At 67.7% G+C, this 42,100-nt stretch carries 35 protein-coding genes; 21 read left to right on the forward strand and 14 right to left on the reverse strand.

The features are described from left to right. Nucleotides 1-1,131: AMP-binding protein (locus AC1DZQ_RS21130; RefSeq protein ID WP_476965345.1), on the forward strand; the 1,131-nt coding region annotated here is incomplete at its 5' end. Nucleotides 1,132-1,164: 33 nt separating this feature from the next. Here AC1DZQ_RS21130 and AC1DZQ_RS21135 read toward each other — a convergent pair. The 3 genes from AC1DZQ_RS21135 to AC1DZQ_RS21145 all read right to left on the reverse strand — a co-directional run bounded on the left by AC1DZQ_RS21135 (nucleotide 1,165) and on the right by AC1DZQ_RS21145 (nucleotide 9,231). Beyond that, the gene (locus AC1DZQ_RS21135; RefSeq protein WP_476965346.1) at nucleotides 1,165-2,028 is read right to left on the reverse strand and encodes a hypothetical protein; all 864 of its coding nucleotides are present in this window, start codon (nucleotides 2,026-2,028) and stop codon (nucleotides 1,165-1,167) included. A gap of 1 nt (nucleotide 2,029) precedes the next feature. After that, nucleotides 2,030-3,745: a multicopper oxidase family protein gene (locus AC1DZQ_RS21140; protein WP_476965347.1), complete on the reverse strand. Its 1,716-nt coding sequence runs from the start codon at nucleotides 3,743-3,745 to the stop codon at nucleotides 2,030-2,032. A gap of 116 nt (nucleotides 3,746-3,861) precedes the next feature. Beyond that, nucleotides 3,862-9,231, reverse strand: coding sequence for a peroxidase family protein (locus tag AC1DZQ_RS21145; protein ID WP_476965348.1), 5,370 nt, complete (start codon nucleotides 9,229-9,231; stop codon nucleotides 3,862-3,864). 581 nt (nucleotides 9,232-9,812) lie between these two features. On the opposite strand from AC1DZQ_RS21145, the gene AC1DZQ_RS21150 reads away from it, so the two are divergent. Beyond that, nucleotides 9,813-12,161 carry an FdhF/YdeP family oxidoreductase gene (locus tag AC1DZQ_RS21150; protein WP_476965349.1) on the forward strand — a complete coding sequence of 783 codons (2,349 nt, stop codon included), beginning with the start codon at nucleotides 9,813-9,815 and terminating at the stop codon, nucleotides 12,159-12,161. Between the two features lie 185 nt (nucleotides 12,162-12,346). Here AC1DZQ_RS21150 and AC1DZQ_RS21155 read toward each other — a convergent pair whose 3' ends face one another. Beyond that, nucleotides 12,347-12,664 (reverse strand): DUF6457 domain-containing protein, encoded by a 318-nt coding sequence (locus AC1DZQ_RS21155; RefSeq protein WP_476965350.1) that lies wholly within the window; start codon nucleotides 12,662-12,664, stop codon nucleotides 12,347-12,349. A gap of 93 nt (nucleotides 12,665-12,757) precedes the next feature. Beyond that, the gene (locus AC1DZQ_RS21160; protein WP_476965378.1) at nucleotides 12,758-13,747 is read right to left on the reverse strand and encodes a LysR family transcriptional regulator; all 990 of its coding nucleotides are present in this window, start codon (nucleotides 13,745-13,747) and stop codon (nucleotides 12,758-12,760) included. A gap of 130 nt (nucleotides 13,748-13,877) precedes the next feature. Here AC1DZQ_RS21160 and AC1DZQ_RS21165 point away from each other — a divergent pair, with 130 nt between their 5' ends. From AC1DZQ_RS21165 to AC1DZQ_RS21215, 11 genes are all read left to right on the forward strand, one after another. Next, on the forward strand, nucleotides 13,878-14,756 hold the full coding sequence (locus AC1DZQ_RS21165) for an FAD binding domain-containing protein (protein ID WP_476965351.1): 879 nt from the start codon (nucleotides 13,878-13,880) through the stop codon (nucleotides 14,754-14,756). Between the two features lie 4 nt (nucleotides 14,757-14,760). Beyond that, complete coding sequence (locus tag AC1DZQ_RS21170; RefSeq protein ID WP_476965352.1) at nucleotides 14,761-15,327, forward strand: (2Fe-2S)-binding protein; 567 nt, start codon at nucleotides 14,761-14,763, stop codon at nucleotides 15,325-15,327. Then, nucleotides 15,324-17,717, forward strand: coding sequence for an aerobic carbon-monoxide dehydrogenase large subunit (locus tag AC1DZQ_RS21175; RefSeq protein WP_476965353.1), 2,394 nt, complete (start codon nucleotides 15,324-15,326; stop codon nucleotides 17,715-17,717). Before AC1DZQ_RS21170 ends, AC1DZQ_RS21175 begins: the two co-directional genes overlap by 4 nt. Beyond that, on the forward strand, nucleotides 17,717-18,664 hold the full coding sequence (locus AC1DZQ_RS21180) for an XdhC family protein (protein WP_476965354.1): 948 nt from the start codon (nucleotides 17,717-17,719) through the stop codon (nucleotides 18,662-18,664). Before AC1DZQ_RS21175 ends, AC1DZQ_RS21180 begins: the two co-directional genes overlap by 1 nt. After that, entirely contained in the window at nucleotides 18,648-19,298 is a 651-nt protein-coding gene (locus tag AC1DZQ_RS21185) for a nucleotidyltransferase family protein (RefSeq protein ID WP_476965355.1), read from the forward strand. Before AC1DZQ_RS21180 ends, AC1DZQ_RS21185 begins: the two co-directional genes overlap by 17 nt. Beyond that, the gene (locus tag AC1DZQ_RS21190) at nucleotides 19,295-20,218 is read left to right on the forward strand and encodes an AAA family ATPase (RefSeq protein ID WP_476965356.1); all 924 of its coding nucleotides are present in this window, start codon (nucleotides 19,295-19,297) and stop codon (nucleotides 20,216-20,218) included. The genes AC1DZQ_RS21185 and AC1DZQ_RS21190 overlap by 4 nt, the downstream gene beginning before the upstream one ends. Next, nucleotides 20,211-21,497: a vWA domain-containing protein gene (locus AC1DZQ_RS21195; protein ID WP_476965357.1), complete on the forward strand. Its 1,287-nt coding sequence runs from the start codon at nucleotides 20,211-20,213 to the stop codon at nucleotides 21,495-21,497. Before AC1DZQ_RS21190 ends, AC1DZQ_RS21195 begins: the two co-directional genes overlap by 8 nt. Then, nucleotides 21,487-22,191: an SRPBCC family protein gene (locus AC1DZQ_RS21200; protein WP_476965358.1), complete on the forward strand. Its 705-nt coding sequence runs from the start codon at nucleotides 21,487-21,489 to the stop codon at nucleotides 22,189-22,191. Before AC1DZQ_RS21195 ends, AC1DZQ_RS21200 begins: the two co-directional genes overlap by 11 nt. 9 nt (nucleotides 22,192-22,200) lie before the next feature. Beyond that, nucleotides 22,201-23,328, forward strand: coding sequence for an XdhC family protein (locus tag AC1DZQ_RS21205; RefSeq protein WP_476965359.1), 1,128 nt, complete (start codon nucleotides 22,201-22,203; stop codon nucleotides 23,326-23,328). Between the two features lie 10 nt (nucleotides 23,329-23,338). Beyond that, complete coding sequence (locus AC1DZQ_RS21210) at nucleotides 23,339-24,040, forward strand: DUF5134 domain-containing protein (protein WP_476965360.1); 702 nt, start codon at nucleotides 23,339-23,341, stop codon at nucleotides 24,038-24,040. Between the two features lie 84 nt (nucleotides 24,041-24,124). Next, a complete protein-coding gene (locus AC1DZQ_RS21215; protein WP_476965361.1) occupies nucleotides 24,125-24,745 on the forward strand; it encodes an L-threonylcarbamoyladenylate synthase in 621 nt (206 codons plus the stop codon). 126 nt (nucleotides 24,746-24,871) lie between these two features. Here the strand turns inward: AC1DZQ_RS21215 and AC1DZQ_RS21220 are convergent, their stop codons facing one another. From AC1DZQ_RS21220 to AC1DZQ_RS21230, 3 genes are all read right to left on the reverse strand, one after another. Next, complete coding sequence (locus tag AC1DZQ_RS21220; RefSeq protein WP_476965362.1) at nucleotides 24,872-25,135, reverse strand: hypothetical protein; 264 nt, start codon at nucleotides 25,133-25,135, stop codon at nucleotides 24,872-24,874. 182 nt (nucleotides 25,136-25,317) lie between these two features. Next, complete coding sequence (locus AC1DZQ_RS21225; RefSeq protein WP_476965363.1) at nucleotides 25,318-26,256, reverse strand: AfsR/SARP family transcriptional regulator; 939 nt, start codon at nucleotides 26,254-26,256, stop codon at nucleotides 25,318-25,320. Between the two features lie 356 nt (nucleotides 26,257-26,612). Beyond that, a complete protein-coding gene (locus AC1DZQ_RS21230) occupies nucleotides 26,613-27,596 on the reverse strand; it encodes a S1C family serine protease (RefSeq protein WP_476965364.1) in 984 nt (327 codons plus the stop codon). Between the two features lie 184 nt (nucleotides 27,597-27,780). Between AC1DZQ_RS21230 and AC1DZQ_RS21235 the strand changes: the two genes are divergently transcribed. Continuing rightward, nucleotides 27,781-28,287 carry an HtaA domain-containing protein gene (locus AC1DZQ_RS21235; RefSeq protein ID WP_476965365.1) on the forward strand — a complete coding sequence of 169 codons (507 nt, stop codon included), beginning with the start codon at nucleotides 27,781-27,783 and terminating at the stop codon, nucleotides 28,285-28,287. A 22-nt stretch (nucleotides 28,288-28,309) separates the two neighbouring features. Here the strand turns inward: AC1DZQ_RS21235 and AC1DZQ_RS21240 are convergent, their stop codons facing one another. After that, nucleotides 28,310-29,059 carry an ABC transporter permease gene (locus AC1DZQ_RS21240; RefSeq protein ID WP_476965366.1) on the reverse strand — a complete coding sequence of 250 codons (750 nt, stop codon included), beginning with the start codon at nucleotides 29,057-29,059 and terminating at the stop codon, nucleotides 28,310-28,312. A 159-nt stretch (nucleotides 29,060-29,218) separates the two neighbouring features. On the opposite strand from AC1DZQ_RS21240, the gene AC1DZQ_RS21245 reads away from it, so the two are divergent. Both AC1DZQ_RS21245 and AC1DZQ_RS21250 read left to right on the forward strand, forming a co-directional pair. Then, a complete protein-coding gene (locus AC1DZQ_RS21245) occupies nucleotides 29,219-31,150 on the forward strand; it encodes an alpha-amylase family protein (protein ID WP_476965367.1) in 1,932 nt (643 codons plus the stop codon). A 312-nt stretch (nucleotides 31,151-31,462) separates the two neighbouring features. Then, nucleotides 31,463-32,935, forward strand: a complete 1,473-nt coding sequence (locus AC1DZQ_RS21250; protein ID WP_476965368.1) for a sensor histidine kinase — start codon at nucleotides 31,463-31,465, stop codon at nucleotides 32,933-32,935. Here the strand turns inward: AC1DZQ_RS21250 and AC1DZQ_RS21255 are convergent. Together AC1DZQ_RS21255 and AC1DZQ_RS21260 are read right to left on the reverse strand one after the other, a co-directional pair. Then, on the reverse strand, nucleotides 32,883-33,593 hold the full coding sequence (locus AC1DZQ_RS21255) for a response regulator transcription factor (RefSeq protein ID WP_476965369.1): 711 nt from the start codon (nucleotides 33,591-33,593) through the stop codon (nucleotides 32,883-32,885). The two genes, AC1DZQ_RS21250 and AC1DZQ_RS21255, sit on opposite strands and share 53 nt — an antisense overlap. 97 nt (nucleotides 33,594-33,690) lie before the next feature. Next, entirely contained in the window at nucleotides 33,691-33,936 is a 246-nt protein-coding gene (locus tag AC1DZQ_RS21260) for a hypothetical protein (RefSeq protein ID WP_476965370.1), read from the reverse strand. A gap of 283 nt (nucleotides 33,937-34,219) precedes the next feature. On the opposite strand from AC1DZQ_RS21260, the gene AC1DZQ_RS21265 reads away from it, so the two are divergent. Continuing rightward, the gene (locus AC1DZQ_RS21265; protein WP_028276793.1) at nucleotides 34,220-34,522 is read left to right on the forward strand and encodes a DUF4193 domain-containing protein; all 303 of its coding nucleotides are present in this window, start codon (nucleotides 34,220-34,222) and stop codon (nucleotides 34,520-34,522) included. A 215-nt stretch (nucleotides 34,523-34,737) separates the two neighbouring features. Beyond that, complete coding sequence (locus AC1DZQ_RS21270; protein ID WP_476965371.1) at nucleotides 34,738-37,038, forward strand: putative bifunctional diguanylate cyclase/phosphodiesterase; 2,301 nt, start codon at nucleotides 34,738-34,740, stop codon at nucleotides 37,036-37,038. A gap of 38 nt (nucleotides 37,039-37,076) precedes the next feature. Here the strand turns inward: AC1DZQ_RS21270 and AC1DZQ_RS21275 are convergent, their stop codons facing one another. Then, nucleotides 37,077-38,030 (reverse strand): cation diffusion facilitator family transporter, encoded by a 954-nt coding sequence (locus AC1DZQ_RS21275; protein WP_476965372.1) that lies wholly within the window; start codon nucleotides 38,028-38,030, stop codon nucleotides 37,077-37,079. Between the two features lie 160 nt (nucleotides 38,031-38,190). On the opposite strand from AC1DZQ_RS21275, the gene AC1DZQ_RS21280 reads away from it, so the two are divergent. The 3 genes from AC1DZQ_RS21280 to AC1DZQ_RS21290 all read left to right on the forward strand — a co-directional run bounded on the left by AC1DZQ_RS21280 (nucleotide 38,191) and on the right by AC1DZQ_RS21290 (nucleotide 40,071). Next, a complete protein-coding gene (locus AC1DZQ_RS21280) occupies nucleotides 38,191-38,586 on the forward strand; it encodes a cupredoxin domain-containing protein (RefSeq protein ID WP_476965373.1) in 396 nt (131 codons plus the stop codon). 44 nt (nucleotides 38,587-38,630) lie between these two features. Further along, nucleotides 38,631-39,041 (forward strand): hypothetical protein, encoded by a 411-nt coding sequence (locus tag AC1DZQ_RS21285; RefSeq protein ID WP_476965374.1) that lies wholly within the window; start codon nucleotides 38,631-38,633, stop codon nucleotides 39,039-39,041. 238 nt (nucleotides 39,042-39,279) lie between these two features. Then, entirely contained in the window at nucleotides 39,280-40,071 is a 792-nt protein-coding gene (locus AC1DZQ_RS21290; protein ID WP_476965375.1) for a CDP-alcohol phosphatidyltransferase family protein, read from the forward strand. Here AC1DZQ_RS21290 and AC1DZQ_RS21295 read toward each other — a convergent pair. Continuing rightward, nucleotides 39,962-41,542: an FAD-dependent oxidoreductase gene (locus tag AC1DZQ_RS21295; RefSeq protein WP_476965376.1), complete on the reverse strand. Its 1,581-nt coding sequence runs from the start codon at nucleotides 41,540-41,542 to the stop codon at nucleotides 39,962-39,964. The two genes, AC1DZQ_RS21290 and AC1DZQ_RS21295, sit on opposite strands and share 110 nt — an antisense overlap. Before the next feature lie 28 nt (nucleotides 41,543-41,570). Then, nucleotides 41,571-42,100: DUF2252 family protein (locus AC1DZQ_RS21300; RefSeq protein ID WP_476965377.1), on the reverse strand; the 530-nt coding region annotated here is incomplete at its 5' end.

Consider the following 42,100-nt stretch of genomic DNA (forward strand, 5'->3'; position numbering starts at 1 on the left):
GTGCTGGCGTGGAAAGGCCTCCTTGGCGCCGGCGACCTGAAGAAAAAGCATCCGCGCCCGGCCGCCGCCGACCTGGCCGTCATCCAATACACCAGCGGCACCACGGGCCGGCCCAAGGGCGCCATGCTGACCCACGCCAACCTGCAGGCCAATGCCGCGCAGGGCCGCGCCTGGGTGCCCGGGCTCAAGGATGGCCGGGAAACCGTGTACGCCGTGCTGCCCATGTTCCACGCCTACGGGCTGACGCTGTGCATGACGTTTGCCCTGAGCATCGGCGCGAGGCTGGTACTGTTCCCTAAATTCGACGTCGACCTTGTGCTGAAGGCGCACAAGAAGTCGCCTGCCACGTTCCTGCCGGCGGTGCCGCCGATCTACGACCGCATCGCCGCGGCGGCCGCCGAGCGCGGTATCGGGCTGGACAGCATCCGCTTTTCCATCTCGGGGGCGATGAACCTGCCGACGGCGACAGTGGAGACGTGGGAGAAGGCGACCGGGGGCTACCTGATCGAGGGCTACGGGCTGACGGAAACCTCGCCCATCGCCCTGGGCAACCCCTTCGGGCCCAGCCGGAAACCGGGAACGGTGGGGGTCCCGTTTCCCCTGACGGACATCCGCGTGGTGGACCCGCGGAATGTTCTCCAGGACCGCGCCCCTGGTGCCGAGGGCGAGCTCCTGGTCCGGGGCCCGCAGGTTTTTGCCGGCTACTGGAACCGGCCGAAAGAGACGGAGGAAGCGCTGCTGGAAGGCGGCTGGTTCCGCACAGGTGACATTGTCTCGGTGGACGAGGATGATTTCGTGACCGTCCGGGACCGGATCAAGGAACTGATCATCACGGGGGGCTTCAACGTCTCCCCCACGGAAGTTGAAGACGTCCTCGCCGGATACCCCGGGGTCCGCGACGTGTGCGTGGTGGGGCTGCCCCGCCCGGGCGGCGGCGAAGACGTGGTCGCCGCCGTCGTCCCGTCCGCGGGCTCCGGCCTGGACCCGGAGGCGCTGCTGGCGTTTGCGCGGGAGAACCTGGCCGCCTACAAGGTGCCGCGCCGCGTCGCCGTGGTGGATGAGCTGCCGCGTTCGCTGATCGGCAAGGTCCTGCGCCGCGAGATCCGGGACACACTCGTGGCCGGCCGGTAGCGTTCCCCTTGCCCCGGCCGGCCACTGGTGCGGTCAGTGCCCGGACACCTCTGGGCCCGGGGTCGTTCCTGTTGTGTCGTCGCCGCCGGCGTCATGCGAATGCGTTCCGCCGTCCTCCGCGGACGGTTCAGGCTCCGGTGCCGGTTCCGGTTCGAGGGACATGTCCACTCCCTCGCCCGTGGCCGAGCGCGGGCCCAGCGTCACGTCCGCGGCATTGACGCCGGCGCCGCGGGCCAGGCCGACCCGCACGGATTCCACCAGCGCGTCGCTGAGCAGTGGTCCCGTGTAGCTGACCGTCAGGGCGCCTTTGTCCAGCGACGTGCCGTAGTTCCCGAGCGCATCCGAGAGGATGCCTTCCTCGGCCACGGTACGGGCTAGGGCTGCCGGATCGGCGGCGGCAACGCTGAACCGGAGATCGTGGACCAGGACAGAGGCGACGTGGACATGCTCCACGCCGGGGTAACTGCCCTCCGGGCCGAAGGCACGTTCGGCCAGCTTCTCCGCATCTTCACCGGTGCTTCCGGCCGGCAACGCCAGGATCAGCTCCGGCGCGAGGTGCTCCAGGATCGCAGGTTCGAGCACGTCCGGGGGGATATCTGACAGGACGACGCCGCTGGCCGCCGCGGTTTGCTCGAGCCGCGCGCGCGGCGCGCCAAGCTCGGCGCCCTCGGCGGGGTGGACGGCGATGACCGCGCGCCGGCGCACCATCAGACCGTCGTTGCTGACGGTCGGGCGGCCGTTGCCGACGTCGGTTCCGGTCTCCAGCGATACCGGCGCTGCGCTCGGCACGGCCCCGGCGGTCGGCGAGGGAGGCGCCGGTGACGGCGTTCCGCCTGTGCAGGCGCTCAGCGCCAGCACAAGCAGGGCTGCCGCCCCCAGGTGACCCAGGCGCCGCACCTCAGGTCCCTGCCGGGAATCCAGGCCGGTACACCGGCGGGAACGCGTTGGGGGGCAGGGTGTCCAGGACCGGCGGATCCGAGGTGATGGGATCGTTGGTCCGCAGATCGCCCACGGAGAACTGCACCATCATGTCGTGGTCCTCATGGACAAGGTTGTGGCAGTGAATCATGTAACGCCCGCCCCCGCCGGTACCTGTGTCGAACTGCATGAGGGCCGTGACGGACTCGTTCTCGCCGGCGTAGAAGACGTCCTTGGGACCCTTCTCCCAGGCAAACGGCTGGCCGCCGTTGGTGTTCCTGGCGATGATCTTGGCGTCAATGAGATGGATGTGCACGGGATGGAACCACCCGCCGGACGCGTTGATGATGGTCCATTGCTCGACGTCGAACGGCTGGGGATTGCCGAAAAGCTTGGTGAATCCGGATTTCTCCACATCGGCCCAGGTAACGCCGTTGACGGTCCATTGCCCGTGGTCCCGGAAGAATTTCAGCTCGCGCTTCACCTTGGCCATCGCAGGCGTCAGGCTCATGGTGGGGATGCCGCCCTTGGCCGCGTTCACGGAGCCGCCGTCGTCCAGGGTGGCGGGGATGCTGGAAATGGAACCGGCCCCAGACCCGGAGTCCGCCACCACCTTGAAACGCATGATCTTGTTGGTGTTGGCGAAGTCGATGTTGTTCTTGTTGCTGAGGTTGCGCAGTTCGATCAGCTGCCCGGTCCGGTACTTGCGGAAGTCGATCAGCACCTCATAGCGTTCCGCCGTGCCCTGCCGCCAGGACTTCACGGCCTGCACTTTGGGCGTCATGCCGGCGTCGGTGCCAACCACGTAGACGGGGTCCCCGGTGGACAGTGTGGGCCGGTAGGACCGCGAAATCGAGGCGTCGAGCACCCGGAAGCGGTAGATCCGGGGTTTGACCTTCATGGTGGGCCACGGCACGCCGTTGACCATGATGATGTCGCCCCAGAGGCCCTTGACGTCGTTGTCGTTGTAGGCGAGGGAGCCATCGGCGTTGAACATGGCGTCCGAGATCATGAGGGGCACGTCGAATTCCCCCTGCGGCAACTGGGCACGCTCGTACTTGTCGGACAGCGGATAGAAGGCCGCGAGTCCGGAATACACGTTCTGGGCCGTGATGTGGTGCTTGTGGTCGTGGTACCAGAGCGTCCGTGCCGTCTGAAAGTTGGGGTATCGGTAGTTCTTGACGTTTCCCGGGACGGTGATGTCGTTAGCGTAGCCGTCGTACTGGGGCAGCGACGCCGAGCCGTGCAGGTGGGTGACTGTGTCAAAGCGGGCGGGCTGCACGAGCCCCGCGGCTGGCAGGGCGTTGCGGATCCGCACCTCGATCCGGGTCCCCTGCTTGGCCCGGATGGTCGGGCCTGGAAAGATGCCGTTGTAGCCCGCCACGGTGGTGTTCAGTCCGGGCACGAACTGGGCCTGGCCGAGCTTCTGGGTGAGGGCGTACTTGGCGAACGGGCGGGCCGGGTCACCGCCGTCGAAGCCCGTCGCGAAGGGGACGAGCTCCGGCGGGCGGCGAAAGACGCCCGCATAGGGAACAGGCATGTTCTGCGGTGCAAGTTGGCTGGCGGTGAGGAGCGGTGTGGTCGGCCCGGTGGCCGGCCCAGTAACGGGAATGTCGTCGTCACTGCCGCCGCTGAATCCGGCAATGCCGAGGGCGCCGACGGCGCCCAGTTTGATGATCTCTCGTCGTGTAGTCATGGCCCCTCCAAGTGGGCATTAGAGCTGAATACCGTGTCGAAACTGAATTTCGAAGAATTGAGGAAGCCGGCTGGCGGGCCGCTGCGGGTCCGCCAGCCGGCGATCTCGTCCTGCTGTTACAGTGCTGCGCCCGTGGTGAATGTCCAGACACGGGTTGTCAGCGGGTTACCGGCCAGGTCGCGGACGCCAGTGGTGCCACCGGTGACGGTGACCCGGTACTGGGTGTTCGCGAGGAGGCTGGTTCCGGGGTTGATCGTCAGCACCCTGGTGGTGGTGTTGAACGTGATCGCCGAGGCGACCGCTGCTCCGGTGGAGACCCGCTCAATCCGGACCTTGCCGGCAACCGCGAAGCCGGTAATGGCCTCACTGAACGTGGTGGTCACGTTGCTGTTGCGCAGCACGCCCGTGGCTCCCGCGGCGGGAGTCGTGGCGGTGATGGTCGGATTCGGGCCCGTGGTGAACGACCACGTGCTCGTCGCCATCGTGTTGCCCGCGAGGTCACGGATCCCCGAGAGGGTCGCCGTGTAGACGCGGTCCGCCGTCAGCGTGACGCTCGGGTTCAGCGTCGCAACCCTGGTGAGGGCGTTGTAGGACACGACGGCGGGGACCAGAGTGGTGCCGAGCCGCAGCTGGAACGTGGTTCCGCTGACGCCCGTTACCGCTTCGCTGAACGTTGCCGTCAGGTTCGCCGTCTGGCTGACGGAGAAGGCACCGGATGCCGGTGTCCGCGCCGTCACGGTGGGAACCACGAATTCCGTCCGTGGCGTCACCGCTGCCGTGCGGGCCGAGAATCCGCTCGTACCGACCGCGTTGACGGCGGCGACGTCGAACGTGTACGCCGTCCCGTTGGTGAGGCCGGTGACGACGACGGTTCCGACGTTGCCGGTGACCGCCTGGGTGCGGGCCAGAACGGTGCCGGCGAAGGCCCTCACCGTGTAACCCGTGATGGCGGATCCGCCGTTGGACGCCGGTGCGGTCCAGGTCAGGGTCGCCGAAGCGTTCCCGGCCGTGGCCGTCCCGATGGTCGGCGCTCCCGGTGCGGTGGCCGTCGTCGGGCTCACCGTGTTGGACAGTGCCGAGAAGGGGCTGTCACCGAGGGCGTTGCTGGCCAACACCTGGAACCTGTACTGGGATCCGTTCGTCAGACCGGTCACCACCAGGCTGGTGGCGCCTGCCGGGGCGGTGCGCAGCGCACCGACCTGGACGCCGGCCGGGTTGGTCGTCACGTCGAGCACCTTCACGGAGAAGGTGTCGGCAACGCCGACCGTCGGGGCCGTCCAGCGTACCGTTGCCTGCCCGGGGCCGGCGGTTGCCGTGCCGATGACCGGAGCGTTTGGCAGTACGGTGTCGGAGAACTGCAGGAACTCGATGTTGCGGATCGTGTCCGTCCCATCGATGCCGACGTTGTCGACCACCGTGGTGGTTGAACCTGCCGAGCCCACCGTGCCGTTACCACCGGTGGTGGTGACGGTGTAGTTGGCCCGCGGGCCGGAGAAGATCGCAACGTCCCGGTTGCCCGCGGTTTCGAGGGCGGTGGGGGTCACGATTTCGCGGACAGCCACCAGGTTCCCCGGGTTGACGATGCCGGCCGCTACTGCAGCCGCCAGGGTCATCGGGTTACCCGTCTGGTACGGGCGCTCCATGAGGTCGGTGGTGCCGATCTCTGCTCCTGCGTCGTCCCGCACACTGATGCGGATCTTCAGGTACCGGTCGCCGTCGAGCACGTCGTTGCCGCCGCGGCCCTCGAGCTTGTCACTGCCAAGGCCGCCGATGATGATGTTGCCATCACCCCAGACCGGACCGGTCAGCGGGCAGACACCCATCGGTGAGAGTGCTTCGACCGGTGCGAGCGGGGTGGTCGGTGCCGGAAGGATGGCCTGCAAGCCGGCGATCCGGTTGATGCCCGTCTGGTCGAGGACGTCGCAGCCACTGAAGCCTGCACCACCTACGGTGCTGGGCACTTCGTCGTCGCCGCGGATGACGTCGTCGAACTTGGAGCCGGAGTTGGCCTCCACTTCCTGCCAGCGATCGCGGTTGACCACGACGGGCAGCGGAACACCAACAAGGTTGTTGTTGATCTTCATGTCGTCGTCGGCGGGTACGGTGTCGTACTGGTGCGAGGCCCAGTCGAAACCGGCTGCACCGGCGTACCTGTCGATCGCGGCGTTGCTCGTCATGATGTCGTCGCCGCCCTCGGCGTCGTAGTCGTTCTCTCCAACCTGTCCCACGAAGATGTCGTTTCCGGGCTTCGTCTGGGCCGGGTCATCGAAGAACGGTGCGCCGTGGTCGCCGATCAGCAGGTCCTGGCCGGATCCGCCTTGGATCCAGTCGTCACCGCCGTCGCCGAACGTGGCGTCCGCGCCGTCACCGGACTGCACGAAGTCGTTTCCTTCGCCGGCAAAGGTTTCGTTGTCGTTGGCGCCGCCATTCGTGAAGTCCTGGCCGTCGCCGCCCATGTTGATGTCGTCGCCGATACCGGAGTTGAGGTAGTCGTTGCCCGGACCGCCCTTGAGGACGTCGGCGCCGGACAGGTCGGTGATCCTGTCGTTGCCGTCGCCGCCGAGTGCGATGTCGTCGCCGCCGTTGCCTTCAATGACGTCGTTGCCCTCGTTGCCGAGGAACGTGTCATTGTCGTTGCCGCCGGTGACGCGGTCAGCGCCGGCCGTGCCGTTATAGACGGACTGGCCATTGATGCCGCTGGGGTCGACCGTGTTCTTCTCCATGTACTGGATGGTGCCGTCGGGCTTGCGCAGGAGCAGCAGGTTCTCCTTGCACTCGGAGGCCGCGTCATCCGCGACCGTTGTTCCCGATGCGGCGTAGCCCGCCGGGGTTCCGGCCAGGTTGCCCAGCTCGAACTTGCAGTCCGCGGTGCCGAAAGCGTCGGCCTTGAGCGAGTGCGCGTTGGTGTTGCGCATGATCATCTCGGCAAAGGAGTTGCTCTCCAGCTGCGACCGGAGGTTCATGCCCGGTGTGCGCGCCAGGTAGTACAGGCGGTCACCATTCTGCAGGTCGGTCAGCTGGTTCTCGAACACGTAGTTGAACGTGCTGCCCAGGAGTCCGCCGAAGAGGTTGGTCTTCTCCGCCAGCCCGCCGACCCAGAGGTCGACCCTGTTCAGGCCGGTCTCCTGCGTGGCCCACGGTCCGGCACTGTTCATGAAGTCCGTCATGTCAGCCGTGGGAGGGGTCGCCAGGGTGCCCGGATCAACGATTGCCTTGGCCGCTGCCCGCTTGCCCGCCAGCGTGGTTTCGCTGGTGATGGTCGGGTAGGTGCCGTAGGCGGCAACAAAGTTGATCAGGGATTCCGGGTGCTTGAGGTTCTGGCCGAAGTCCGCCCAGCTCGTGTAGGGCGCAAGCTGCGCGTCGCCCGTGTCGCCGTTGATCTGGCGGCGCACCTCATTGAGAGGCGGTACGCCTTCAGAGCGTGCACGTGTCATGTTGATCGTCGGCAGGTCCAGGGGAAGACCCAGCAGGTTGTTGCGCAGGGTTCCCGTCACGAACTCGTCGAGTTCGTTGCCGACCTGGTCGCTCATGCCCATGACGATGCTGCCCGCGGCCTCTTCCGAGGTCAGGGGCCCCGCCGATCCGCCGTTGGTGTACTCGGGCGGGTTCAGGAAGCCGTTCAGCAGCGAGATCGAGTTATCGCTTCCGTCCGCGTTGGTCCGGGAGATGGTCTCGGTCAGCATGGAGTGGCCGAAGCGGTAGACCGCGTGGGCGAACTCCGCCCGGACGGCCGCGTTAGTGTCTGAGTGGTAGACGTGGAAGGGCTGGACCGCGGGCTGGATCTTGCGGGCAAACTCCTCGAAGACCAGGTGCTGGTACTCCATTTCGGTGACGAACCGGGCCGCCTGGAACAGGCGTTCGCCGTTCCAGCCGTTGGCACCCGCAGCCAGTTTCCACTCGGCCAGCGCGGCTACGCCCTTGGCTGAGGTGTCGTTGGTGAGGGTGTTCTCGATATCCGCCACGAGGCGGTCATGTTCGGAGTGGAACACCTGGTGGATGGTGGTCAGGCCGATGTTTTCGTTGACGCGACCGTCACCGGCACAGAAGTGCGCGTTGAGCATCTCGTCGTCGTAGGTCCCGGCCGGCTGGTTGGCGAAGTCTGCCGAGGCCGTGTTGTCAGCGTCCGGGACGGGCGCGACGGGAGGCGTGGCAGGGTTGTGGTCCGTGTCCTGAGGCGACGGATCGGCGTTGTGCGCGATGTCGGTCAGGAACGGGGTGTCGAAGTACCGCACGTTTGCCGGTACCGGGACCGGGCTTGCCGTGTTGCCTTCAACGAGACCGGTCTGCGTGACGTACTGCGGCAGGCCCCGGGCGGGACCGGGAATGAACTTGCCGTACGGGTCCGAGGCGATCATCGGAATGTTGGTGACGTCTTTGTCTTCCAGCTTGAGGCCCAGGAAGATCTCCGCCTGGGACTTGACGGTCGCCCACGTGGCCATGCCATTCGCGGTGGGACCTGCGACGCCGCCAAGGAGCTTGCCGGTTGAAACCGGCTTGCCGTCGGTGTTGTTGATGTACTCCCGCAGGAACACCTGGTGCGAGGGGTGGGACGTGTAGGTCTGGGACTGGTCCACGTAGGGCGAGTCCGTGTTGGTTGCATCCTGCACGTCATCCGCGGTACCCAGGATGCCGTCGTTGCCCGGCTGGTTCTGGGCCCGGGTGAGGACCATGAAGGCGTTGGGGCTGTTGGGGTCCACTTCGTCGCCCGTGCCGGCCTTGCCGTCGGGGCCCACGGTGATCAGCGGGTCATCGGCCTTGAGCGGAACGAACACCGTTCCGCCGCTCTTGACCGTCTGGTCCACGCCGTGGTCGAAGAACTGCCCGAACAGGGTGAACAGAGAGTTGTACGGTGGCGAGAGTCCGACGTCGGTGGTGACGTTGGGGATGAACAGGGTCTTTCCAGTGGGGACGCAGCCGGCCGGGATCCCGGGAGCATTGGTCACGGGGTCAGGATCGGTGGTGCAAGGGAACAGACCCGGGTTGCCCTGGGTCCGGACCGGGAACCCGGCAGCGGCCACAGCGGCGGGATTCGTGGCCGTCTGGTCCACGATCAGGTTGCTGATCTCGCGCGGCTGGGCGTCGAAGACATTGCCCGACTTCTGCGCGTAGGATGTCGAGCCCCCACCGAATGCCGCCGGGGCCGCATCCGCGTTTTTAAATACCGGCGTCGTGTGACGCGGGAATACCTGGTCGGCGGCGCCGAATGTTTCGCGGCCCTTGATCAGGTTGTTGCAGGAGCCGTCAACCGTTCGGAGACCATACGAGGTGAGGGCGTCGGGGATCTGGTTGGGGCCCGTTCCGATGAGGGCACCACATGGGCCGGTGGCCGACGTCGTATTCGCGACGTGCGCCTCCGCGATCTTGATCTGCTTGAGGATGTAGGCCAGGTCGGCCGGGGTGACGGTGAAGCCTGCGCCGACGGGTGCCGGCGCGGCGCTGGCGCCGAGCGCCGTTGTAGTGAGTCCGATGAAAGTGAGCAGGGTCATCGCTGTCCCCGCGGCTACTGCCCGGGTCGGACGGCTAAAGACACGTCTTTGGCCCCCGACCTTCCTGCTTGCGAACAAATTCATTGCACACCTGCCTCTTAGAGTGAGTGATGGTGCAACAGTGCTTGGTGATTCCTTGGAGAAAACTGGGGACGGTGGGGAACCTGCGATCCGGACCGGGGTCCGGCCATTTCCGGGGCCTCCGGTCACCGGGATAGCGGGTTGCAAGTACGCGCGCCGACGCTTTGGCCTACTCGCCCGAGGCCGACGGCGGCAACGTACCCTACGCGGGAACTACTGCGCGGACGTGCTGTCGAGGAATAACAGCCGAGTAACGGCTACCCCTCGAGGACCCGAATTTTTGGCCGCCGCTACCTGAGGCCGGCGCACAGCAGGTCCCCAGCATGCGCGAGGACTGCGGTGGTATAAGGGGGCCCCACGGGTGCCGTGCGGTATCTGGGCCCGGGGCCGGTCAATTGCTTGCGGCGCTCCGATCAAGCTGATAGGCCTGAAGGTAAGGTGCATAGTGGCAGATCAGCACGCCGTCCCATCCAGACGGTGGTTGCAGAAGGGAAGTTCACGTGACTCGCAAGACTCCTCAGATCGAGGAACCGTCCGAGAAGGATCTAGTTGTCGGGGACGGGCCGAAGAGCTGGGCCGCCGGCGTCCCGGGCGTGTACCACTCCATGAAGCCCGCCATCGAGCAGATGGGGCTGAACCGGACCCGCAAGACCGTCATGGCGATGAACCAGAAGGACGGCTTCGACTGCCCGAGCTGCGCGTGGCCGGATCCGCACCACCGCAAGGCATTCGAGTTCTGCGAGAACGGTGCCAAGGCGGTGACCTGGGAAGCGACCCCGGTGGTGGTTCCCGAAACTTTCTGGGCCGAGAATTCCGTCAGCGACCTGCGCGGCCAGTCCGAGTACTGGCTTGGCATGCAGGGCCGGCTGACCGAGCCGGTGTACAAGCCCGCCGGCGAGGACCACTACAAGACGGTCAGCTGGGCCGAGGCGCTCCGGCTTGTGGCCGACAAGCTCAAGGGGCTGGACTCCCCCGACCACGCGGCGTTCTACACGAGCGGCCGGACGTCGAACGAGGCGGCCTTCCTCTACCAGCTGATGGTCCGCGGCTACGGCACCAACAACCTGCCGGACTGCTCCAATATGTGCCACGAATCCTCTGGCTGGGCCATGGGCCAGACCATCGGGATCGGCAAGGCTACCGTCAACTTCGACGACTACGCCAACGCGGACCTGATCATCATCATGGGCCAGAATCCGGGCACCAACCACCCCCGGATGATGACTGAGCTTGAGAACTGCAAGCACAATGGCGGCGAGATCGTGGCCGTCAATCCCCTCCCCGAGGCCGGGTTGCGCCGGTACAAGAATCCGCAGCAGGTCAATGGAGTCGTCGGTCACGGCGTCCAGATCGCGGACCAATTCCTGCAGATCCGGATCGGCGGGGACATGGCGCTTCTGCAGGCCGTGTCCAAGCGCGTTCTCGACGCCGAGGCCAAGAACCCGGGGACGGTCCTGGACCACGCGTTCCTGGCCGAACACTGCGAGGGGCTCGAGGACCTCAAGGAGCACCTGTCCCGGCTGGATGAGCAAGCCGTGCTTGAGGCCACCGGCCTGCGCAGCGAGGACATCGACGAGCTCGCCGCCCGCTACCTCAAGGCCGAGAAAGTCATCATCACCTGGGCCATGGGCATCACGCAGCAGAAGAAGGGCGTGGCCACCATCAAGGAGATCATCAACCTCCTGCTGCTGCGCGGCAATATCGGCAAGCCCGGTGCCGGTGCCTCCCCCATCCGCGGGCACAGCAATGTGCAGGGCGACCGCACCATGGGCATCTGGGAGCAGATGCCGCAGTCCTTCATGGAAGCCCTCGGCAAGGAGTTCGACTTCGAGCCGCCCCGCGAGCACGGCACGGACGCCGTCGAGACCATCAACAAGATGCGCGCGGGCGACATCAAGGTTTTCGTCGCCCTGGGCGGCAACCTTGTGGGCGCCATCTCGGACACCAATGCCGCCATGGCTGCCATGGAAAACACGGAGATGACGGTCCAGATCTCGACCAAGCTGAACCGCTCGCATACTGTGACGGGCCGCGAGGCGCTGATCCTCCCCACGATGGGCCGGACCGAGATCGACATCCAGGAATCCGGACCACAGTTCGTTTCCGTGGAAGACACCGTCTGCGCCGTGCACCCGTCCTGGGGCAGCGTCGAGCCCGTGTCCCATCATCTGCTCTCGGAGCCGGCCATCGTGAGCCGGCTGGGCAAGCTCCTGGTGGGCGAGAAGATCAAGGCCGATTGGGACGGCTATGAGAAGAACTACGACCTCATCCGGGATCACATCTCGCGGGTGGTGGGCGGCTGCAAGGACTACAACCAACGGATCCGGCAGGAAGGCGGGTTTATCCTCGCCAACGGTCCCCGTGACTCCCGCACCTTCCCCACGCCCACCGGCAAGGCCGTGCTGACTGTCAATGATCTGGAACTGGTCCAACGGCCGGCGGGAACCCTGATCCTGCAGAGCATGCGCTCCCACGACCAGTTCAACACCACCATCTACTCGCACAACGACCGCTACCGGGGCATCAAGAAGGGCCGCCACGTGGTGTTTGTGAACCCTGACGACATCGCCGAACTCGGCCTTGCCGACGGGCAGTACGTGGACGTCCACGGCGTGCACGACGACGGCGAGGAACGCGTGGTGCGCAAGTTCCGCGTGGTGTCGTACCCCACGGCACGCGGCTGCGCGGCGGCCTATTACCCCGAGGCCAACGTGCTGGTGCCGCTGAACCACACGGCTGAGGGCAGCAACACGCCGGTCTCGAAGGCAGTCAGCGTCCGGCTCGAGCCGAGCGTGGACCAGACGCCCGACGGCGCGGCAACAGTCCCTGCCCGGGTGGCCTCACCCTAGGCACCCGCCAGCCGGGGCCGGGGCAACGGGACATGCCCCGCCCCGGCCGCGGCGAGTGGACATAACACCAACATGTCCATCCCTGCGCCCCACCGCGGAGCATGTCCAGTGGCTGCGGACCGCGTGCATGCCGTGATTCCTGTGCATCAGGTCCCGCGCGCTTCCCGGTGCTGCCGGCACGGGCGTTACTGGGCCCTCTTGGCCCAGCCTTCCTCGTCCGGGCCGCCCGACTCGCCGTGTTCGCAGAGCTCGATGACCTTGTTCGACGCGGCGTGCACGGCCTCCTGCGTACCCTTGCGGCCCTTGGTGGACGCGGTACCGGCCGCGTAGCCCACAATGAACGCGCTGACGGCGTCCGCGTGCGGCCCGACGGCTTTGACGGATTCGTCTGCCACCTGGACGATCTTTTCGTGGTCGACTTCCAGGTCAAGTATCTGCAGCGCCTGGATCAGCCGGCTGCTCCAATGCCGCAGCGAGCTGTCTTCGTCTCGGGACAACGTCATTGCTACTCCTTCTCGCAGGGTGAATGGATCGTCTAACCCTCAAGGGGTAGCACCCGCCCCGGCGTTGCGCAACGCGACACAGCGGCAGGCGCCTCAGCTCCAGAGCGCAACGTGGAACTTGGACCCGCGCCGTTCCAGCCCCCGTGAACCGCCGGGAGCGACCATGGCCGCGGTGGCGTCGGCGGTGCCGGCAAACCTTTGGAGAGTCCGCGCCATGGTGGTGGCCCGGCGGCGGTCCAGGGTACTGGCCCACCAGAGACCGGAGATCGGCGTCCCGGCTACCGGCACACGGATCAGGGAGCCGCTGCGGATTTCAGCCCGGACTATATGGCCAAGCGCCAGCATGGTTCCCTCGCCGGCCCTGACGGCGGCCAGGGCCTCCGTTTCGCTGCTCAGCCGGACGACCTCCGGCGCCACCGACTGGGCAGCCAGCCAGCGGCCCTCCTCGCTGGCGGCCTGGATGCCGACGGGACCGGCAAACCACGGCCTGCGCAACAGTTCGGCCAGCGCTACCGGCCCGTGGAGGGCGGCGAGCGGATGTCCGGCGGCCGCCACGATGATCCGCTGGTACCGCAGGAACGGGACGGAGTCGAGGCCGACGTCGCCACTAGCGCTGGGAAGGGTACCGTTGCGGAGGGGTGGCCGGGCCCCCAAGGCGATGTCATAGACGCGTTCCAGCATCAGGGATGCAATGTCCTCGGCCTCCTCCACCACCACGTCGACGGAGGCGCCGGGGACCCGGCGGGTGAACAAGTCCAGCAGGCGCCCGGCCGCGTGCTCGGCAAACGGCGCCGTGGCCACGATTTTCAGGCGGCCGGTCTCGGTCTGGGCGTGGGCCACCTCCCACCGGGCACGGTCCGCGAGTCCCACGATGTCCTGGGCGTGTTCGGCGAGGGCCCGGCCGCCGGGGGTCAGCGCAATCCCGCCGTGGGCACGCACGAAGAGCGGGTCGCCCAGATCCTGCCTGAGTGCGGCGAGCGCCGCCGAAACGGCCGGTTCGCTGACTCCGAGGTGGACTGCGGCCGCGTGAAGAGAGCCCAGCTTGGCCACCAGGGCGAACGTCCGCAACTGTCCCAATGTCATCGCCACGGCTTCATAACCTTTCGCTTATGACGATATTGACAGCCCAGTCAGGCCGGGGCAAGACTGACCTCAATCCGGCGCTACGCAGCCGCTGCACCATGCCGCCGGCCTTCGGAGTGAGGTAGGGACTATGCAGATTCCGGCTCCATTTGACTATGTGCGCGCCACCACGGTGGACAACGCCCTGGAACTCCTTGCCCGGTACGGCCCCGAATCCCGGGTGGTGGCCGGCGGCCACAGCCTCCTGCCGATGATGAAGCTGCGCCTCTCCCGGCCCGAATGGCTGATCGACATCAATGACCTCTACGAGCTCGATTTCATCCTCCGTGACGGCAACAAGCTCAGAGTCGGCGCCATGACGCGCCACACCACCTTGCTGGAGTCCGACGAGGTCGCCGCGCTGTTCCCCATTGTGCGGGACGCCGAATTGGTGATTGCCGACCCCGTGGTCCGCAACCGCGGCACCATTGGTGGCTCGCTCTGCCAGGCGGACCCGGCCGAGGACCTCTCCACCGTTTGTGATGTTTTGGCCGCCGAGGCTGTGATCCGCGGGCCACGCGGCGAGCGCGTCCTGTCCATGTCCGAGTTCCACCGCGGACCCTATGAAACCGCGGTCGGGCAGGATGAACTGCTCTGCGAACTCAGGTTCGGCATCCGCCCCCGCTCGGGCAGCGCCTATGAGAAGGTCGAACGCCGGGTCGGGGACTGGGCAGTCGGCGCCGCCGGCGCCGCCGTCACCCTCGCCGCGGACGGCACCGTCGACGACGCCGCCGTCGGGCTCACCGCCCTGGGCCTTGACCACCTCTTGGCCGAGGCCGCCGCGGTGCTCCGCGGCAGGCATCCGGACGAGGACCTGTTCGCCGAGGCCGGAAGGCTGGCAGCGGCGGCCTGCGATCCAGTTGCGGACCAGCGCGGCCCGGTTGACTACAAGCGGCATCTCGCCGATGAGCTCACCAAAAGGGTGCTGCGGCGGGCCTGTGCCCGCGCCGCCCAGATGCAGGAAGGCTGAAGCGATGCAGATCAGCATGACCGTTAACGGCACCGACGTCACGAGCGAGATTGAGCCCCGGGTGCTCCTGGTCCATTACATCCGCGAGGTCCTGGGCCTCACCGGTACGCACTGGGGATGCGACACAAGCAACTGCGGGACGTGCGTGGTCCTGATGGACGGACAGCCCGTGAAGTCCTGCACAGTCCTGGCCGCCATGGCCGCGGGACACGACATCCGCACCGTCGAGGGACTCGCCACCGGCGGCACCCTCGACCCCGTCCAGCAGGGCTTCATGGAGGAGCACGGGCTGCAGTGCGGCTTCTGCACCCCAGGGATGATGCTCACGGCCCGCGCGCTGCTGGATAAGAATCCGCACCCTGACGACGCCGAGATCCGGCAGGCCATTTCCGGTCAGATCTGCCGGTGCACGGGTTACGCCACCATTGTCCGTTCGGTGCAATGGGCCGCCGCCCATCCAGCCGGAACCGGCGTGGACGAGGCGCCGGCGGCCGATGAAGTGCTGGACGGCACCGACACCGCCGTCCCGGATGTCGCCACGGAGATAGAAGACACGGAGGTGAAGGCATGACCGTCATCCATGACCGGCCGTCAAACCCGGCCGCCGGCGACGAGGACCGCCCGATCGGCTATGGCCGCATCCAGCGGAAGGAAGACCCGCGCTTCGTCCGCGGCCAGGGCCACTACCTCGATGACATCGTGCTGCCGGGGATGCTGCACGGCGCCATCCTGCGGGCCCCGGTGGCGCACGCCCGGCTCGTGTCCATCGACACGACCAACGCCCTGGCGCACCCGAAAGTGGTGGCAGTCATCACCGGCAAGGACCTCCTGGGCCTGAAGCTCGCGTGGGCGCCSACGCTSTCSGCGGATGTCCAGGCCGTGCTGGTGACCGACAAAGTCCGGTTCCAGGGGCAGGAAGTGGCGTTTGTCGTGGCCGAGGACCGTTACGCGGCCCGGGACGCCCTGGAGCTGATCGACGTCGAATACGATATTCTTCCCCCGCTGGTGGACGCCCGCAAGGCGCTCGACCCGGACGCGCCGGTGATCCGCGACGAAATCGAGGGCCGGACGGACAACCGGATCTTCGACTGGGAGATCGGCGACAAGGCCGAAACCGATGCGGTGTTCGCCTCCGCGGATGTCGTGGTCAGCCAGGAGGTCGTGTACCCGCGGGTCCATCCCGCCCCGATGGAGACGTGCGGCGCCGTCGCCGATTTCGACGCCGTCAACGGCAAGCTGACGCTCTATGAGACCACCCAGGCCCCGCACGCGCACCGGACCCTGTTCGCGATCGTCGCAGGCATCCCCGAGCACAAGATCCGGATGGTCTCCCCCGACATCGGCGGCGGCTTCGGCAACAAGGTCGGGATCTACCCCGGCTACGTCCTCGCCGTCGTCGGCTCGATCGTCTCCGGCCGCCCGGTCAAGTGGGTGGAGGACCGCTCCGAGAACCTGATGTCCACCTCGTTCGCCCGGGACTACATCATGCAGGGCGAGATCGCGGCGACCAAGGACGGAAAGATCCTGGCACTGCGCACGCACGTGCTGGCCGACCACGGCGCGTTCAACGCCACCGCCCAGCCCACCAAGACCCCGGCCGGATTCTTCTCCATCTTCACCGGCAGCTACGACCTGTTGGCCGCCTACTGCTCTGTCACTGGCGTCTATACCAACAAGGCGCCCGGCGGTGTCGCCTATGCCTGCTCGTTCCGCGTGACCGAGGCCGTCTACCTGGTGGAGCGGATGGTGGACGTCCTGGCCCGCAAGCTGAACATGGACCCGGCGGAGCTGCGGCTCAAGAACTTCATCAAGCCGGAGCAGTTCCCCTACGCCAACAAGACCGGCTGGGTCTACGACTCGGGCAACTACGAGGCCGCCATGCGGCTCTCCATGCAGCTCGCCGGATACGAGGACCTCCGCCGCGAGCAGGCCGAAAAGCGCGAGCGCGGGGAACTCATGGGCATCGGGGTGTCCTTCTTCACGGAAGTCGTCGGAGCCGGGCCCCGGAAGCACTTCGACATTGTGGGCCTCGGCATGGCCGACGGCGCCGAGCTGCGCGTGCACCCCACCGGTAAGGCCGTGGTGCGCATCTCGGTGCAGAGCCAGGGCCAGGGCCACGAGACCACCTTCGCCCAGATCGTGGCGGAGGAACTCGGCATCCCGCCGGAGGACATCGAGGTGGTGCACGGTGACACCGACCAGACCCCGTTCGGGTTGGGCACGTACGGCAGCCGTTCGACGCCGGTCAGCGGCGGCGCCGTGGCCCTTGTTGCACGGAAGGTGCGCGAGAAGGCGAAACTGATCGCCGGGGCGATGCTGGAGACCCGCCCCRAGGACCTCGAGTGGGAAAAGGGCCGCTGGTTCGTCAAGGGCGACCCCAGCGTAGGCAAGACCATGGCCGAGATCGCCATGGGCGCCCACGGCACCGTTGCCTTGCCCGAGGGCGTGGACGGCAACCTCGACGCCGAGGTCACCTACGACCCGCCGAACCTCACCTTCCCGTTCGGCGCCTACATCTGCGTCGTCGACATCGACCCCGGCACGGGGCAGGTCAAGGTGCGGCGCTTCATCGCAGTGGACGACTGCGGCACCAGGATCAACCCCATGATCATCGAAGGCCAGGTGCACGGCGGACTGACGGACGGTGTGGGCATGGCCCTGATGGAGATCATCGAGTTCGACGAGGACGGCAACTGCCTCGCCGGGTCCTTCATGGACTACCTGATCCCCACGGCCATGGAGGTGCCGGACTGGGAAACCGGGTTCACGGTCACGCCCTCCCCGCACCACCCGATCGGGGCGAAGGGCATCGGCGAGTCCGCCACCGTCGGCTCACCCCCGGCGATCGTCAACGCCATTGTCGACGCCCTGGCGCCGTTCGGCGTTACCCATATGGACATGCCCTGCACCCCGGCCCGCGTCTGGGCCGCCATGCAGGGCCGCGCCCGGCCGCCGATCTGATGGCCACCGCCGCAGGATCCCTGGCCGCCAGGGCGGATGAACTCGCCAGCCGCCGCGAGCCGTTCGTCCATGCCACGGTGGTCCGCGCCCAGCATCCCACGAGCGCCCACGCCGGGGACACGGCCCTGGTGCTGCCCAGCGGGGAGATCCAGGGCTTTGTCGGCGGGAACTGTGTGCAGGAATCGGTGCGCGAGTACAGCCGGCAGGTTCTGGCCACCCAGGAGCCCCTCCTGTTGCGGGTGCTGCCCGGGGAACCGTCCCGGACCGCGGAGGAAGGCGCCGTCGAGGTCACCAACCCGTGCCTGAGCGGCGGGGCGATCGAGATCTTCCTCCAGCCGCGGATTCCGGCGCCCCGGGTCCTGGTGGTGGGCACGACGCCGGTGGCGCAGGCCCTGGCGACGCTCGGCTCCGGCGTCGGCCTCGAAGTCGAACTCACGGACGGCGAATCCGCCGATTCCCGCGGCGACGACGCGGCCTTGATTGTCGCCTCGCACGGAACGGCGGAAGAAGGTGCGCTGGAGGCGGCCCTGCGCGCCGGCGTACCGTACGTTGCCCTTGTGGCCAGCGAAACCCGCGGCGCCGCCGTCCTGGCATCCCTCGACGTTGACGACGACCTGCGGCGGCGGGTTTTCACGCCGGCCGGGCTGCAGCTCGGTGCCCGGACCCCCGGGGAGATCGCCCTTTCCATCCTGGCCCAGCTGGTGGGGGAACGGTCCAGGGCCCGGCGCGCTGCCCCGGCCCTTGCGGCCGCCGCTGCCGCCGCGCCCACAGGCATGGGCACGGAGCCAGGGCCGGCGAGCGCGGTCGACCCGGTGTGCGGCATGTCCGTCCCGGCCCTCGAGTCGTCCCTGCATCTGGTCCACAACGGGATCACCGTCTACTTCTGCTCACCCGGCTGCCGGGCCGCTTTCCGCAAAGATCCGGAACGCTATGCCGTCACGACCTGACCCGTTACGGGCGGCAGGAAGCCCCGGACCCCGGACCGCAGGAATCATCCTGGCCGCGGGCGGGTCCCGGCGCCTGGGCCGGCCCAAACAGCTCCTGCCCTACGGCACGGGAGTGCTGCTCGATGCCGTCCTGGCGACTGCTCGGGACTGCGCCTTCGGCCAGACGGTGCTGGCCCTGGGCGGCGCGGCGGCCGAGGTGGAACGCACCGTCGACACGAGCGGCTGCGACGTGGTGCTCAACCCGGACTTCGGCGAAGGGTGCGCGTCCTCGATCGCCACGGCGCTCGCGGTCCTGCATCCGGATGCCGACGCCGTGGTCCTGTTGCTCGGCGATCAGCCCGGTGTTCGGGCCGCGAGTGTCCGGGCAGTCCTGGGCGCCCTCCAGCAGGCTCCTGCGGGCCCGGCCGGCATCGCGGTGTGCCGGTACGACGACGGCGTGGGCCACCCCCTGGCGTTTGCCCGGCGCCTGGTGCCGGACCTGGCCGCCCTGCACGGGGACAAGGCCGTCTGGAAGCTCCTCGAGCAGCGGGTGGAGGACGTCGTCGAGGTCCTCACACCCGGTCCCGTCCCCCCGGACGTGGACACCGAGGAAGACTACAGGCGCCTCCTTGCCGGGCTGCAGGGGGCCGTATGACGACGGCGGCGCGGGCCGGCGCGGAGGAGGACGTGCGGCGCCGGGTCCCGGATGTCGGATCGCTGATGGCCGCGCTGGACCGCACCAACTATCTCGCCGACGCCGGGCTGGCAACGGCCCTGTTCCTGGCTGTCCGCCTGCCGCAGCCCATCCTGCTCGAGGGCGAGGCGGGGGTCGGGAAAACGGAGGCCGCGAAGGCGCTGGCCGAACTCCTCGACACCCCGCTGTACCGGCTGCAATGCTACGAGGGAATCGACGCCGGTGAGGCCCTCTACGAATGGAACCACCAGCGCCAGCTGCTCGGCATCCGGCTGGCCGAAGTCCGCGACACCGAGGTCACGGAAACTGACCTGTTCGCCTCCCAGTACCTTCTGCGGCGCCCGCTCCTGCAAGCGCTGGAACATCCCGGCCCGCGGCCTGCCGTGCTGCTCCTGGACGAGATCGACCGCGCCGACGCCGAATTCGAGGCCTTCACCTTTGAACTGCTGGCCGAATCCGCCGTCACCATCCCGGAGTTGGGCACAATCCGCGCCACCCATCCCCCCATCGTGGTCCTTACCTCCAACCGGACCCGGGACCTTCATGACGCCCTGACACGCCGCTGCCTGTACCACTGGATTGACTACCCCGGACCGGCCCGGATCGCCGAGATCGTGCGCCGCCGGGTTCCTGCCAGCAGCGGCCCGCTGGCCCTCCAGGCCGCGGCCGTCATCACCCGGCTGCGCACCCTGGACCTCGCCAAGCCGCCCGGGATCTCCGAGGCAATCGACTGGGTCTCGGCCTTGGCCGTGCTGGGGGTGGAGCGGATCGACGCCGGCACCACCGAGCAGACGTGGGGCTCCATCGTCAAGAACCGCGATGACCTCGAACTCGTCGGCTCCCGCGGGGCCGCTTGGCTCGTGGACGGCACCGATGGCTGAAAACAACAGCGCCGCGCCCGCACTGCCGCCACGGGTCGAGGCGGCCGCCTTGTCCGCCGCGTTCGTCACGGCAATCCGGAGGGCCGGCCTGGCAACCTCGCCGGACCGGGCGGCACGGCTGGCCGAGGCGCTCCACCTGATCCCCCCGGCCCAGCTTGAGCAGCTCTACTGGACCTGCCGCGTGGTGCTCGTGTCCGCGCGCGAGCAAGTGCCCCTGTTCGATGCCGTCTTCGCTGCCATTTTCCGCGGGAACGCCACTCCAGCCCAACCGGGCAGTTTGGCCGGCCCGGCAGTGCCGGCGCCGCCCGCGCCGTCCCCGCGGACCAGGCCCGCAGCCCCAGACAGCCGGGCGGCCGGCACCGCCTCCGGCACGCACCAGCACCCGCGCGTGGCATTCCCGGGCCGGGACAGCTCCGCGGAGGACGGCCGTACTGATCGGGAGGCCGTCCTTGCCATGGTTTCCGCGGAAGAACACCTGCAGGAGACATCCTTTGCCGAACTTTCTGCCGATGAAGTAGCGGCGGTACGCCGGCTGGCAGCGGCGCTGCAGCTCGCGACGCCGCTGCGCCTGAGCCGCCGCACGCGCACGTCGGCTCACAGCACGGCGAGCCTGGACGTCCGGGCGACAGTGCGCGCTGCCCGGCGGTCCGGGACCGACGCCCCACGGCTGCTGTATGCCCGCCGACGCGGCCAGCGCCGCAAACTGGTGCTGCTGTGCGATGTTTCCGGATCCATGGAACCGTACTCCCGGGTCTTTGTATCCCTCTTGCAGGGCGCTGTGACCGGGGCCGGGGCCGAAGCCTTTGTCTTCTCCACCAGACTGACCAGGCTGACCCGGCAACTGGCCCTGCGCGATCCGGACCAGGCCCTGGCCCGCGCCGCTGTCTCCGCGCCGGACTGGGCCAGCGGAACCCGGATCGCCGAATGCCTCCGGCGCTTCGTCGACGAGCACGGCCGCCGCGGACTGGCACGGGGCGCCGTGGTGGTGGTGTTTTCGGACGGCTGGGCCTACGAGGATCCGGAACAGGTCGCGGCGCAGATGGCCCGGCTGCGCCGGCTCGCCCACCGGATCATCTGGGTAAATCCACGCAAGGCAGCCCCGCAGTACCGCCCCCTCGTGGGCGGCATGGCAGCGGCACTGCCCTACTGTGACGCCTTCGTCAGCGGCCACAGCTACCGGGCCTTGGCGCAGATGGCGGCCGCCATTCGCGGCGGCGGCCCGCCACCGCAGGACACGCACGAACGAACGAGAGGCAAGGACCCAGCCCATGCAAATTGACAGCACGTTCACGGTGGTCGCACCAATAAGCCGGGTGTGGGACACGCTGATGGACTTTGAAGGGGTGGCCGGTTGCCTTCCGGGTGCCAGGATCCTCAACAAGCTCTCGGACGATGCCTACCAAGTGGGCATGACGGTAAAGCTCGGCCCGGTCACGATGCAATACAAGGGCCTGCTGAACGTCATTGAACGAAACGCACCGGAACACCGCGCAGTCCTTGCCGGCAAGGCGCAGGAGACCCGTGGACAAGGCACCGCCGAGGCCACCGTCACCCTGGTGCTGGCCGAAGACGGAGCGGCCACGCGCGGTTCGGTCAGCGCAGATCTCGCGCTGTCCGGCAAGGCCGCGGCCATGGGCAAGGGGGTTATCGGCAGCGTCACGGAGCAGATGATGTCCCTCTTCGCGAATAATCTGCAGGCCATGCTCACCGAGGGAGCACCTCCAGCCCCCGAGGCAGCAGGGGAACCTGTCCCGGCGCCTGTCCCGGAAGCAGTGCCGACTCCGGTCCCGGCGTCGGCGTCGGCTGCGCCGGGCGGCAGCCTGGATGCGCTGAGCCTCGCCAAGGGAGTCGCGGCGGACCAATTGTCCAACCCGGTGAAAGTCGTTGGCATTGTCGCCGTCGTCGCGTGCATCGCCTACTGGGCCGGCCGGCGTTCGGCGTTCCGGCTGCTCCGGCTGTGCGGCAGGCTCTGAGGAGCGCCGATGCGTGATGTCCTTGCGGCCATGTTGCCTGACTGGCGAAAGGGTGCCACGGCGGGCCTGGCCACCGTCGTGAGCACTTTCAAATCGGCGCCACGGCTCCCGGGGGCCGCGATGCTGGTGACGGCCGACGGCGAGGCCGTGGGCTCCGTCTCCGGCGGCTGCGTCGAGGGGGCTGTGTACGAGCTTGCCACTCAGGTCAAGGACGACGGCGAGCCGGCCCTGGTGCGCTACGGGATCAGCGACGACGATGCCTTTGCCGTGGGCCTGACCTGCGGTGGAATCATCGATATTTTCGTCGAACCTGTTTCCCGGCGCCGCTATGCCGAACTTGACGCCGTCGCGCAGGACATCACCGACGGACGCCGAGTGGGCGTCGCCACGATAATCGAACACCCGGATGCCGGCCGCGTGGGGCGGCACCTGATTGTCAGGCCGGACGGATGCGAGGGTGACCTGGGCTCCGACCGGACCAACCGCGCCGTTGGCGACGATACCCAGGGCCTTCTGGCCGCCGGCCGGACCGGCATCCTGAACTACGGCGTGGACGGCGAGCGGCTGGACACAGGCATGCGCGTCTTCTTTGCGAGCTATGCGCCGGCGCCCCGCATGCTCGTCTTCGGCGCCATTGACTTCGCCGCGGCGCTGGCCCGGCTGGGCGCGTTCCTGGGGTACCGGGTAACCGTTTGTGACGCGCGGTCCGTCTTCGCCACGCCCGCGCGGTTCCCCGACGCAGCCGAGGTGGTCAACGCGTGGCCACACCGGTACCTGAGCGAGCAGTTCGCCCAGGGGCTGCTGGATTCCAGGGCCGTGCTCTGCGTCCTGACCCACGACCCGAAGTTCGACATCCCCGTTCTTGAGGTGGCCCTGCGCGGCAGCCCCGTGGCCTATATCGGCGCCATGGGATCCCGGCGCACGCACGAGGACAGGATGGCACGGCTGCGGCAGGCGGGACTTACTGACGACGAATTGTCCAGGCTCCACAGTCCTGTCGGCCTGGATCTGGGCGCCCGCACTCCGGAGGAAACGGCTGTGTCCATCGCGGCGGAGTTCATCGCCCAGCAGTGGAGCGGCAGCGGGGAGCCGCTGCGGCAGCTCGGCGAACGGATCCACCACGACGAGCAGTTGTGACGGTGTGGCCATGCTGGCAGACGAGGCCCTGCGCTGGACGCTGGCGGTGCTGCTGCTGGCGGCAACGCTGTACTCCGCCGGCCAGGGCTTGACCGGAGCCGGGCCGGCGGGTCGGATCGGCTCCGTGTTGCATGCGTTCATGACGGCGGCCATGGCCTTCATGCTGGTGCCGGGCGGCCGGTGGCCGGTCCTGCCGCAGCTTCTCCTGTTCGCCGTGGGTGCCTGGTGGTTCGTACTGCAGGCCGTCCGGCTTCGGACGCGCAGCCGCGGCCGCTGGCCTAGGTCCGGCAAGGGCAAGCCGCTCTACGACGCGGCGGCCATGGCGGCGATGGCCTTCATGCTTGCCGCCAAGGGCCTTTGGGAACCAACTGCGGCCGGAGCACTACGGCCGGCACCAGGTCCGCTGACCTCCGCACCGCACCACGGCAGTGCAGCAGCCGTGCCGGCAGCGGTACCGATCCCCGTCTGGAGCACCCTGACGGCCCTGGTGCTAGCCGTGGCTTTTGCGCTGGCCGCTGTGCTGTGGGCAGCCCGGTTGCTCCTGCAACTCTGGCCCGCTTCCGGGGGCCCGCCGGTGCCAGCGGCCATCCGAACGCGCGGCGCGGGGCCGGGGACACAATATTCCGCCGGTTTCCGGGCCGTGGCAGACACCGCCGTCGAAGTCGTCGGGGCTGCCGCGCTGGCCTTCATGTTCGCCGTCCTGGCCGCCTGAAACACGCTTGCCTGCGGCCCGGCGCCACGGATCGCTGGCCCCCAGGGGCGCCAGCGCGGGCCGGCCCGGGCGTAAGCTCGTGGCATGGCGAGATACTTCGATGTGCACCCCGAGAACCCCCAGGCGCGTTCCATCCTCCAGGCAGTGGAGATCGTGCGCTCAGGCGGCCTGATCGCTTACCCCACAGATTCCTGCTATGCCCTCGGCGCGCAGCTGGGAAGCAAGGAGGCGCTGGACCGAATCAGGAGCATCCGCCAACTCGATAACAAACACCACTTCACGCTCGTCTGCAAGGACTTCGCGCAGTTGGGCCAGTTCGTCCAGATCGACAACGACGTCTTCCGGAGCATCAAGGGCGTCACGCCGGGCAGCTACACCTTTATCCTGCCCGCCACCCGGGAAGTCCCCAAGCGGCTGCTGCACCCGAAGAAGAAAACAGTCGGCGTGCGCATCCCGGACAACCACGTGGTCCAGGCACTTCTGGCCGAGCTCGGCGAACCGTTGCTGTCCAGCACGCTGCTGCTTCCGGATGAGGAAGAGCCTCTTACGCAGGGCTGGGAGATCAAGGAGCGCCTAGACCACGTAGTGGATGCCGTGATCGATTCCGGCGACTGCGGTGCAGAGCCGACCACGGTGATCGACTTCTCCAGCGGCGTCGCGGAAATCGTCCGCCGCGGCATGGGCGATCCGTCGCGCTTCGAGTAACGGAGGACGCCGGCGGCGCCGGCACGGCGTCCGCTGCCGGCCCGGTGCGGTGCCGACTCAGCAGTGCGTACTCAGCAGCGCCGGCTACCCAGTGCCGAGTCAACAGTGCGTACTCAGCGGGGCAGGCTAGGCGGATTCCGGCGCGCTCGCCTGCCGGTTCCGCAGCCACCGACGCACGAGGTCGATGGCGGCGACGAGCCCGGCCAGGGGCGAGAGCACCGCTGCGGCGTAGACGAACATCATCCACGTCAGCGTCGTCACCGGGCTCTGGCGGGTGCTCAGGAGGGACAATCCGCCGAAAAGGCCCAGTATCCAGAACAGGAGGACCCCGGACAGCACGGCGGCTGCGGGGAAGTACTCGTTCGTGACGACTTTCTTCAAGGTTTCCATGGGCCCTCCTCACACCCGGCGGTGGGACTGCCCGCCAGGGTCATTCCCAGTATGGGGCCCGGCACGCCGGAATTTCCCGAGAATCCCGGCCACGTGACGAAGCTAACTCCTCCGTCCCGGCGGCGGCCATGCGTGTCTGCAAATTGGCGCGGCCGGCCCGCCGGGGACAGCGCTGCAGGGCGTCAGACCGCTGCCCGGACGCGCTGGAGGAAGGAATCAAGCACCCGCCCGGCGTTCTCATGCATGCGCCGCGACTCCGCTGCCGGCAACTGCCGGCTCTTGGGTCCGTTCAACAGCTCGCCCAGATAGAGCAGCGCCGCCAATACCTCGGAGAGTTCGGAGTTGCTTTCCGCGCGCTGCCGCAGGAGCCTCAGATGGGCCTCCTGCAGGGCCGGTCCAGGGGTGCAGCCAAGGTCGCGGTCAAAGAGCCGGCGGCAGCGGTCATACGCCGCGAGGCCCTCCGCCGGAAGGCCTGCCTGTTCGTAGGCAGTCACCAGTACCGTCCAGGCCCGCTCGTTCAGGGGCTCCGCCCGGATGGCAGCCTGGACCAGATTGACGGCGTCGTCAGGATTGCCCAGCAGGGCCGCCGTTTCTGCCGCAAGGATCTGCAGCGCCACCTTCTCGGCTGCATGGCGTGCGCGCGCCTCTTCGGCCCAGTCGGAAGCAAGTTCGAACCCGAGCAGCGGCTCGGCGGAAATCTCCAGGGCCTCGAGCATCAAGGGGTACGCCTCATCCGGAGGCAGGTCACCGGCGTCGCGGACCAGGCCACGGAACCGGAACAAATCGAGATCTACGAGCGTGGGGTCCAGGACGTACCCACTGTTGGCCGTGCGGAGCGGACCGGTCTTGGTCTGCCCAGGCTGGATGGCGCGCCGGATACCGCTGATATAGCTCTCGAGGGTCGCTATGGAGCCGTCACTGGCTCCTGCGCCCCAGAGAAGATCGATCAGGCGGGTCTTGGACACGGGCGTGCCAAGGTTCAGGAGAAGAATTTCCAGTATGTGCCGGGGTTTGCATCCCCCCATGTCGGCGGCGGTGAGCGCCACGCCGTCCCGGCGTACTTCGAATGATCCGAACAGGCGGACCGAAATGGAGGGTGTTGTTTCCGTTGGGCTATCCACGATGTTCTCCGATTTCCCCAGGTAAAACGAACTCAATCGTCTGCGGAGAGCCGGATCAGCATCGAAACCAGGCCATACTGAGACGCTGTTCCCTCCGGCTTTCCAATGTCACCGTGACACGCCCGGCGGGGCGCAACAAGGCATGCCGCTACCCGATCTTTCGCCCAAAGAAAGACGCGTACAGGCGTCAGTACCGTTGAGTAAGCACGCGGAGCGGAGCGCAGGTGATTGTGGCGCTAACCAAGTAATTCCGCGGGCGGCCGCCGTTCGGAACCAAGTAGTTCAGCGGCACAGGTATTTAGGCCCCGGCGGTCCAGTTCCAGCGGGCGGAACCGCCTGTCCGCGCCGGGTTTTCCCTACTGGTTGTCGGTCATCTCGGCGGGCACCGCCACCAGCCGCAGGTCCGCGCCGTCCCGGAGGACGGCAAGGTCCAGGGGCTCCCCGATCGCTTCGGCGAACAGCAGTTTCTGCAGGCTCTCGGCGTTGGACACGTACATCTGCCCGACCTTGAGGAGAATGTCGCCGGCCCGGAGCCCCGCCCGCTCGGCGGGCGAACCCGGGAGGACTTCGACCACCAGCAGGCCCTCCCTGCGGCCCGTCCGGACGACGGCGCTCGGCTGCAGCTGGATCGGTGTGTTCACCAGGCCCAGGTAGGCCCGGCGGACGCGGCCGTCCTTGAGCAGCGAAGCGATGATCCGCCGGGATGTCGCGTTGATGGGAACGGCCAGGCCGAGCCCGACGCCGGCCACGGCCGTATTGATGCCGACGATCCGCCCGCGGGCATCCGCCAGCGCCCCGCCGGAACTGCCGGGGTTGAGAGCCGCGTCGGTCTGGATGACGTCCTCAATCACGCGCCGGCTCCGTCCGGACCAGACGGGGATCGAACGGCCCAGTCCGCTGACCACCCCGGCCGTGACGGAGCCAGCGAGCCCGAGCGGATTGCCCACGGCGATGACCAGCTGGCCGACCCGGAGGGATTCGGCGTCGCCCAGTTCCGCCGGCGTCGCAGTGGGTGCCCTGCCGTGGACCACGGCAAGATCGGAGAGCGGGTCGGCGCCCACCACGTCAATGGCCGTGCCGGTGCCGTCGGCGAAGACCGCATGGCCGGACTGGGCGCCGCCCACCACATGGGCGTTCGTCAGCAGATATCCGTCCGTGGTGAACAGGACGGCCGAACCCGCCCCAACCCTCAGCCTGCCGTTGCGGCCGTTGCCGGTCACTTCGAGCGCAGCGACGTGCTGGGTGACAGCCTCGGCCACGCGGATAACAGTTGCGGAATAGGAATCCAGCGGGTCCTCGGACACATCGGATCCGGACACCCTGCTGATGGACGCGGCCACTGTGCACCTCCTGCTAACCGGTACTCATCCAAGTCAACCACCGCCGCCCCGGGAGTAGTCCTGGAGGGCCTACGCCGTCAGAGAAATACGCCGGATGAAGCAGCCATGGTGCAACAGTTCAGCCGGGCGCGGATCCGCGGCTAGGCTCGGACGTAGATCCGCCCGACAGCACAGGAGAACCTACGTGACACCAGCGTCCGCTTCTTCCCCCGCCCCGCTGCCCCTGCCGGGTCTGACCTGGGGCATCAAGCGCAGCTTTATGGATTACATTTCGGGCCTCCCGGACGGTGCCGTTTCCGTGGCCGACGGCGCCACGGTCACCGCGTCCGGCGAGTTCTGTTTCGCCCCCGCCGGCTCCGAGTACGATCCCGCCAGCGGCACCGGCGTGTTGCGGTTCCGCGGCGACGTCCGCGTAGCCGGACACCACGGAATGATGTTCGTCCGGCTGCTGGATCCATGGGTTGAATTCACGGCCGGGCACGGGGTCCTGTCCATCAGCACGGGCGACGGCGGCGGGATGGACCGCTCGGATGTTGGCACGCTGCGCACTGCCGCACCCCGCAACATGGACGGGTTTCTCGTCTGGGAGCACGTCGAGGTGGCCGTATCCCAAGCAGGTTCTGAACTGTTCGACGGCCAGTACGCCGACGGCCAAGCGATGGACCCCCTAATCATCCGGGTGCCGGCGTAGACAGGATGGTCTGGCGCCGACTCTAGCGTGGACGGGCGGGACGCACCCTCACCGGCGCAATGATCCGGATCAGGGCGACGGCGGTCATGGAACCCGCCGCCATGATCGAGGCAAGCACGACGATCTGGAAGCGACCCGCTTCCACGGGTGAAAGTCCGCCGAAGATCGCACCCACGAACGCCCCGGGAAGGGTGACAAGGCCCGTCGTCTTGGTCTGGTCAGTCGACGGGATGAGGGCTCCATAGACGGCGCCCCGGGCCAGCTCCAACGTCGATTGACGCCGCGTCGCACCCAAAGCAAGCCACGCTTCAACTTCATCCCAATGTTGATTCACGGACTCGGCAAAATGCCGGCCGGCCAGCGTGGCGATCGTCATCGCGTTTCCAGTAACGATCCCCCCGATGGCCAGCGCGTAGCGGGGAGTGAAGGCGATCGCACCCGTGCCGAAAACGATCGCCAGGGTCACCAGGATGCCCGCCGCCATGGATCCGGCCACCACCGCCAGGCGGCCCCAAGTCCACCCCAGGCGTCGCGTGGCCGTCACCGCCGCCACTGTGAACATCACGAGAAGTGCGGCACCAACCCAGACCGGACTGGTGATGACACTGCCCAATATCAAGCTGATGACAGCCAGCTGCGCAGCTCCGCGAAGGATGGCCAGCGCCGGCGCTGTTCTATGCGGGATCCGGAAAACCGCAAGCAGGGCCACGGTGACCACCATCAGGAGTCCGACGCACAGCAACGTGGGCAGGAGATCAGTGGGACCGGTCATCACGCCAGCCTATAGACCCTCGCGCTGACCACACCTAGCGCGGAAGGCCTTCCTCGCCGAAACACGGCTCCTGCAGTGGGCACGGGTCCGTACCGTCTGCAAGGATGTGAACTGTCGTGGCGCCGCCGAGGGCCGAAAGTTCGTCGAAGGAGACCCTTGATGGTTGAATCCGCCCTTGTGGATCAGGAGGCCCGCCGACATGTGCTCCGGGCCTTGGCGTCGGGCACGGGAATCGGGTGGGACGGGCCGGACCGGGCCGTCTTCGAAGATCGCTTCGACCGCCATTTCCCGGTCCTCTTCCGGTTGTTCCACGATCTCTACGGCGCACGGCACGATTGGCTGGATCAGCTCACGGACCTCGTGATGCAGTCTGCCCGTTCGTGGGCCGAAAGGCCTGCCGAGCTCAAGAGCCTCGACGCCGACCGGGAGCACAACAGCGGCTGGTTCCAGGCCAACACCATGCTCGGCGGCGTTTGCTATGTCGACAGGTACGCCGAAGACCTGGAAGGTGTCCGCGCCCGGATCCCCTATTTCAAAGAACTGGGCCTGACCTATCTCCACTTGATGCCGCTGTTCCTGGCCCCCGAACCGCACTCCGACGGCGGCTACGCCGTCTCCAGTTACCGGGACGTCAACCCCAGGCTGGGCACCATGCAGCAGCTGCGTGACCTCGCCAACGAGCTGCGGGCGAACGGCATCAGCCTTGTGGTCGACTTCATCTTCAACCACACTTCCGACGAGCACGTTTGGGCCCGGAAGGCGGCCGCGGGCGACCCAGCCTACAGCGACTACTACTGGATCTTCCCGGACCGTTCCATGCCGGACGCGTTCGAGCAGACCGTGCGCGAAATCTTCCCGGACGACCACCCTGGCTCCTTCGTCGAAATGCCGGACGGACGGTGGGTCTGGACCACGTTCCACACGTTCCAATGGGACCTGAACTACTCCAACCCGGACGTCTTCCGGGCCATGGCCGGCGAGATGCTGTTCCTGGCCAACCAGGGCGTGGACATTCTCCGGATGGACGCCGTCGCCTTTATTTGGAAGCAGCTCGGCACGCCCTGTGAGAACCTGCCCGAGGCCCACACGCTGCTGCAGGCGTTCAATGCCGTGTGCCGGCTGGCGGCGCCGTCGCTGCTGTTCAAGTCCGAGGCGATCGTCCACCCCGATGAGGTGGCCCGCTACATCGACCCCGCCGAGTGCCAGCTCTCCTACAATCCCCTGCAGATGGCGCTGATCTGGGAGGCGTTGGCCACCCGCGACGTTTCGCTGCTCACCCAGGCCCTGGAGCGGCGCCACAACATCCCGGACGGCACGTCCTGGGTGAACTATGTCCGCAGCCACGACGACATCGGCTGGACGTTTGCGGATGAGGACGCCGCCGAGCTTGGCATTAATGCCTTCGAGCACCGGCGGTTCCTCAATTCCTTCTACGTCAACCGTTTCCCTGGCAGCTTCGCCCGCGGCGTGCCTTTTCAGGACAACCCCCGCACCGGCGACTGCCGCATTTCCGGCACAACGGCATCGCTCTGCGGGCTCGAGGGCGGAACAACTGCGGCGGTGAACCGGATCCTGCTGGCCCATTCGGTGGCCTTCAGTACAGGGGGCATCCCCTTGCTGTATCTCGGTGACGAGGTGGGCCAGTTCAACGACTACGGGTACGCCGCTGAGGAAGGCCACGGAACCGACAGCCGCTGGGTGCACCGGCCGCACTACCCGGCCGCAGGCTACGCACAGCGCGAGGCCCAGGAAACCCCCGCCGGGGCGGTCTTTGCCGGGCTGCGCCGGATGGTGTCTGTACGGTCCGCGACGCCGGAACTGGCAGGGACCCGGCTGGTCGGGTTCGACACGAACAACCCGGGCGTACTGGGGTACCAGCGTCCCGGACCTGGAACACTGATCCTCGCGCTGGCCAACTTCAGCGATAGCCCGCAGGAGGTAGCGGCGGTGACGCTCTCCGGCTTCGCGGCCGGCGCCGTCGACGTCCTGACCGGCGCCCAGATGCGCCTCGATGCGGGACTCGTCCTGGACGCCCAGCAGTTCGTCTGGCTCCGGGTGACGCCCCGGCCGCGTCTCACCGGCACGGCGTAGCGGAAATAGCTGCTGTGGGCGCCAGTTGCGGCGCTGCGAAGGAGCGTCTGTCCGGCCGCACACTGGTTGAGGAGAGCGTGCGGCCGGAATCTGTGGACGAACGGCCCCGTGATGGCCGGCGGCCGACCTTCTGCGGCCTATTTCCACTCTCCCGCATCCCGCTGAGAAGAGACTGAGAGCAGCCTCTCCCGCGAGGACCGTGCTCGCCTCCGGGAAAGCTGCAGCCACTGCCGGGGTGCCGTCCGGGCGCGCGGCGACGGCAATGCGGCCGAGGTGGTTGTCCCGAACCACGCATTGACGCATTCTTGGAGCATGGCACTGGGCAAACGAGCCCCATCCGACCCCGGCAGGGACGAGATTCGTTGGGGCGTGCGGAAGCGCTCGACGGCGGTTGCCGTCGGCGTCGTAGCCGTGGCGCTGCTGCTTGGCGGCGTCGTCCTTCTTGTCCTGCTGCAGGCGTCCCTGGCGCGCTCGAGCGACGCCGCAGCCCAGCAGAAGGCCCTGGACGTGGTCGCCGAGATGGAGGACATGGACATCGAGGATGCGCGCGCCTACATCATTGACACGGCGCATGCGGGCCAGTTCGTCCAGGTGTTAGATGCCGAAGGGTACGTCCTCGCCAGCTCGGACCCCGAGGTCGCCAATGCCCCCTTGTCAGCCCAGCGGCCCAGCCCAGGCCAGACCATGACCCAGGACGTATCGAGCCTTCCGAGCATCGGGGACACCGACGATTACCACATCGTCACCGTGGGAGATCGGACCGGCACGCTCAGCTATACGGTGGTGGTGGCCCAGGCCGCACAGATACAGGCGGACACCATTTCCACCGTCGCGTGGTTCATGCTGGGAGCCACGCCGCTGCTGCTGGGCACCGTCGCAGCGTCGGTGTGGCTCCTGGTGGGGCGTTCCCTCCGCCAGGTTGAGCGGATCCGCGGCCAGGTGGCTCGGATCAACGCCGAGCGGCTGGACGGGCGCGTCGACGTCCCGCCCACCAATGATGAACTTCAGGCCCTGGCGCTGACCATGAACACAATGCTGGACCGGCTGCAGGCCTCGGACACCGAACAGCGCAGATTCGTCTCGGACGCCAGCCACGAACTGCGCAGCCCGCTGGCCACGCTGAGGGCCGGAATCGAGATCGCGGCTGCGGACCCGACCGGCGCGATGTGGCTGCAGATGAAGGATGTCCTCTCCGAGGAGACGGCCCGCATGAGCTTCCTCGTGGAGGACCTGCTGACGCTGGCCAAAGCCAATGACGGCGGCCTGCGCGTGGAGCAGAAGGACGTCGATCTTGACGACGTGCTGGACCAGGAGATCCGCCGGCTGCGGTCCACCAGCCGGAACCAGATCTCGGTGAAGCTCGTTCCGGTACGGATCCGCGGCGACGCCCGCCGGCTGGCGCAGGTCCTGCGAAACGTCCTCGACAACGCCGACCGCCACGCCCTGTCCCGGGTCGCGGTGGACCTGCACACCGCCGGGGACCTGGTCATCCTCACGGTCGACAACGACGGCGACCCCATCCCGGAGGCGGACCGGGAACGGATCTTCGAACGATTTGTCCGGCTCGATGGCAGCCGTTCCCGCGAAGGCGGCGGCAGCGGACTGGGCCTGGCCATCGCGGCGGGAATTGTGACCGCCCATCACGGGAGCATCCGTCCGACGGACGGACCAGCGGGCCACTGCCGGTTTGAGATCGCCCTTCCCCTTCCGGAACCTGTGGAGCCGGCAGACGTCACCCCTCGCGAACCTCGGCGGCACGGGGTTCAGGGATCGGGTCGGCGCTGAGCAGATAGCCCATGCCGCGCACGGTGGTCAGGGTGTGGATCCCGAACGGGGCATCGATCTTGCGGCGAAGGTAGCCGATGTACACCTCCACCACATTGTTCGCGCCATCGAAAGCCGGATCCCAGACGTTTTGCAGGATTTCCGCCTTTGAGACGATCTGGTCATGCCGGCGCATCAGATAGTGCAGAAGCCCGTACTCCCTCGCCGTGAGGCTGATGAGGGCGTCACCGCGGTGCACACTGTGACTGACGGGGTCCAGGGACAAAGTGCCAACCGTCATGATGACAGGCCTGGCGGGCGCCCCGCGCCGGATCAGGGCCCTGATCCGGGCCACCAGCACCAGGAAGCTGAAAGGCTTGGTGAGATAGTCATCAGCCCCCAGGTCGAAGGCGTCGGTCTGGTCGTATTCGCCGTCCTTGGCCGTGAGCATCAGCACCGGAGTCCAGACTTTGCGTTGCCGCAATTCCTTCAAGACGTCGTAGCCGTTCATCCGCGGCAGCATGAGGTCCAGAAGGATGGCATCGTACGCGTTCTCCAGCGCCGCCGAGAGTCCCCGCACGCCGTCGTGGGCGATGTCGACGACGAACCCCTCGTTCTTCAGTCCGCGGCGGACTGTTTCCGCCAGGGCGTGCTCATCCTCCACCATCAGAATCCGCACTCCGACCCCCTCCCTTTGGGCCAGTATGGCCCTTCCGGGGCCGGGCTGGAAGGAACCTGGCGGGTCCAGTAGGAGGGTGGTGCCCGTCGTCGTCCGGTCAGGCCTGCCGCGGAGGGCCGAAGAGCCAGCCTGAAACATCGCTGCGCAGGATCACGTGAGGTCCTCCGGTGGAGCTGACGCTCCCGTTGGAGACGTAGTAGCCGCGTCCGGCTCCGGGGCCGCCGGCCGCGCGGTCGATGGCGTCGGTCAGGCGCCGGGTCAGGTGCCCGCTGGGGCCCAGGGACCGCAGTTCATTGAGTTCGTCCTGCGTGAGCCGTCCCAGCACTGCAGCAATATCGGCCATGGTGAATCCTCCCGACTGATGGTGCGGATGGTGGCCCAGGTGGATGGTGCCTAAACAATCAGGCTAGGACACGCAAATTAACGGCACGTGACGACCCGGTGACCAGTTGCGAACAAAGCGTGAAGGCCGGCGCCGCGGGCGGCCGCCTCCGGGTGTCACGAGTGTCACTGCCGCGACTCCCCCGGTCCCCAGCATTTACACGGCGTCATGCTGTACCGTTCAATCCCGGAGATCTGGAAAGACTCCAAATCACACGCCCAGCAACTGAAATGAGTACCACCAGGTGGCAACCGATTATGACGAAGTACGCTCCGACGTCGCGGAATCCCGCAACGCTTCACTGGAGGCGCTCCGGTCGGCGAATGCGCCTGACGCCCGGAGCGTTGTCCGCGAACTCGACGAGGCCGATACCTCCGAAGGCGTCGAGCTGCCCGGAGCGGACCTGTCCGGCGAGGAACTGACCGTCACGGTCATCCCGCAAAAGGAGGACGAGTTCACCTGCTATTCCTGTTTCCTGGTGCGRCACCGGTCCCAGCTGGCCAAGGAGAAGGCGGGCCACGCGTACTGCGCGGACTGCCTCAGCTAGCCCTTCGGCAGGGCCGGCTCAGCCCGGCAGAGGTTCAGCCCGGCAGGTGCGGTTCCGGCACCGTACGCTACCGCGAGGGCCGTCCGTCGAATACACTCCTGTCACATGCTTCACAATAGGGTCGGGAACCCGCCGGACATGCCCCGCCGGGGCACGTTCGGCTACGCTCCTGATTGACGATGCGGCGAGTGCCGGCACGTGGCCGGAGGCTGATCATGCGTAACTCCAACAGCAGGTTGGCGGACCCTGCTGCTGCTGCGTCGCCGTCGGCCGCCGCCAATGAACCGGAACGATCCGATGGCCGGGCGGCCATGCCGGCTGCCGGACCGACGGGCCCGCCCACCCTGACCGGGAAGTCCGCCCGCACAGTGAGCCTGCAGCGCGAATGGTCCAGGGCATTCATCCTGGTGCTCCTGGCCCTGCTCGCCGGGGCCGCGGTAACTCTCGTCGGCGTCCGCTTTGTCACGGACCAGATGCAGCACGCCGCCGCGCAGCACCGCGTCGAGTCGGAGGCCGTCGCCGAACTGCGGACCGGTCTTGAAGACCACGAACAAGCCGGGCTCCAACTGTTGTCCGCAGGTCCCGTCGATCCGGCCGCTTTTTTACAGCAGCAAAAGGACGTCTCCGCCCAGTTCGATGCCGCCGCCGGGATCCTGCCGGAGGCATACGGCATGCGGGCCACGGTCCGCGAGGCCCGGACCGCGTGGCAGGAGGGACTGTTCGCGCACAATCTCTGGGGAAGCCAGGTGGCCAGTCTCCACGGCAACCGCGTGGCGGAGGCGCCGGCGTTCGCGGCATCCAGCGCGAAGGCCCGTGCGTTGCTGGCCAACGTCCGCCGCGCCTCACTCGACGCGCTGGACGACGGCGTCGCCCATGGGGCCGAGCTTCAGCAGATGGTTTCGACCGTCCGAACAGCCCTCTTTGCGCTGGCAGCGGGCGGAGTGTTCTTTTTCCGCCGGCGGATGACCAAGTACCTGATGCGTCCCGTGGAGGGGCTGCACCGTGGGGTCGTGAAGCTGCAATCCGGTGACTACAGCCACCGGATCAACGTTGTCCGCAACGACGAACTGGGCCAGCTGGCGGAGGCATTCAATTCCATGGCGGCCACCGTGAATGACAACCACCTGGAACTGACCTTCCGTGCCACGCACGACCCCCTCACGGGTCTGGCCAACCGGGTAGTCCTCACCGAACGCCTCACCGCTGTGTTCGGCCCCGAAGCTACGGACCCGGAAGCTACTGGCACGGAAGTTACTGGCACCGACGACTGGGACGGGTGGGAGGGCCTGTTGATCATCGACGTCGACGACTTCAAGGACGTCAACGACTCGCTGGGCCATGAGGGCGGCGACGCGTTGCTCATTCAGCTGGCCCAACGCCTGCGGGGCTGCGTGCGCGGGCATGACCTCGTCGCCAGGCTGGGCGGGGACGAATTCGCGATCGTCGTGATGGATGAAGGTGGCACGRCGACGGGCGAGGTCGCCCGGCGCATCCAGGACGCGCTGCTGGATCCTTTCTGCATCGATGACGTCCGGCTGAAGGTAACCGTCAGCATGGGCGCCGCCCAGCGCAGCGCCGGAACTGCAGATCCGGCCGAGTTGATGCGGCAGGCAGACTTCGCAATGTACATGGCCAAACACGGCGGCAAAGGCCGCTACCAGCTCTTCGATGCCCGGGGCTATGACGAAATGACCTACCGGGCCGCCCTCAGGGCGGATCTCGCCACTGCCGTGCACGCCGGGCAGTTGCGCCTCGACTACCAGCCCGTGGTGAATCTTGCCACCGGTGAGATTGCCGGGGTGGAGGCCCTGGTCCGCTGGGAACACCCCACTCTGGGCCGGCTGGGACCGGCCGAATTCATCCCCCTGGCCGAGGAAACTGGCGAGATTGGCCCCATCGGCTGCTGGGTCCTGGATACCGCCAGCCGTCACGTCGCCGGCTGGCGCCGCTCTCCTGGCACCGCCGGAGACTTCTGGGTCTCGGTCAATCTCTCCACGCTTCAGCTATCCAGCGACCGGAACCTGGCCGCCCTCGAGCGCATCCTGGCCCGCCCCGCCTCGCAGGCCGACAAGGTGATCCTCGAGGTCACCGAGTCTGCCCTGGCGACGAGCGCCGATGGCGGGGTCGCGGCCCTCACCCGGCTCAAGAGCTTCGGCGTCCGAATCGCAATCGACGACTTCGGGACCGGGTTCTCCTCGCTCAGCACGCTCGCGGCGCTGCCCGCGGACATTCTCAAGATCGACCGTGCCTTCCTGACCGGGCTTCCCGGGGACGCCCCGGCCGCAGCGATGCTCGAGGGCATCCTGGAAGTGGCCCGGAAACTGGATCTGGCCGTCATCGCCGAAGGCATCGAGGACACCGGGCAGCTGGATCTCCTGCGCTCCCTCGGCTGCGACATGGGGCAGGGCTTCCTCCTGGCCAGCCCCAGCCCGTCCCCTGTTCTCGAGGCGCTGCTGGCCTCGGGGGCGCGGCTGCAGCCACCGGCCGGCATGGAGGCCCGGGCGTCCGGCGCCTGAAGCCAGACCCGGGGCTCAAGCCGGCGCCAGAGCCGTCCTCAAACGGCGGGAAACTCCAACGAGGGCTCGTCCGCGGTGGCGAGTGTCAGGACGGCCTCCTCGACGGTTTCGTGGTCCTCAAGTTCGCGTTCAACCCGGCGCAAGGCCACGGCGACGTCGTGTTCCCGGAGGTCGCCCAGTATGTCCACGGCTGCCACGACGTAAAGTTTGCGCGGGCCGACGTATTCGAGGTGCAGGTAGGTAATGCGTTCGATCTCCGGGTGCTCGAGGAGGCGGCGGGCCATGGTGCCCTCGACATCGCCGGTCACGGCCTGCCCCACCAGGAAGCGCCGGTTCCGCTCTATCAGCACGACGGCGACCGCGGCCAGCAGGACGCCCACCAGAATAGACCCCACGGCGTCCGGCACCGAGGACCCCGTGACCTGGTGCAGGAAGATCCCGGCGAAGGCGATGAGCAGGCCGATCAGCGCTGCCCCGTCCTCGGCAAAGACCGCGCGCAGCGTGGGGTCGGAGCCCTTGAGGACCTGCTCGAGGGTGTTCCGGTCCAGCTCGCGCGCCGCCTTCCGGGTCTGCCGGAACGCCTGGATGAAGGACACGCCCTCCAGGACGAACGCGACCGCCAGCACTACGTAGGCGATCGCAAAGTCACCTGCAGGCTCCGGAGTGAGCAGCTGCTGGATGCCGTGCATCACCGACACCACCGCCCCGGCAGTAAACAGGCCAAAGGCGGCGATCATGGACCACACGTAAGCCTCGCGTCCGTAGCCCATGGGGTGGGCCTTGTCCCGTTTCTTGGCTGCCTTCCGTTCGGCGATGAGCAGGAAGACCTGGTTGCCGGTGTCGGCCCAGGAGTGGGCAGCCTCTGCAGCCATGGACGCCGAGCCGGTGATGAGCGCGGCCACGGTTTTGGCCACCGCGACCAGAACGTTCGCTGCAAAGGCAATGAGCACTGTCAGCGATGCGGTCCAGGACTTCTTGCTCTCACGTTTCACGCAATGTTCCCTCCCTCGGCTGCGGAATGCATGCCAGTGACTACGCTATCTCCCCGCCCGGCGTTCCACGCGAACTGGTTCCATTCGTGCCGGTCAGGCGCACAATGTAGCTATTACGTTCGTCCGCTCGTTTCCCACAAGCCGCTCGGAGGGGTGCGCTATGAATGCTCGTAGGAAGCTGTCGTCGCTAGGGTTGCTCCTGATCTTGCTGGGTATCGGCGGGTGCGACGGCGGTAGCGGATTGCCGGCGTCGACGTCGGCGCCCCCACCCGGCTCTGCCTACGGGGCAGGCCCGACTGCGGGCACCACCGCCGGCACCATCACCATCAAGGACTTCGCCTACGGCGACCCGCTCACGGTGGCGCCCGGCGCAGCGGTCACCGTAACCAACTTGGATTCCGCGGCGCACACGGTCACGGCCGACGAAGGCTCAGCGTTCGATGCAGAGGTCAAGGGCGCCGGCACCGCCACCTTCACCGCGCCGACGAAGCCCGGATCGTACCCGTATCACTGCACCTTCCATCCGGGCATGCACGGGACGCTGGTCGTCAAATGAGCGCCCAGAGCCCAGGACGGTCGGCGCGAGTCCACGGAACCGGGATGACCTTGCGCATCCTCACGGCCGCTGCCCTATTTATTGACGCCGCCGTCCACATCCATCTGGCCCCCGGCTACCAGGCGGGGAACTCCGCAGGGATCGGCCAAGGCAACTTGTTCCTGCTGGAATCGGCTGCCGCTGTGCTCGCCGGGTTGTACGTGCTGCTGCGCGGCAGCAGGGCGGCCTACGCGGTCGCGTTCGTCGTTGCGCTGAGTGCCTTCGTGGCCGTGGTCGCGTACCGGTACGTGAATATTCCCGCGTTCGGGCCGTTCCCGGCCATGTACGAGCCGATCTGGTTCTTCGAGAAGTCCGTCAGCGCCGTGGCCGAGGGCGCCGGAGCCGTCCTGGCGGCCGTCGGTTTCGTCCGGGCCGGACGGCGGACGGCCCGGCCGGGCACCGGATCCCCACAATGACCAAGCCCGGAGCCGCGGACTTGCTGGCCTGTGGGTGGGGTGGTTCAGGCTGAAGCCGTTTGCAGAGGGCACGAAACAAGAGGGCACAGGGTTTACAGGCACGGCGTCTACAGGCACGGCGTCTACAGGCACGGCGTCAACAAACCGGCCCGGAAACCGGGCAACAGACCCGCCGACAGGCACCGCGTCCCATGCCGCAGCGCAGGCGGGCCTGGGAGCAGCACGCGCCCACCGTGCCGTGGCAGATTCCGGAGCCGCCGTCGGCGCCTATCTTGTGGCCTGGGCATCCCTCGGCACGGCGGTCCTCACGGATCCTGTTCCCTGGTTCCTGGCCCTGGCGGCGGGAGCCGCGGTGATCGTCCGGGCCGCCGGCTCTGTTCTGCGACGGAAACCCCGGTTCTCCACCCCCGCGGACCGCGTCACCCTGGGCAGGGCCGGCCTCGTGGCCTGCTGTGCCGCCGAAACAGTGGTTGGCTTGATCGCCGGCGCCGGGACAAGCCCTCTGGTGGTGTTCCTGGGCACGGCCGCGTTCCTGCTCGATGCCGTGGATGGACGGGTGGCCCGGTTTACGGACTCTGCCACGGCCGAGGGTTCACGGCTGGATTCGGACACGGACGCCGCGCTGGTCCTGGTGCTGTCCTGCGCGGCGGCGGGAAAGTTTGGACTGTGGCCCCTGGGCATCGGACTGATGTACTACGCGTTCCTCGCAGCGGCCTGGTTCCGGTCGTCCCTGAAGAACCCGCTGCCGTCCAGCACGGTCCGCAAGCTCATCGGAGCCACCCAGCCCGCGGCCCTGCTGTTCGCGTTGTTGCCGGGCGTGCCTCCGCCGTTGGGAGCCATGGTGCTCGGCTCTGCGCTTGGGCTGCTGGCCTATTCTTTCGGTCGGGACATCGTGGAGCTGGAACGGCTCCGCCGGGCAGTCAGCCCGGCGGAGAATCCGCGGGACTGCGGGGCGGGCCGGCCGCGGCTCCGGGCGCGCGGGCGGGCACGGGTCTCGGCGCCAGGTTCACCGCCGCCGGGCCTTGGATGACCGTGCCGTCCGCGGCAAACCGCGAGCCATGACAGGGGCAGTCCCACGTCGAGTCGTCCGCGTTGAACCCGACCGTGCAGCCCAAGTGCGTGCAGATGGCCGAGACGGCGAGGAGGTCCCCGGCAGGGTTGGCGTAGACGGCGGTCATTTCGCCGTCGATCTCCACGACGGCGCCCTCGCCGGGCCGCAGCGTGGCGAGGGTCGACTGTTCCGGCTGCTCCGGTTGGTCCGGTTGGTCCGGTTGGTCCGGTTGGTCCGGTTGCTGCCGCGCTCCGCCGGCCTGGCCGGCGGCAGGTGTGCGGTTGGTGTCGAATACCGCCGCCCAAGGGTTGTGCCGCCCCGACAGGGTGTCGGCCAGGATCAGCGCCGCGGCGGTGCCATTGGTCAGGCCCCATTTGCGCAGCCCGGTGATCACATGAAGGTGCGCCGCCGTCGGAGTCAAGGTCCCGGCATACGGCAAGCCGTCGACGGGCATGGTGTCCTGCGTGGACCAGCGGAAGCTGGTCTCCCCCGTGCCGAGGCGCTCGCGGGAGAATGCCGCGAGGCGGCGGTACCGGACTGAAGCGTCGCCGGTCTCGGCGGCCCGGTGGCCCTCGCCTCCGGTGAGAACGAAACGGGAACCGTCGACGTCGATCGCCAGGATTGAGCGCATCGGCTCGTCGACGCTGATGAACGTCCCGTCCAGCGCCGCGGCAGGTGCCAGGCACGCAACGATGTACGAGCGGTGCAGGTAGCAGCGTTCGGCAAACAGGCCGGCGTCGCCAACAGGGACGTTAGTGGCAACGATCACCTCGCGCGCCCGGACCGTACCGTGCCCGGTCTCCACGACGCCGGGCACACCATCGCGGACCGAGGTGACGCGAGAGTCCTCCAGCACGTGGCTTCCGCCCCCGTCCACCGCGCGGGCGAGGCCTTGGAGGTACTTCACGGCGTGAAGCTGCGCCTGGCCGTCGAACCGGACTGCGCCCCGAACAGCGAACGGCAACGGCACGTCGGAGGTAAAGACTGATGGAAGGCCGAGCCGCCCGGCCAGGGCCGCCTCGTCGCGGACCCGGGCGAGGACGTCGTCGGATTCTGCGTAGGTGTAGTTGGACACCCTGCGAAAGTCGCAGTCGATTCCCTCCTCCGCCACGATGCGCGCAATGTGCTCGATGGCGGCCTGGTTGGCCTGCCCATACATCCCGGCGATGTCCGGACCGTGCCGGTCCGCAAGTTCGGTGTAGACGAGCCGGTGCAGGGAGGTGACCTTGCCGGTGGTGTGCCCCGTGACGCCGGTGCCAATCCGCGCGGCTTCGAGGACCGCGACGGTTTGACCGGCACGTTTAAGGGCCAGCGCCGCAGTCAGGCCTGCGATCCCTCCCCCGACCACGGCCACGTCGACCTCAAGATCCGAGTCCAGGGAGGGATACGTGGTTACTCCGGCTGTGGCGACCCAGAGCGAAACCTGTCTCCCTTCGAGCCGCTCACCCACGGCGCCGCCTTCCGATGAGCATCCGGAATCAGAGGCCCTCGACTGCTTCCAGGCGGCCGGCTCGAACCGCGTCGGCGAAGGCCTCGTAGTCCTTTTCGTTCTGGTCCGCGTAGCGCTCGGAAAAATCGGTGATGGAGCGCTCGAACTTGTCGCTCTTGCCGAGATAGGCGGCGATCGCGATGGGGTCGCCCGACCGGGCGTGGGCACGGGCGAGGGTCCAGCCGCAGGCGTTGGCGTAGAAACCCATGCCAAGCGGTTTCATGCCTTCCACAATGGCTGAGCCCTTCATGTCGCGCAGTTGGCGCCAATACAGGTACCGGTTATCCTGCACGCCCTTGGTCCACCCCAAAAAGATGTCGCTCGCGGCCTGCATCATCCGCTGCCCCTGCACCACGCGCTCGCCCGGCTGCTTGAACTTGCTCTTTGGCAGGTGGTCCTCGAGCACCGACCTCGTGGCCTCCTTGACCTGCAAGAATAGCGGATCCTGCTCATCCCGGCCCTGGAGCAAGGCGATGAACGCCCGGGTGCCGACGCTGCCGACGCCCACAACCTTGCGGG

This window comes from Arthrobacter sp. P1_C12_2 (assembly GCF_056406415.1).

Excerpts from the sequence above, each read along its gene's own strand:
- AC1DZQ_RS21140 (WP_476965347.1), bottom strand. The coding sequence starts at position 3,745 with ATGACTACACGACGAGAGATCATCAAACTGGGCGCCGTCGGCGCCCTC.
- AC1DZQ_RS21145 (WP_476965348.1), bottom strand. The coding sequence starts at position 9,231 with ATGACCCTGCTCACTTTCATCGGACTCACTACAACGGCGCTCGGCGCC.
- AC1DZQ_RS21155 (WP_476965350.1), bottom strand. The coding sequence starts at position 12,664 with ATGACGTTGTCCCGAGACGAAGACAGCTCGCTGCGGCATTGGAGCAGC.
- AC1DZQ_RS21160 (WP_476965378.1), bottom strand. The coding sequence starts at position 13,747 with ATGACATTGGGACAGTTGCGGACGTTCGCCCTGGTGGCCAAGCTGGGC.
- AC1DZQ_RS21165 (WP_476965351.1), top strand. The coding sequence starts at position 13,878 with ATGCAGATTCCGGCTCCATTTGACTATGTGCGCGCCACCACGGTGGAC.
- AC1DZQ_RS21170 (WP_476965352.1), top strand. The coding sequence starts at position 14,761 with ATGCAGATCAGCATGACCGTTAACGGCACCGACGTCACGAGCGAGATT.
- AC1DZQ_RS21180 (WP_476965354.1), top strand. The coding sequence starts at position 17,717 with ATGGCCACCGCCGCAGGATCCCTGGCCGCCAGGGCGGATGAACTCGCC.
- AC1DZQ_RS21185 (WP_476965355.1), top strand. The coding sequence starts at position 18,648 with ATGCCGTCACGACCTGACCCGTTACGGGCGGCAGGAAGCCCCGGACCC.
- AC1DZQ_RS21190 (WP_476965356.1), top strand. The coding sequence starts at position 19,295 with ATGACGACGGCGGCGCGGGCCGGCGCGGAGGAGGACGTGCGGCGCCGG.
- AC1DZQ_RS21195 (WP_476965357.1), top strand. The coding sequence starts at position 20,211 with ATGGCTGAAAACAACAGCGCCGCGCCCGCACTGCCGCCACGGGTCGAG.
- AC1DZQ_RS21200 (WP_476965358.1), top strand. The coding sequence starts at position 21,487 with ATGCAAATTGACAGCACGTTCACGGTGGTCGCACCAATAAGCCGGGTG.
- AC1DZQ_RS21205 (WP_476965359.1), top strand. The coding sequence starts at position 22,201 with ATGCGTGATGTCCTTGCGGCCATGTTGCCTGACTGGCGAAAGGGTGCC.
- AC1DZQ_RS21210 (WP_476965360.1), top strand. The coding sequence starts at position 23,339 with ATGCTGGCAGACGAGGCCCTGCGCTGGACGCTGGCGGTGCTGCTGCTG.
- AC1DZQ_RS21215 (WP_476965361.1), top strand. The coding sequence starts at position 24,125 with ATGGCGAGATACTTCGATGTGCACCCCGAGAACCCCCAGGCGCGTTCC.
- AC1DZQ_RS21220 (WP_476965362.1), bottom strand. The coding sequence starts at position 25,135 with ATGGAAACCTTGAAGAAAGTCGTCACGAACGAGTACTTCCCCGCAGCC.
- AC1DZQ_RS21240 (WP_476965366.1), bottom strand. The coding sequence starts at position 29,059 with ATGACCGGTCCCACTGATCTCCTGCCCACGTTGCTGTGCGTCGGACTC.
- AC1DZQ_RS21245 (WP_476965367.1), top strand. The coding sequence starts at position 29,219 with ATGGTTGAATCCGCCCTTGTGGATCAGGAGGCCCGCCGACATGTGCTC.
- AC1DZQ_RS21250 (WP_476965368.1), top strand. The coding sequence starts at position 31,463 with ATGGCACTGGGCAAACGAGCCCCATCCGACCCCGGCAGGGACGAGATT.
- AC1DZQ_RS21260 (WP_476965370.1), bottom strand. The coding sequence starts at position 33,936 with ATGGCCGATATTGCTGCAGTGCTGGGACGGCTCACGCAGGACGAACTC.
- AC1DZQ_RS21280 (WP_476965373.1), top strand. The coding sequence starts at position 38,191 with ATGAATGCTCGTAGGAAGCTGTCGTCGCTAGGGTTGCTCCTGATCTTG.
- AC1DZQ_RS21285 (WP_476965374.1), top strand. The coding sequence starts at position 38,631 with ATGACCTTGCGCATCCTCACGGCCGCTGCCCTATTTATTGACGCCGCC.